The following is a 55792-nucleotide window of genomic DNA, read 5'->3' on the forward strand; positions in this document are numbered from 1 at the left end:
TCGCGGCGGCCGTGGTGCGCGACGGAGGGAACGCGGTGCTCGGCGCGCGCACGGAGGCGAACCTGGCGAAGTCGGCGGCCGAACTCGACCCGGAGCCCAAGGTCGGCGCACGATCCGGACCACGCGCCCTAGGTCGCCCGTGCGATGAGGAGTGCCACGTCGTCGTGGTCGTCGGAGTTGCGCAGGCCGTACAGGAGGAGGTCGCAGAGTTCCTCCAGAGGACGGCCGGGTTCGTCGAGGAAGCTCAGCAGGACGTTCAGGCGGTCGTCGATGGGGTGCAGGCGGGTCTCGACGAGTCCGTCCGTGTAGAGGACGAGGACGTCGTCGGCGGCCAGGTCGACCGTCGTGGTCTCGAAGGGGATCCCGCCGACGCCGAGCGGGGCGCCCGGCGGCAGGTCGAGCAGAACGGGCGCGGTGCCGGGGCGGGCCAGCGCGGGCGGCATGTGGCCCGCGTTGGCCACGCGGCACTGCCTTGTGTGCGGGTCGTAGACGGCGTACAGGCACGTGACGATGTAGTGCTCCAGATCGCAGGTGATCTTGTCCAGGTGCTGGAGCACGTCGCCGGGATCGAGGTCGAGGTCGGCGTAGGCGCAGGTGGCGGTGCGCAGCCGGCCCATGGTGGCGGCCGCGTCGATCCCGTTGCCCATGACGTCACCGACGACCAGGGCGGTCCTGTCGTCCGACAGCGGGATGACGTCGTACCAGTCGCCGCCCACCTCGCTGGTGGCCTGGGCCGGCTGGTAGCGAGATGCCACCTCCAGACCGTTGAGGTGCGGCGGGTGCTCGGGCAGCAGGCTGCGCTGGAGGGTCACCGCGGTGTTGCGGACGCTCTGGAACCAGCGGGCGTTGTCGATGGCGACCGCGGCACGGCTCGCCAGCTCCGTCGCCAGCACGACGTCGTCGTCGTCGAAGGGGACCGGGTTGCGGGTGCGCTTGAGGTCGAGGGCACCGAGCACCTCACCGTGCGCGATCAGCGGGACCGCGAGGTACGAGTGGACGCCGGCCTGTGCCAGCAGGGAGCTGGCCTGGGCGTCCCGGGCGATCCGCGGCAGGTCCTGCGCACCCACGTGCCGCACCAGCACCGGCCTGCCGGTGTGCACGCACAGCGTCACCATCCGGTCGCCCTCGTAGGTGGCCAGGTCACCGGGAGGGTCGGCGGCGCGCAACGCCACCGTGGGATGGGACGCCTTGAGCGCCAGCGCGCGGAAGAACTCCGGGCCGTTGTCCGGCCGGCGCATACGGCGGCACGCCAGCGCCGAGTCGAGGACGTCGACGGCGACCACGTCGGCCAGCTCCGGGACCGCGATGTCCGCCAGTTCGCGGGCGGTCTGGTCCACCTCCAGGGTGGTGCCGACCCGCGTCGAGGCGTCGGCGATGAGCGCCAGGCGACGCCGCGCCCGGTCGGCCTCGGCGGCCGCGCGGTGCCGCTCGGTGACGTCGACGACCGAGGCCGCCGCGCCCAGCACCCGCCCGCCCGGGTCCTCCAGTCGGTAGAACGACAGGGACCAGGCGTGCTCGTGCTCGGGATCCGCGGGCGGCCGGCCCACGTGGTACTGGTCGAGCAGCGGAGTGCCGGTGGTGAGCACCTGACGCAGCGCGGACTCGACGGTGTCGACGTCGGGGAACGGCAGCGTCTCCCGCAGATGCCGTCCGATGTGGTCCTCCGCCGGGATGCCGTCGATCCGCTCCAGCGCCGGGTTGACCATGAGATAGCGCAGGTCGGGGTCCATCAGGGCCAGCCCGATGGGGGACTGGTTGATCAGCTGCTCGCACAGCGCGAGGTCGGTCTCCACCCGTTGCAGCAGCGTGTGGTCCGCGGCGATGCCGAGGGCGTACACATCACCGAGGTCGTCCAGGAGCCGCATGTTGCGGAACTCCATCAGGCGGGTGCTGCCGTCCTTGTGCCGGATGGGGAAGGCGCCGGCCCAGCTCCGGCCGGTCGCCAGCACCTCGGCGAACAGCTTCGAGACGGACTGGAGGTGCTCGGGGTGGATGATCAGGCGCGCGGCGTACTTGCCGAGGACCTCCTCCGCCGTGTAGCCGATCAGGTCCTCGGCCTGCGGGGTCCAGAACACGATCCTGCCCTCGGCGTCGAGCACCATCGCGGCGACGCTGAGGACGTCCAGCAGCCCGGTCGGCCGGCTCGCGTCGGGGTCGTAGCCCCCGCTCTCGGACTGCAAGGAATCGGCTGTCATCCCTGGCCCTCCTCCACCGGCCGGCGCGGTGTGCCGGCTCTGACGCCGGTGTCGCGCACGTCGGCCCGTACCCCGGCCCTTCCATGCTGCGCCCTGACCCCGGTCATGCCCACTCCAGAGCGGCTTCTTGGCATGTACGGGACTGAGGGGGGAGCCCGGTTCCGGGTCGCGTGCGCTGACGCCGACGCGCGTTTCCGGGGCGGCGCCCCGGCGCCGGACGGCCCGCCGGCCCCACATGCCCGGGGCCCCGCACGGTGTCGTCCGTCGGGCCGTGCACAACACGCGGACTAGCAGGAACATGGCTGTAGAGGATGAGCTGCATGGACTCCGCGCAGGAAGGTTCCGACGCGTCCGTGTCCGAGGGACCGGGCGCACACCTCGACGCGTCGACCGACGCCGCGGTGGTGGTGTCCGGCGACGGTGTGCTGATCGGCTGGACCCGCGCCGCGGAAGCACTTCTCGGCTACCCGGCGGCCGAGATGGTCGGGACCTCCGCCGGACGCCTGCTCGCGATGGAGCGGGACCCGATCCGCGTGGCCGGCATCGCCGACCGATGCCGCGCCGGGATGGGCTGGAGCGGCTCCGTCCCCGTACGCCGCAGGGACGGGCGGCCCGTCGAGGTGGACCTGCGGGTGTCCGCCGCGTTCGGCATCGACGGCCATGAGTGCTTCCTGGTGTCGGCGCGGGACCAGCGCCGGCGATGGACGGCGGACCCCGCGTTCCTCGACCGGTTCGTGACCCGCTCGCCGGTCGGCATGGCCGTGCTCGACCTGGACCTGCGCTACGTGTGGATGAACGACACCCTGGAACACCTGGGCGGCGTACCCCGTGACCAGCGCCTCGGCCGCCGCCTGATCGAACTGCTGCCCGGCCTCCTGTCGGAGACCATCGAAGGCCTGATGCACAAGGTCCTGGCCACCGGCGACCCCGTCATCGACTACGAGTACCTGGGATGGAGTTGGGCCGACCCGTACCGCCGGCACGCCTACTCCACCTCCTTCTTCCCGCTGCTCGGAGCCGACAACTCCTTCACCGGCGTGTGCTACACGGTCCTCGACATCACCGAACGGTGGAACGCCCGGGAACTCCTGTCCCTGGTCAACGAAGCGGCGACCAGCATCGGCGGCACCCTCGACGTCCTGCGGACCGCGCAGGAACTCGCCGACTTCGCGGTACCGCGCTTCGCGGACTTCGTCGTCGTCGACCTTCTGGAGTCGGTGCTCAGCACGGAGGGGCACGGCGCCTGGCTGTCCGACGCGGGGCCGGCCTCCGTCACGCCGGAGATGCGGCGCGCCGGGATGAGCTCGGTGCGCGGGGGCTGCCCGGAGGCCGTCGCCCGGATCGGCGACCGCGCCGACTTCCTCCCGCCGCCGCACGACGTGCACCTGCTCACCGAGGGCGAACCGGTCCTCCTCTCCGTTCTCGACCCGTCCGACGAGCTGTGGCTCGCCGAGGAACCCGAGCGGGCGAAGAGCATCCGCCGCTTCGGCCTGCACTCCCTCATCTCCGTGCCGATGAGGGCCCGCCACACCGCCCTCGGCCTCGCCACGTTCGTCCGCTCCCTCAACCCGGTCTCGTTCCTGCCCGACGACGTCCTGCTGGCCCGCGAGGTGGTGGCGCGAGCGGCCCTGTGCGTCGACAACGCCCGCCGCTACACCCGGGAGCACACGGCGGCCGTCACCCTCCAGCACAGCCTGCTGCCCCACCCCCTGACCGGCGGAACAGCGCTGGAGATCGCCTCCTCCTACCTGCCGGCGGACCCGACCGGCGGGGTCGGCGGCGACTGGTTCGACGTCATCCCGCTGTCCGGGGCCCGCGTGGGCATGGTGGTCGGCGACGTGGTCGGCCACGGCATCACCGCCGCCGCCACCATGGGCCGCCTGCGCACCGCCGTACAGACCCTCGCCGACATGGAACTGCCCCCCGACGAACTCCTGGCCCATCTCGACGACCTCGTGCTCCGGCTGAGCGAGGAGAAGACCCATGACGAGGCGGCCGGACAGAACGCGTCCTCGTCCTCCTTCCTCGGAGCCACCTGCCTGTACGCCGTCTACGACCCGGTCACCCGACGCTGCACGATGGCGCGGGCCGGACATCCGCCGCCCGTCGTCGTCGGACCCGACGGAGAGGTCTCGTTCCCGGAGCTTCCCGCCGGCCCGCCGCTCGGGCTCGGCGGGATGGCCTTCGAGGCGCACGAGATCGAGCTGGAGGAGAACAGCCTGGTCGGTCTGTACACCGACGGTCTCGTCGAGGGCGACCACGACATGGAGCAGGGCATGGCCCGGCTCGGCGAACTGCTCGCGGGGCCGGATCGGGACCTCGAAACCCTCTGCTCGGCCGCGGTGCGCCAACTCGTACCCGTGCCCCAGCCCGACGACATCGTCCTGCTCCTCGCCCGTACCCACACCCTGGGAGCCGACCGGGTCGTCTCCTGGGACGTCCCCGTGGACCCGGCGGCCGTGTCCGACGTACGGGCCCGGGCCACCCGGCGCGTCGAGGAGTGGGGCCTCGGCGACCTGGCCATGACGACGGAACTCATCGTGAGCGAACTGGTCACCAACGCGATCCGCTACGCGGAGCCGCCCATCCGTCTGCGGCTGCTGCTCGACTCCCGGCTGACCTGCGAGGTCGTCGACGCCAGCAGTACCGCCCCGCGGCTGCGGCACGCCCGGAGCACCGACGAGGGCGGCCGCGGCCTCTTCCTGGTGGCCCAGCTCTCCCTGCGCTGGGGGGCCCGTCACACGCCCGAGGGGAAGGTCATCTGGGCGGAACAGGAGATCCCGTGAGCGTGTCTACCGCTCGACGCCGGTGGCCGTGGCGGTCGGCCCCTGATCGCTGACGACGCGGAACACGGTCGCGGTGGCGGGCACGATGTCGGGCACGATGTCGGGCGCGGTGGCGGGAGCGGACATGGACGGCGGCGTCGGGGAGGCGGCGCGTTCCCGCTCCAGGGCGACGAGCAGGTTCCGAGCCCGGCGCTCGACGAGGATGGGAACGTAGGTCCTGATCTTCGCCTGTCGGAACGCGTCGTGGGCAGCGGTGACCGTGTCGTCGACGACGGACGCCTCGATCGTGGGGTGGTCGGCCTTCAGCCGCGTGGCCAGGTGGAGGAGCGCGGACTTCTCGTCCTGCCGGCCGGCGCCCGGCCCGGGGTCGGCGGCGTGGCCTGCCGCGGGACTGACGTCGGTCGACGCTTGCGGAGTGCTCGGCGGGCCAGGATCGTCAGCCGGGCGGGTCTTCGCCGGCGGCTCGCTCTCCCCGGCCGCGGAGGGCGCGGAAGCCATGCATTTCTCGGCACCCATGGGTGCCACGGGAACCGCAGGTGCTCTGTCGGACAGGGGTGCCGAGTCGTCCGCCGTCATCGCTCAACCGCCCGCGCTTTCGCTCGCCGATCCGCCGCCTCCCTCATTCTCGGCCCGTCCGCCCGAATGTGCCTGACGGGCGACATCGGGCAGGCGGAGGGGGAGCGGGAGGGCGCTGAGAGCGGGGCCAGGGCACCCGACCACCGCATCAGCCGGCGAGGGGAGGGCCGGCTGATGCGGGTGGCTGGGGTCGGGCCGGAGCGTGTGACGAGGGCCGTCTCCGTCAGGGATCGGCATGCCGAGGCCGGCAGGGAGCCCATGAGACCTGACGAGATGTCATGGATGACTCGGCGGGCGGGGTTTGGGCCGTGCGATCAGCCGAGGGCCTTGACCGCCTGGTAGTAGGTCCACGCCGTGCTGGTGCAGGCGGTCTTCGTCGCGCCGCTGTAGCCGTTGCAGACCCGCTTGAGGTCCTCGTAGAGGGCGCTGTCGAGACGGGACTTGTTGGCGTCGAAGGATCCGGCGGCCTTGTAGTTGCGGTAACCGAAGTCGTGGCGGGCGCAGGAGGTGGAGAAGGGGAAGCCGAAGGGGTTGTCCGGCGAGGAGGAGCAGTAGTCGGTGGACCAGTCGAACGAGTACGCCGACCAGGCGGCCTGATTCGATCGCGCCGCGGTCCACAGGCTGTAGCTCGACGCGCTCGTCTGCGTCCAGCTGGACAGGATCTGGGGCTTGTCGGCAGGAGCGGCGGTGGCCGTGCCGGCGGTCGCGGTGATGGCGGCCAGAGCCATGGTCGAGGCGGCAAGGCCGGTGGCGAATCTACGGTGCATCCCACACCTCCACGAAGGTGCCGCCCGGTCGGGCAGCAGGTTCATGACAAGATGATCGATGGAGTGATCCTCCTTGCCTAGCCGTCGGCGCTCAACAATTAATGAATTCAAGTAGTTTTCGAGTCGCCGGCACCTGAACCACCCTTGTCCCGCTCACGGTTGGGTGGCGGGCCGTCCGGTGAAGCGGGCGAGTTCCTCGGTCGAGCCCCGGGGCAGTTCGGCGAGATCCGCGTCCGGCAGGGCTGCGATCTGGGCACTCAACCGCGTGCGCAGATCGGGCAGGAGAGCCCACGCCGAGTCCGGCGCTCCCGCGGCCGTGAGCAGCAGGTCCCCCGGGTAGAACGTCGCGTCCAGCAGGGGAGCTTCGAGCAGCAGAAGCGCCGCGAGCGGGAGCGTGCAGTGCAGAGCCACCTGCTGCGCCACCAACATGCGCAGGTCACCCGGGCGCAGGTCGCCCAGCTTCCTGTGCCGCAACGCGTGCACAGTCCGGATGAGCCGAGTGGCGTCCGCAGGGGGTGCCGGCCAGCGGGGAGGGTCTACCTCGTCGAGTGTGCGGCCGAGGTGGAGCAGTGGGTCCATGGGGTCATTCTCGTGGTTGCGGGGCGCCATCGGTCGGGGTGTGGAGCAGGGGGCCGTCGGCCGTGAAGTCGGCGTAGCCGCCCGGCTGTCCACGCCGGTGTGATCATGACCGAGGACGATCCCCCATCGGCACGCCGTCGTCCCGGTGGGGTCGCGCATGCCGTACGGGCCGGAGCGTGCGCGGCTCGCCTCGTGGCCCGGGTCGCGCGAGCCGAGCATCGTCCGCGGACGGCGTGTGGGTGTGACCGGATCGGTCCGGTGCCGGACCCGATGAGGCCTGTCGCCATCCTGTCCTGGCCCGTCAGAGTGGACCCATGACCCGAGCACTCGTCGTCATCGACGTCCAGGAATCCTTCCGCGCACGCCCGCTGTGGGAGACCATCTCCGATCCGAAGATCGCCCATCAGGTGGACCGGCTCGTGCGGCTGGCACGGCGGGCCGGCGACACCGTGGTGTGGGTGCTGCACTCCGAGCCCGGCAGCGGCGACGTGTTCGACCCCGCGCTCGGCCACGTCCGCCTGCTGGAGGAGCTGCATCGCGAGGAGGGCGAGCCGCTCATCCACAAGACCTCGCACAACGCCTTCACCACCACCAACCTGCAGCAACTCCTCACCGAACGCGGCATCCGCGAACTCGTCGTCTGCGGCATCCGCACCGAACAGTGCGTCGAGACGACCACCCGCGTCGCGAGCGACCTCGGCTACCAGGTCACCTTCGTCACCGACGCCACCGCGACCAACCCCATCGCGCACCGCGACGCCCCCGCCGACCAGAGCGTGGCCGATCTGCTGTCCGACCCGCGCACCCTGAGCGCCGACGAGGTCATCCGGCGCACCGAGTACGCCTTGGCCGGACGCTTCGCCACCATCGCCACCGTCGACGAACTGGAAGCAGCGGCCGGCTCTCGGGCATGATGACCGGATCGTGAGCCACATCGTCTTCTTCCTGGTGCCCGGAGTCCACCTGCTGGACCTCGCGGGACCCGCGCAGGCCTTCTCCACGGCCGCCGACTTCGGGCACCCCTACACCCTCCACTACGTCGCCGAGCAGCAGCAGGTCCCGAGCGCCCAGGGCCTGCCCCTGGTGGCCCGGCTCGACTGGCCCGAGCTGGGCCCCGAGGACCTGATCGTGGTCCCCGGCTGGCGCGCGCTCGACCTCACCGACGCCCCCGCCATCGGCGAACCGACCCTGCGCCTCCTGCGCGACCATCACGCCCGGGGCGGCACCGTCGCCAGCGTCTGCGCCGGAGCCGACGCGCTCGGCCGGGCCGGCCTGCTCGACGGCCGCCGCTGCACCACCCACCACGACGTCCAGGACGACCTCGCCCGCCGCTACCCCCGGGCGGTCGTCGTCCGCGACGTGCTCTACACCGCCGACGACCGGGTGGTCACCTCGGCCGGCATCGCCAGCGGGATCGACCTCGCCCTGCACATGGTCGCCACCCGCCACGGCCCCGCCGTCGCCGCACAGGTGGCGCGCGACATGGTGGTCTACGCCCGGCGCAACGGCCACGAACCGCAGGCCAGCGCGATGCTCCGCTACCGGTCCCACCTCGACGACACCGTGCACCGCGCCCAGGACCTGCTGGACACCCGGTTCGACCAGGCGCTGCCCCTGCCCGACCTGGCCGCCGCCGTGGGGGTGAGCGAGCGCACCCTCACCCGCCTCTTCACCCGCGCCACCGGCGGCCTCACCCCGCTGCGCTATCAGCAGGCCCTGCGCCTGGAACGCGCCGAGCACCTCATCAGCCACGGCCTCACCGTCGACGCCGCCGCCCACGCGGTCGGCTTCGAGGACGCGCGCATGCTGCGCCGCCTGCGCGCCCGTACGGCCTGAGACGTCGTCGCCCCCGTCAGGTCTTGCGGCCCGCCCCCGTCAGCGACGCCCGCTGGCGCGCCGCACGGACCGCCGCCGTCAGCGAGGCGATGTCGTAGGCGCCGTAGTGGCGGCGGCCGTTGACGAAGAACGTGGGGGTGCCGGAGACGCCGCTGAGGTCCGCCGACTCGACGTCCATGGCGACCCGGGGCGCACCCGCGCGGGCCCGCAGGTCGTCGCGGAAGCGGTCCGCGTCCAGGCCGATCTCGGCGGCGTAGCGCAGCAGGTCCTTCGGGCGCAGGTCGCCCTGATGGGCCATGAGGAGGTCGTGCATCTCCCAGTAGCGGTCCTGGTGGGCCGCGGCCTCGGCGGCCTCCGCGGCGAGCTGCGCGTTGGGGTGCACGTCGGTGAGCGGAAGGTGCCGCCACACGTAGCGGACGTCACCGAAGTCGGCGAGGAGTTCGCGCACCACGGACTCCGCCAGACCGCAGTAGGGGCACTCGAAGTCGCCGTACTCGACGAGCGTCACCGGCGCGTCGAGCCGCCCCCGCACATGGTCGCGCTCCACGTCGACGGGTTCGCTGAGGTCGACGATGGCCTCACCGGTGCCGAGCAGGGCCCGCGCACGGGATCGCGCGTTCAGGGCGCCGATCAGCAGCGTGACGATCCACGTGAGCAGGAACGAACAGGCCACGGCGGCCAGGATGCCGATTTTCGCCTGCTCCAGCCGGTCGCCCTCGAAGGCCAGGGACGCGATCAGCAGGGCCACGGTGAAGCCCACCCCGGCCAGCGTGCCGCCGGCCGTGATGGCACCCCAGCCCACGGGCGGCCGCAGGCGCCCCCGGCTCGCCCTCGTGGTGAGCCAGGTTGCGCCGATGATGCCGACCGGCTTGCCGAGCACGTAACCGAAGAGGATGCCGAGGGTGACCGGCGAGGTGAAGGCGTCGGCGAGCTCCCCGGCGCCGAGGGTGATGCCCGCGTTGGCCAGCGCGAAGAGCGGCACGATGACGTAGCTCGTCCAGGGATGGAACATCTGCTGGAGCCGCTCGTTCGGCGAGAGCGTCGAGGCCAGCCCGCGCCGCACGGTCCGTTCGAGTTCCGGGGTGGGCTGCTCCCGGAACCGCCGGAAGAGCCTGCTCGCGTGCTCCAGGTCGCCGCGGTCCGCCGCGTACGCGTAGGTCAGCAGACCCATGGCGAGACCCGTCACCACCGGGTCGATCCCCGACTTCAGCAGCGCCACCCAGATCGCCACACCCAGGACCCCGTACAGCGCGGGGACCCGCCTGCCGATGGTCTGGCGCACCAGCAGGACCACCACGAAGAGACCGAGTGCCGTCAGGAGCGCGGGCAGCGCGATGGCGTCGCTGTACGCGACGACGATGACGCCGAGGGCCAGGAAGTCGTCCACCACCGCGATGGTGAGCATGAAGACGCGGAGGTTGTTCGGCAGCCGTGACCCGAAGATGGCGAGCATGCCCAGCGCGAAGGCCGTGTCCGTGGACATCGCCGCACCCCAGCCGTGCGCGTCGGAGCCGTGGCCCGCCGTGACGGCCAGATAGATGGCCACCGGCACGATCATGCCGCTCACCCCCGCGAGCAGGGGCAGCGTCACCCGGCGGCGTTCCCTCAGCTCGCCCAGGTCGAACTCGCGGCGCGCCTCCAGCCCCACGACGAAGAAGAACAGCGTCATCAGCCCGCTGTTGATCCACTCCCGCAGGTCCAGCGACACCCCGCCCGACCCGATGCGCACGGACAGCTCGGTGCCCCACAGCGACTCGTACGAGCCGGGGCCCATGTTGGCCCAGGCCAGTGCCGCCAGGGTGGCGCCGAGCAGCACGGCGGCGCTGCCCGTCTCCGTCCGCAGAAAGGCGCGCAGCGGACTGCGCGGCTCCGTTCCGCACAGACTCTGGCCCGACAGGGACGACGACTCGGATGGCATGGTCACCCTCTGATTCTCACCCCGGACCGGATCCGACCACACGCCGCCACCCGGCAAGCGGCGCTCCCATGTGCGCGGACTGCCGACCGTGCGGACGTCGGCCGGGCGCGGGAGAATCGACGAGTGCGCATTCCGGACAGGAAGGGCGTGGCACTGTGGTGACCTTCTCACCCGGCTTCCGGGGACGGCCGAGATCCTCCGACGGGCGGCTGCCGCCCGGACAGTACGAGGCGTACGACTTCCCCGTACTGTCCGCCGGGCCCACACCCCGGGTCAGCCGCGACACCTGGCAGTTCACGGTGACCACCGAGACCGGCGCCGAGCACACCTGGTCCTGGAAGGACCTGATGGGGCTGGCCTCCGAGCGGCCGACCGTGGATCTGCACTGCGTCACCAAGTGGTCCAAGTTCGACACCCACTGGCAGGGCGTCTCTCTGGACCTCCTGCTCGCGGACGTCGAGACGGCCGCCGAGTTCGCCCTGGTCCACGCCTACGGCGGCTACACCACCAACCTCCCCCTGCAGGACCTGCTCGATGGCCAGGCGTGGATCGCCTACGGCTACGACGGCGACGACGTGCCGCCCGAGCACGGCGGCCCGGCCCGGCTGCTGGTGCCGCACCTGTACCTGTGGAAGTCGGCGAAGTGGGTGCGCGGGATCCACCTGCTCCTTGACGACGAACCGGGGTTCTGGGAGAGCGCCGGCTACCACGACTACGGAGACCCATGGCGCGAACAGCGGTACCAAGGCGACTAGGAGACCGGCTGCGCTGGCGGGCGGCCACGCTCACGGAGCGGCGGCAAGAGACAGCGGCCGCGAGCACCCTCCTCCTGGACGTTCCCGGCTGGCCCGGACACCTCGCCGGCCAGCACGTGGACGTGCGGCTGACGGCCGCCGACGGCTACAGCACCCAGCGCAGCTACTCGATCGCCTCCGCACCCGGCGCGGAGCAGGTCGAGCTGACGGTCCAGCGCGTCACGGACGGGGAGGTGTCGCCGTACCTCGTCGACGTGTTCGGTGCCGGTGACGCGGTGGAACTGCGTGGGCCGGTCGGCGGCTGGTTCGTGTGGCGCCCGGAGCAGACCGAGCCCGTGCTCCTGGTCGCCGGCGGCTCCGGACTCGTCCCGCTGATGGCGATGATCCGCGCACGCCGTGCCGTCGGCGGCCGGTCGCCGTTCCGGCTCATCTACTCGGTGCGCACCCCACAGGACCGGCTGCACCAGGACGAACTGCGCCACACCGACCCGGGGTTGGACGTGGCGTACGTCTACACGCGCACCGCCCCCGACGGTTCGCGGCGCCCGCCCGGGCGGCTGCGCGCCGAGGACCTCGTGACGTCCGGGTGGCCGCCCGACTTCGAGCCCACCGTCTACGTCTGCGGGCCCACCGGCTTCGTCGAGTACGCGGCCGACCAACTGGTCGGGCTCGGCCACGCCCCCGGACTCGTCCGCACCGAACGCTTCGGTCCCAGCGGAGGCTGACCATGACCACGCTCCCCATCGACGCACCGTACGACGCCTACGACGACGACGCCCACGAGGACGGCAACGTCCTGGCCGGTCCCCTCTCGGAGGTGTTCGCCGTCGACCTGACCGTGGCGGTCGCCACCTGCACCGGCTGCGGCAGCGCGGGACCCGTCGCCCGGCTGCGGGTCTACGGCCGTGGGCCCGGGCTGATCGCCCGCTGCCCGGACTGCGCCCACGTCGTACTCCGGCTCGTCCGCGGCCCCGGCACCGCCTGGCTGGACCTGCGCGGAACCGTCAGCCTGCGCATCGCGCTGCCCGACGCCGTCCCCGACGCGTAACGGGTCCACCGCCGTCGGCGGTCGGTCAGGATTCGAGAAGCGCCCAGCATCGGGCCTCGCCTAGTACTCCAGCCGTAGATCGTGATCTTCAGGCTGGAGTGGCCTGTCGTCGGTAGTGGCTGGCGTGGGAGCGGGCTTGATGGCGGCGTCGCCACTCGGACCACCGGAGTCGGTGCGTGGCTGCATGGCTGGTATGGGCGACGAGCGTCGTGAACAGGTGCTGGATCTCATTGCAGGTCAGCGGGATCAGGCCTTCCGGAGCCTGCTCTTGAGCACGTTCGTTAGCGGTGGCCGCGGCGAGGAAGGCGTGGGCGAGCATCGCGAGCGTGACCCAGCGATGCCATGGGGTCCACCGCCTGACCTGGCGTTCGTCCAGTCCGGCCAGTCCCTTTCCGGACTGGAAGGTCTCCTCGATCGTCCACCTGCGCCCTGCCACTTTCACGAGGGTGGACAGCGGCACCCGATCCGCCGAGTAGCAGCGGTAGAAGGCGAGTTCACCGGTGCGCAGGTTACGGCGGACGAGCAGGTGGCGATGGCCTGGCCGGTCGTCGGCGATGTCGACCAGGGCCCAGTCGTAGAAGCGGTGTCCCTTGGCTCCGGTGCCGGCGGAGAGCTTCTGCCAAGCCCGTTTCGGCAGCTGCTTGACCAGGGCATCGGCGCGGAACTTACCCGCGCGGGTGAGAATCTCGTGGTCGCAGGCGACGCCGAGGACGTAGCGGACCTCACGCCCCTCCAGCGAGGTCCGCAGAAGCGGGTTGCCTCCGTAGACCTCGTCACCGGCCACCCAGGACGCGGGGACGCCAGCGTCCAGCGCACGGCCGATCATACGGGCGGCGAGCGCGGGTTTGGTGGCGAAGCCGACCGTGTCGGGTATCCCGGCGGCTCGGCAGCGGGCGGGGTCCTCAACCCAGGAACGCGGGACATACAGCTCCCGGTCGATCGCCGCGTGCCCCCGCGGGGTCGAGTAGGCGAGGTAGACGGCGACCTGGCTGTTCTCGATGCGTCCCGCGGTGCCGGTGTACTGACGCTGCACCCCAACCGTGGCGGTGCCCTTCTTCAAATCGCCGGTTTCATCGACGACCAACACCGCGTCGTCATAGCGCAACTGCTCGACGACGAAGCTGCGGATGTCGTCGCGGACGGCGTCGGCGTCTCACCTGGCCCTGGACAACAGATGCTGCAGGCCGTCCGGGGACGCGTCCCTCGCGTGCTCCGCGAGCATCCAGCAATTCTTGCGTGGCAGGTCCGACAGCAACCCGAACACCAGCGCCCTCGCCCGACGCCGCGGTTCCACCCGGGCGAACCGCCCCGCGATACGGTCCATCAACACCTCGAGCAGGTCCCGCCAACGGTCAGGATCTATGCTGTGACCTGCGGCCACGGTCTGATCTTCTGTCTTCACACACCGATGATCACCGGTGGCCGCACGCCTCCCCGGACCAGCACCGGCCAGCACGATCAGGATCTGGTCCTGAGCACCAGTTCTGGAGTTGAACAGGCCGATGGACCTGCCCTCGAGAGAGATCTGCATGCCCCTCAACGAGGTCGTCGCAGTCTTGCAGGACCTGAACGAGTTCGTGGTCTCCCTCGACCGGCTCGGATCCCGCCAGGCATCCGGAACCGCCGACGAGCACACCGTCGGAACGTTCATCGCCGACTGGGATGTCGCGCGACGATTGTCCCGCGCCCGCCACGTCATCAGCGTCGCTCTAGATGAGCAACTGAGCGAGGAAGACAACCTCGCGATCGACGCGCTGTGCGAGCAGGGCCGCTTCTACACGGACAACGTCGGCTACCCCTCTCCCGACCAGCCCAGTTGATACGGCAAGCCCGTCAGGTCGGACCCATCAAGACGAGAATCAGTCCCACCGTGACCTGGCATCCGACCAACAAGATCACGATCTACGGCTGGAGTACTAGCCTTGCTCCCCGGGCGTCGTCACATCGCGCGCGTCGGCTTCGTCAGGGTGGTGGACGGAGGCTCCCGGCCGCGCCCTCGCGGACGGAGCCGACGCAACAGTGCCCGACCTCGCGGCCGGAACTGGTTGGATCGAGCCAGGCGATGCCGACGGAGACCGCGCAGGCGGCCCCGCCCGAGAGATGGAGAGACGATGAGCAAGGCCACGAGGACGGACCCGCAGCCGTCTGCGCCGCACGGTGCCGACAGCCACGATCTGATCCGCGTGCTGGGCGCGCGGGAGAACAATCTCAAAGACGTCAGCATCGAGATCCCGAAGCGCCGGCTGACCGTCTTCACCGGAGTGTCCGGCTCGGGCAAGAGCTCACTGGTGTTCAACACCATCGCCGCGGAGTCGCAGCGTCTCATCAACGAGACCTACAGCGCCTTCGTCCAGGGCTTCATGCCGACGCTCGCCCGGCCCGAGGTCGACGTCCTCGAAGGACTCACCACCGCGATCATCGTCGACCAGCAGCGGATGGGAGCCGACCCCCGCTCCACGGTCGGCACCGCCACCGACGCCAACGCGATGCTGCGCATCCTCTTCAGCAGGCTCGGCACACCGCACATCGGCCCGCCGAGCGCGTACGCCTTCAACGTCCCCTCGGTCCGCGCCAGCGGCGCCATCACCGTCGAACGCGGCAACAAGAAGGCGGTCAAGGCCACCTTCAACCGCACCGGCGGCATGTGCCCGCGCTGCGAGGGCCGCGGCACCGTCTCCGACCTCGACCTCACCCAGCTCTACGACGACTCCAAGTCCCTCAACGAGGGTGCGATCACCATCCCCGGGTACGGCTCGGACGGCTGGAACATGCGCCTCTACAAGGAGTCCGGCTTCGTCGACCCGGACAAGCCGATCCGCAAGTACACCAAGAAGGAACTCCAGGACTTCCTCCACCACGAGCCGACCCGGATGAAGATCGCCGGCATCAACATGACGTACGAGGGGCTGATCCCCCGCGTGCAGAAGTCGATGCTCTCCAAGGACAAGGAGGCGATGCAGCCGCACATCCGGGCCTTCGTCGACCGTGCCGTCGCCTTCACCACCTGCCCCGAGTGCGACGGAACCCGGCTCAGCGAAGGCGCCCGGGCCTCGAAGATCAAGCGGATCAGCATCGCCGACGCCTGCGCCCTGCAGATCAGCGACCTCGCCGACTGGGTCCGCGGTCTCCACGAACCGTCGGTGGCGCCGCTGCTCACCGCGCTCCAGCACACCCTCGACTCGTTCGTGGAGATCGGCCTCGGCTACCTCGCCCTCGACCGGCCGGCGGGCACGCTCTCCGGCGGCGAGGCACAGCGCGTCAAGATGATCCGCCACCTCGGCTCGTCCCTCACCGACGTCACCTACGTCTTCGACGAGCCCACGGCGGGTCTGCACCCCCACGACATCCAGCGCATGAACGAGCTGCTGCTGCGCCTGCGCGACAAGGGCAACACGGTGCTCGTCGTCGAGCACAAGCCCGAGACCATCGCGATCGCCGACCACGTCGTCGACCTCGGCCCCGGCGCCGGTACGGGCGGCGGTTCCGTCTGTTTCGAGGGCACCGTCGAGGGGCTGCGGGCCGCCGACACCATCACGGGCCGCCACTTCGACGACCGGGCCACCGTCAAGGAGAGCCCGCGGGAGCCCACCGGCACGCTGGAGATCCGCGGCGCGTCGGCGAACAACCTGCGGGACGTCGACGTGGACGTCCCACTCGGCGTGCTCGTCGTCGTCACGGGCGTCGCCGGCTCCGGCAAGAGCTCGCTCGTCCATGGGTCGATCCCGGCGGGCGAAGGAGTCGTGTCCGTCGACCAGAGCCCGATCCGCGGCTCACGGCGGAGCAACCCGGCCACGTACACCGGGCTGCTCGACCCGATCCGCAAGGCGTTCGCGAAGGTCAACGGCGTGAAGCCGGCCCTGTTCAGCGCCAACTCCGAGGGCGCCTGCCCCACGTGCAACGGCGCGGGCGTCATCTACACCGACCTGGCGATGATGGCCGGTGTGGCCAGCCCCTGCGAGGACTGCGAGGGCAAGCGGTTCCAGGCGTCGGTGCTGGAGTACCACCTCGGCGGCCGTGACATCAGCGAGGTGCTCGCGATGTCCGTGGACGAGGCCGAGGAGTTCTTCGGCGCGGGCGAGGCGGCCACCCCCGCGGCGCAGCGCATCCTCACCCGGCTCTCCGACGTCGGACTCGGCTACCTCACGCTCGGCCAGCCGCTCACCACGCTCTCCGGCGGCGAACGGCAACGCCTCAAGCTGGCCACGCACATGGCCGACAAGGGCGGCGTGTACGTGCTCGACGAGCCGACCACGGGGCTGCACCTCGCCGACGTCGAGCAGTTGCTCGCGCTGCTCGACCGGCTCGTCGACTCCGGCAAGTCGGTCATCGTCGTCGAACACCACCAGGCCGTGATGGCGCACGCCGACTGGATCATCGACCTGGGGCCCGGCGCCGGTCACGACGGTGGCCGTCTCGTCTTCGAGGGCACGCCGGCCGATCTCGTCGCCGCCCGCTCCACCCTCACCGGCGAACACCTCGCCGCCTACGTCGGAGCCTGAGGGCGAGCCCGGGCCCGGCAGCTCACTGCCGGGCCCGGTCAGGTCTCCTCCGGAACTCTGCGGAGCACGAAGAGGAGGCCCTCGCCGTCCGGGGTCCCGGGACAGCAAGCAGGTGAAGAGATCGGGTGGGTACCGAGATTCCGAGCATTCAAGCACCTCGTCGGCGGCCTGAGAAGTGGGCCATTGGGGACGTTCACGGGCGAATGTGGTTCACCAGTTCCACGCCGGCGGGGTAGGGGAGCCCCGCCGACAGCGACTCGGCCGTGTCGAAGGCCTGATGAGCCTCAGCGGTGCGGCCGAGCACGGTCAGCGCCGCCGCGTGGGCGATACGGGCGTCCGCCTCCGCCAGCCGCTCGCCCGCCTCGGAAGCGCGGGCCGTCTCACGGGCCGCCAGCTCCGCGGCGCCCGGGCCGTCCCCCGCACGCAGCCGCGCCCAGGCGGTCAGTGGCGCGGCCCCCGTCGTGTCCGCGTCGGGTGCGGTCAGAAGTTCCAGGGCGTCCTCGGGACGCCCTCGCCGCAGATGCAGTTCGGCTCGTGCCAGCCGCACCTCGTGCAGGGCCTGCTGATCACCCTGCCCGTTCGCCGCGTCCGCGGCCCGGGCGAGCAACTCCTCCGCGGACGGCGCGGTTTCGGTGCCCGTGTCGGTGCTCGTCTCGGCGCCCGTTTCGGTTTCGGTGTCCCACCGCATCCGGACGCGGGCGAGGGCGGCCAGCGCGTAGGCCGTCGACCAGGTGACGGCCCCCTGCTGACGGTCGTCCTCCACGGCGGCCTCGGCCAGCGCGGCCGCCGTCCGCGGCTCTTCGAGCAGCAGATGCAGCTCAGCGAGATTCGCGCGCTCGAAGGCCGCCGCGGTCGGATCGCCCGAGCGCTCGGCGAGTTCGAGCGCCCGGTGGCCCGTCGAGGTGGCCTCCCTCAACCGGCCGGAGCGGCGGGCGTGCTCCCGCAGAACGGAGAGGACCGACGCCAGCACCTGCGGATCGCCGTACGCCTCCGCGTGCGGCAGCGCCTCGTCGGCCACCGGCCGCGCGTCACTGAACCGGCCCGCCAGCGCGAGCGCGGTGGCCTGCGCGGTGAGCGCCCTGGCCAGCAGACCCCGCCGTTCCGGCCCCGTCACCCGCTGGGCGGCCTCGTGCGCGGAGCGCGCCGCCTCGACGGCGTCCGGGTAACGCCCGGTGACGAAGCACAGCACGGACCTGCTCAGGTGATGGGCCGCCGCCGCGTCGGCGGCGGTGCCCGGAGCGGGCGGTGACGCGTCGAGGAAGGCGAACCCCTCCGCGGCCGAACGCGACTTGGCGAGCACCTCGGCCAGCCGCGCCGCAGCCAGCACCCGCCCGTCGCCGTCCCCGCGCCGCCGCATGTCCTCCAGGGCCTCCCGAAGGATCAGAGCCGCGTCGTCGTAGCGGGCCATGCGGCGCAGCACGGCGGCCCGGTCGATCCTGATCCACGCCGCTTCGGCCGCCGCGGAGTCGAGCCGCTCCGTCAGCTGCACGTAGTAGTGGTCGGCCGCGTCGTTGGCGCACAGCGCGGCGGCGCGTTCCGCCGCCCGGCGCAGGAACCCGGTCGCACGGGGGTCGTCGGCCAGCGTCAGATGCACGGCGAGGGTGTCCACGGCCTCGGGCCTGCGCCGCAGTACGGTCTCGGCGTACGCCGAGTGCAGCAGCCGGCGCCGGGCCGCCGACAGGCGTTCGTAGCAGGTGAGCCGGATCAGCGGGTGCCGGAAGGCGAGCCCGGGCGCACCCTGGCCGTCGGTGACCACGTCGCGTTCGGCGAGCACGGAGGCCGCGATGGCCGCGTCGGCTCCCGCGGTGGCCTCCGCGGGGGACAGCGGCGGATGCAGTCCACCGCCCGCGACGTCCAGGACGTCCGAGAGCGCCGCGTCGCCGCCCGCGGCCGCGACGGCCTCCACCACGCGGCGCGCCGCTGGGCCGAGCCGCGCCAGCCGCTCGGCGACCAACTGCCGTACACCTTGCGGTGTTTGACGGCCGGCGTCGTCGGGTGCCGAGGCGAGTTCCAGGGCGAACAGCGGGTTGCCCAGGGACAGTTCCCATACGCGTTCGGGCGGCTCGTGTCCCGGCGGCAGGCCCAGGGTGTCGGCGGCGAGGGCGAGACAGTCGGCGCGGGTCAGCCGCTCCAGGCCGACGTGCTCGGCCAGTTGCTGCCGTACGAGGGTGTCCAGGACGGTCAGCCGGGGGTCGAACTCCGCGAGTTCCTCGGACCGGTAGGTCACGAGGAAGCGCCAGTCCGCAGGGGCGGTCGCGGCACGCCGGGCCAGGTGACTGAGGAGCTGCCAGGACCCCACGTCGGCGGCGTGCAGGTCGTCGAGGACGACGAGCACCGGTGCGGTCGCGGCGAGATCGTGGAGCATCGCGGCCGTCGAACGGAACAGCCGCTCGCGTTCCTCCTCCGGGCTGCGCTCGGCGACGGCGCCCACCTGCCCCAGTGAGGGGAGCAGCGCGGCCAGTTCGGGATGCTCGGTTCCGGTCCGGGCCCGTTCGGCAGGCGGCCGCTCCGCCAGCCATCCGTCGAGCGCCTCGACGAACGCGCCGAACGGGGTGTGGCCCTCGGCGTCATGACCCGCACCCCACAGAACGGCCGTCCCGGAGGCGAAGGCCCGTCGTGCCGCTTCGAGGGCGAGCCTGGTCTTGCCGAGCCCCGCCTCCCCGCCGATCAGCCGTACAGGCGGACCGCTCGGCCGTAGCAGCGCTTGGAGCGCCCGGCCGCGTCCGCGCAACGGCGCGGGCGCGGTGCCCCGCAGGGCGGCGGGCGGCAGGAAACCCTGCCCGGCCGCGGAGGCGGGCCCGGCTGGGCTGTCCGTGTCGAGCGCCTGGAGGTGTAGCTGCTCGGTCACGGGTCCCGGGCGGATGCCGAGTTCGCCGTCCAGTGCCTGCCGGCAGGCGTGGAACTGGCGTATCGCCTGACGGCGCAGTCCCTGCCGCAGACTGGCCCGCATCAGGAGCTGGTGGGCACGCTCCTCGGCGGGATGGTCGTCGAGGACCTGACGCGCCGTGGCCGCGGCCTCCTCGGCGGCGCCGTCGTCGAGGAGCGCCCGGGCGAGCGCGAGACGCAGTCGGTCGCGCAGCCCGGTGAGCCGTTCACGCAGCACCTGGGCCCAGTCCGCGTAGCGGTCCTCGGGCAGGAGCTCGCCCGAGAACGCGTCCAGGGCGGCGGCCAGTCCGGAAGCGGTCGGCGTGCGCAGCGCGTCCTCGGCCAGCCGTTCGGCGTGGTCGGTGTCGATCCACACGGTCCCGGGGTCGAGGCGCAGGAGAGCGCCGTCGGAGACGAGGTAGGAGGAGGCCGTACGGGGGGCGAGTTCGGGTTCCAGAGCACGGCGGGCGGCGTGCAGGGCGACCCTCAGGCTCCCCAGGGCCTGCTGGGGGTCGGCATCGGGCCAGCAGACCTCGATCGCCTGCTCACGGTGCAGGCTGTGCCCGGGCGCGACGGCGAGGAGCTTCACCAGAGCCTGCGCGCTGGGTCGCGGCCAGCGCTCCGCGAGGGCGGGCCCACCGTCACGTGTGACGTGAAAACCGCCGAAAAGGTGCAGGCGCAGCAGCGGGGGAGTGCCGGTCGGCCCCTCGGCGGGGTGACCTGGCGGCTGGTTCGTGTAGTGCGCACCCATGAGCGCGCCACTCTAGACGGCGTGGCACGGGAGGTCTGCGGGTACCCCGGGTGACGGCTCAGGGACGATCGTGCAGATGGCGCCCGGTGCGGGGCCGCCGCGGTCGACCGCCGGCGGCCTCAGGTCGTCGGCCGGCCGGGCCGGGAGCGCCGGTCGCGCCCCGTCCAGTCCGGGCGCACCGGAGTGGGGGCGTCGCGGCCGGCCGCCGCTCCGTCCCGTGCGGGTTCGGCGCGGTCAGGGATCCGATCGCGCCGACACGCAGCCCTGCCGCCCGTGCTACCCGGTCACCGGGTCGAAGACCACCGGCAGCGACCGCGGGCCGCGGGTGAAGACGCCCTGCTCGGCCGGGTCGAAGCCGTCGGCGAGGCGGAGGCCGGGAAGGGCGTCGAGGAGCTGGTTCACACCGGTCTCGACCTCCGCCTTGGCGAGGAGCGCCCCCACACAGAAGTGCCGCCCGAGGGCGAAGGCGAGATGGTCCGCGGCGGCGGTGAACGCGGACGTCGTGCTCAGGTCGTCGCGGAAGATGTCGAAGCGGTCGGGCTCGCGGTAGCGGTCCCCGTCACGGTTGGCGGAGCCGATCAGACACGTCACGGTGGCGCCCGCCGGGATGACACCGCCGGAGACCTCCACCTCCGTGGCGGACTGCCGCATGATCATGTGAACCGGAGGGGTGTAGCGGAGGGTCTCGGCGAAGGCGGCGGCGATGAGAGCGCGGTCCGCCCTGACGGCCGCCAACTGGTCCGGATTGCGCAGGAGGTTGGCGAAGACGCTCGCGATCGCCTTGTCGGTGGTCTCGCCCCCGGCCGCGAGCAGCAGACTGCAGAACGCCTTGATGTCCTCGTCGCTCATCCGCACACCGTCCACCTCCGCGGCGCAGAGCACGGACAGCAGATCGTCCCCCGGGTTCTCCCGCCGCTCGCGGATCACGGGGATCATGTACTCGGCGAACTCCACCCGCGTGCGCTCGCCCGCCGCCGTCACCTCGGGATCGCCCGCGAGGTTGCCGAGGAACGCGATGACTGCCGTGTACCAGCCGTGGAAGCGGGTGTGGTCGGCCTTGTCCAGCCCCAGCATGTCGGTGATCACGTTGACCGGGAGCCGGGTGGCGTAGTCACTGACGAGGTCCGCGGAGCCGGAGTGCCGGAAGGCGTCGATGAGGTCGCGCGAGTTGCGCTCGATGACGGGCAGGAACTTCTCCTGCAGATCGCTGCCCCGGAACGCCGGCGCCACCAGCGCCCGCCGCACCGCGTGTTCCCGCCCGCTCAGCTGAAGGATCGTCCGGCCGTGCACCGGCTCCAGCTGCCAGCTGTAGTTGTCGGTCGTGAACTCGGCCTTCTTGTCCTTGAAGACCCGCTCGACATCCGCGTACCGCGAGACGATGTAGCTCTGCATCGCCTCGTGCCAGGTCAGCGGCTCCTCCTCCCGCATCACCCGGTAGGCCTGATAGGGGTTCGCGGCGAACTCGGGCGAAAGGATGTCGGGGGCCTGCCGTGCCGTGGACATGAAACTCCTCGAACTGGACGCCGGGGTCACTCCGAGCGTACTGATCACCCGACGAGTCGGACAGTCAACGAGTCCTCGAATCAACGGTGTTGAAGAGACCCATACGCGCTTCATCGCTCGGTCGACGGCCGGCTGGACGAGGGCGCGTCACCACCCATCACCTGCACGCACCGGTCACGCCGGCCCCCGCTCCCCACACCGCGGCCGTCCGCGGCGCCTCCCACCTCCTGAACGCCGCACACACACCGCTCCCTCCTCGGTCGTACGCCGCCCACCGCCACCGCGCGGGCACCGGTGAGCACCTCGCGCGGGACGCGACTCGGAGTGCCGTCCTGGACGCAATGCCGTTGCGTTACGGGTCCGGGTCGGGTGGGTCCGCCGGTTGCCGGGTCCTCGCAGGGCTGGCGGAGCAGGAATCGCGTGGTCACGCGCTCATGGGGTATCGGATCTGTCAGGAGATCCCGGAAGGGGCCCTTGACTGGAAGGACTGTCACGTGGAACGCGCCGACTGGCTGCTCACCTCCGCTCAGCGGGGGAATCCGGCGTCTCGGGTGGACCGCCGTCATGCCGACGGTGCGGCGTGGTCCACCGGCAACGACGTCCGCCCCCTGGTACACGGGGCGGTGTACTTCGCCGAGCTGCTCGCGGCCGTGCGGGCGCAGCGGGCCGGCGACATGTTGATGTTCACGGACTGGCGGGGTGACCCTGACGAGCTGCTGGACGGTCCGGACAGCGCTATCGGAGACGTGTTGTGCGACGCCGCACGCCGCGGTGTCGTCGTCAAGGGACTGGTGTGGCGCTCGCACCTGGATCGGTTCCAGTTCAGCGAACAGGAGAACTACCACCTGGGGGAGGAGATCGAGGAGGCGGGAGGCGAGTGCCTGCTCGACATGCGGGTGCGGCCGGGCGGCTCGCACCATCAAAAGTTCGTGGTGCTGCGCCACCCGGGTCGGCCCGAGCTGGACGTCGCCTTCGTCGGCGGGATCGATCTGTGCCACAGCCGGCGGGACGACGCCGCCCATCAGGGTGACCCGCTGGCGCAACCCATCGCCGACGCCTACGGTTCCCGTCCACCTTGGCACGACATCCAGCTGGCTGTGCGCGGGCCCGCCGTCGGCGATGTCGAGGCCACGTTCCGTGAGCGGTGGACGGACCCGGCTCCGCTCAGTCGCAGCCCGCGCAGCCGACTGCGGGCGGCACTCCGGGACGAGGACACGCGGGCGGATCCGCTCCCGGTGCAGCAACCCGACCCGGGCCCGCGCGGTTCCCACACGGTCCAGATCCTGCGCACCTACCCGAACCGCCTCTGGGGCTACCCGTTCGCTCCCGACGGTGAACGCAGCATCGCCCGCGCCTACACGAAGTCCCTGCGGCGGGCACGCCGGCTGATCTACCTGGAGGACCAGTACCTGTGGTCGGAGAGTGCCGTCCAGCCATTCGCCCAGGCTCTCGCGGATCATCCGGGACTGCGGATGATCGCCGTCCTGCCGCCACTGCCGGACCAGGAGGGGCGGATCAGCACACCGATGAACCTGCTGGGCCGGATCCGCGCCCTGGAAGTCCTGCGACGGGCCGGCGGCGACCGGGTGGCCGTCTACAGCCTGGAGAATCACGCCGGGACACCCGTGTACGTCCATGCCAAGGTCTGTGTCATCGACGATGTCTGGGCCTCGGTCGGGTCCGACAACGTCAACCGGCGCTCCTGGACGCACGATTCGGAACTCAGCTGCGCTGTCCTCGACGAGACCCGTGACTCCCGTGAACCGATGGACCCCGGCGGCCTGGGTGACGGCGCCCGCGTCTTCGCCCGCGAGCTGCGGTTGTCGTTGAATCTCGAACACCTTGACCGCGACGGGGACGGGGAAGCGGCTGCACTCTGCGAACCGGACCGCGCCTTCGCGGCCTACGCCGACTCGGCCGCCGCTCTGGACGCGTGGCACGACGACGGCCGCCACGGTCCGCGACCGCCGGGACGGCTGCGCACCTACCACCCGCCGCGCCTGTCCCGCATCACGCGGGCCCTGACCGAGCCCCTCTACCGGGTCATCGCCGATCCCGACGGCCGCCCGCGCTCCCTGCGTCGGCACGGTGCCTACTGACCGAGCACCGGACGGGTGAGATGACCCCCATGCCGCGAGGGCAAGTCCACGTTCTCTCTGGTACTGCCGTTCGGACTCGGCAGGTGAAAGGTAGTTGAGAGGACGCTTTCCCCTGTTGTTTCATCCCGGATCGCCTGGTCGGGGTTGGTTCAGGTGCCGCGCCGGCTCGAGGTGGATTCCGCGGTCAGGCGTCGTGTCATGAGGTTGATCATCGAGAGGTGGACCCTGGCTTCGGAGCCGGCTTGGCCTCGTCGTCACGTGCCAGTCGGCGGTGGTTCATCGGCCGGCCCAGGGTGCGTCCGACCGTCCACCGGCGGGGTAGGACGGTGAAACCCCTGGTGGCGGGGTCGCGGCGGACGATGTGCATGTCGAGGGCGGTGGTGGCGGCGTGTTCGACGAGGTGCCGGCGGTAACCGCACCGTCGACCCGCCCGACACCGCCGCCGCGACGACCTACTTCGCCACCTACCGCGTCGACGGCCACACCGAAGGCACACTGGTGCCGCCCCGACCGCCCGCGAACGTGGGTCACTACGAGGACACGTTCCGCCGGGTCGACGGCCGGTGGCTCATCGCGACCCGTCGGCTGCACCTGGCTTTCGGCGGCCCCACGGAGCGTCTGGACGCTCCGGATCAGCCGTCCTGACCGTGGTGGTCGACGACAGGGCGCTTCAGGCCGCTTCAGACCTGTGAGCGGCGGAACGGGCGGAAGAACTCCCTGAGTTCCTCCGCGTACAGTTCCGGCTGCTCGAAGGGGGCGAAGTGGCCGCCGCGTGACGGTTCCGTGGCGCGGGCGAGGTTCGTCGTGCGTTCCAGCCAGGCGCGGGGTGCGCGGACCAGGTCGCCGGCGAAGATCGAGAAGCCGGACGGCACCTCGACCCGGCGGGCGAGCTGCGCGGGCGGGATCGCACCGTTCGCGCGGTACATGCGCATCGACGAACCGATCGTCTCCGTCAGCCAGTAGAGCGTGACGTTCGTCAGGATCTCGTCCTTCGTGAAGCACCGCTCGACGTCACCGTCGCAGTCGCTCCACGCCCGCAGCTTCTCGACGATCCACGCGGCGAGCCCGGCCGGCGAGTCGGTGAGCCCGACGGCCGCCGTCTGTGGCTTCGTGCGGTGCATGGCGGCGTAGGCGCCCTCGGACCCACCCCATGCCGCCGCGCCCTCCATCCACGCACGCTCCTCGGGCGTGAGGTCGGCGGGGTCGCCGCCGAACACGGGCAGGCCCCCGTCCATGCGGTGGACGGCCACGACCCGGTCGGGGTGGTCGAGCGCGAGGTACCGGCTCACATGGCTGCCGATGTCACCACCGGCGGCGCCGAAACGCTCGTAGCCCAGCACGGACATCAACTCGGCCCACAGACCGGCGACGGCGATCGAGTCGAGCGGGGCACCGGTGGGGCGGTCGGAGTAGCCGTAGCCCGGCATGTCGGGCACGATCACGTCGAACGCGTCGGCGGGGTCCGCTCCGTGGGCGCCGGGATCGGTGAGGAGCGGGATCACCTTCGTGTAGCGCCAGAACGAGTCAGGCCAGCCGTGGCTGAGCACCAGCGGCAGCACCGGACCGCTCGGCGCGACGGCCCGCGCGTGCACGAAGTGGATGCCGAGGCCGCCGAGCGGGACCCGGAAGTGGGGAAGCCGGGCGAGGGCCGCCTCCTGGGCCGGCCAGTCGAAGCCGTCCGCCCAGTACGCGACGAGCTCGCGGAGATAGTCGAGATCGGTGCCCAGCGCCCAGCCGGCGTCCTCCGGCGCGTCCGGCCACCGCGTTCCGCGCAGCCGCGCGCGCAGGTCGTCGAGTGCGGCGGGTGCTGTCCGCGGAGTGAACGGCTCGGGGCGAGGCGCGACATCAGACATGCGGCGCATCCTACGGAGCGCGCACGTTCGGTCCGTCGACCTGCCGTCCAGGCGACCGCGCGCCGCACGTCCCGGCCCACGCGTCCCCGGCGCTGCACCCCAGACCCCGGGCACCGCGCCAGACACCGCCCGGGCCACGCGCCCAGCGCCGGACACCGTGGGGCCACCCGCCGCGCGGAACCCGTCCTCGGGGCCAACTCAGCCCCGCTCTACGCGTCCCCGGCCCGGCCCGCCGGCATGCGGACGACCGCTGTTCCGCCGTCCAGATCCACCATGGTCCTGTTCGGCGGGGCGCCGTCCTCCTCGTCGTCCCGGAGGATCAGCGCCGACTGCCGTTCCTTCAACTCGCTCTGCTTGCCCGGCGAGAAGGTCGCGTGCAGTTGCTCGAAACCGGTAGCCGATATCTGCCCGTGCCGGACGCTGTTCCGCCAGGGCAGCAGGCCGGCCCGGCCCAGCCGCAGGACGAGCTGGTCGGCGAAGGCGACCGCCGTCAGCAGGATGACCAGCCCCGGCAGCGTCATGAAGACGACGAATCCCATGGGTCCAGTATCCGCCCAGAGCATGTGCGGCGTCCGGCCCACGCTCGGTTGCCCGACGACGGGAGAGCGATCTGCCGGAACGCCGTCCCGACGTCGGGTCGAATCAGCCGGTTCGTTCCTCGTACGCGGCCCTGCTCGCCTCGATGTCCGCGATGTGCTCCATCGCCCAGCCGGCCAGCGCGAGCGCCGGTGGGATGAGGCTCCGGCCGTTCGGGGTCAGCGCGTACTCGACCCGGGGCGGAACCTCCGCGTACGCCGTCCTCGACACCAGACCGTCGCGTTCCAGGTTCCGCAGTGTCAGCGTCAGCATCCGCTGCGAGATCCCGGGGACCTGCCGCTGCAGGTCGGTAAAGCGCAGCCGGCCCTGGTCGAGTGTCGTCACGATCAGCAGGGTCCACTTGTCGCAGATGCGGTCGAGCACGGCGCGGATCGTCCGCCCGCCGTCCCCGCGGATCATGCATGTGTGCTCGTACTCCGACATGACAGCTCCCTGTGCGTGACGCACACCCGTGTGCCTTTTGTGAGCCCCTCGACGGTGACTCATCATGGGGCAACTTACGCCGGGTAACTATTGTGCGAGGGAATGACCATGGACGTCGCGTACTGGATCGTCGCGGGGCTGCTGGCGCTGTTCTACGTCTACGCCGGGGGCATGAAGGTCCTGCGGAGCCAGGAACAGCTCAGGCCCATGATGGGCTGGGTCGACCGGGTGCCCATGGCGCTGGTCAGAGTCATCGGCACGCTGGAGGTCCTCGGCGCGGCGGGGCTGATACTGCCGCCCCTCACCGGGATCGCGCCCGTCCTCGCCGTCGCCGCCGCGGTGGGCCTCGTCCTCATCCAGGTCGGGGGCATCGCCGTCCATGTCTCCCGCGGCGAGGCGCGGCTGATCGGCCTCAACATCGCCCTGCTGGTCGCCGCGGCGGCGTCCGCCTGGCTCGGCACCACCTGGCTCTGACGTCCGGAGGCGCCCACGGGTCGGATGCGGTCGGGCGGCACGCAAAAGGGCGGGAGCCCGGCACTCGGCCGACTCCCGCCCCGTTCCGCCGACCGTCAGGTGCGGTAGGCGTAATACGCGGCGTTCGGGTACGACGCGATGATGCTCGCCACCGACCTGTTGTAGGTGTTGGTGGAGTGGTACGACAGGTACGGCACACCCTGCGGGCTGCGGTACGTGACGATCATGCTGTGGTCCTTGGACCCGTCCTTGTTGAAGTCCATCTGCAGCACGTCGCCGATGTCCAGCTGGTAGACGTTGGCGAGGCTGGTGACACGCTTCGAGGACAGCGCGAACCACGAGAACTCGTTGACACCGATGAACGAGTCCGACTGGATGTCCGCGGTACCGAACCAGTTGTGGAAGTCGTTCGTGTAACCGGGAACGTGCTTCCAGCCACCGGCCTTCAGGGACTGGCTGACGAAGTTGGTGCAGTCACCGCCGGCACCCTCCCCGTTGAAGTCCGGGTACGCCGGGTTGTACGTCTTCCAGTACTTGGCCGCGTACGCCGCCATGGCCTTGTAGTCGTAACCGGAGGCCGTGAGGTTCTTCGGCTTCGCCGCAGGGTTCTTCGTGATCGCCGAACGGGTCGCGGTGGGCGGCCCGTCGTCGGCGGTCTTCGGAGCGGCCACGAGCGGGGTGGTGGCGACCTGGTTGACCGCGACACCGTCGTCGGTGTCCCGGACGCCGGTCAGCTGCCAGTCACCCTTGTGGTCGGCCTTGAACGTCAGCTGGTGGTGGGCCTGGAAGCCGGTGGTCTTCGGCTCGTTGACCTTGGCCTCGTCGTACGTCAGCGTCGTCGTCTCGGTGACGGTGACGGTGGCGTGACGGCCCTTCACCTGCGTGCGGTCCAGCGACACGGTCGTGTTGCCCGCACGGTACTTCTCGCCCAGCGTCGCCAGGCGGGCCTTGCGGCTCTCCAGCTGCGACAGCGCCGACTTCTCCGCGCGGGTCTGGGTGGAGGACAGACGTACGTCGCCGGAGAACCGCGACGTGGTCCGCTTGCTCTTCCCGTTGTCCACCAGGGCGTCCGTACGGTCGGTGAAGACCGCGTCGGCCAGCTTCTGGAAGGTGGCCTTCGTGGACGCGTCCACCTTGGGGTCGGCGGCGACACTCGCCGCGCCCGCGGACCAGTTGGGCAGCAGCGCCGCTCCGGCGACGACCGATGCGGCCGCCGCCGTGACTATGGTCGCGCGTTGCCGCTTACGGCTCAGTTTCCTTGATTTCAATGGTGTTCCCCTCTACGCCGGTATTCGATACCGGAGGCCGCATCCTCGCACGGCATGTGTGGCTCCCGTGAAGGGGGTTGTCGAAGTGATATGGCCGTAATCTGCGGACAGCGCGGCGCCGTTGAGGCCTCGGTCCCTCGCGGAGGCGCGTCCCGTCCCCCGGGCGGACCTCCGCACGGCCCGGCCGACCGGCCCGCGAGCGCAGGCCACGTACGCTTTCACCGTGTCAGGAAGCCGTCTGCATCGCGTCGCCGTTCTCGTGCTCGAAGGGGCCAAACCGCTCGATGTCGGAATTGCCGCGCAGGTGTTCACGACCCGCGCGAGCATGCCGTACGAAGTACGGGTGTGCGGCGCGGAACCCGGACTCGTGACGGGCGGCGACGGACTGTCCTACCACGTCGCCCACGGCCTCGACGCGCTCGCGTGGGCCGACATCGTCTTCGTCCCCGGCTACCGGTCTCCCGACCGCGAGGACCCGCCGCGAGCCGTCGTCGACGCGCTGGTCGCCGCCCACGAGCGAGGGGCGCGGCTGGCCGCCATCTCGACCGGCGCCTTCGCGCTCGCCGCGACGGGACTGCTCGACGGCAAGCGCGCCACGACGCACTGGCACTACACCCGGGCGCTCGCGGCGAAGCACCCGCTCGTCCACGTCGACGAGAACGTCCTCTTCATCGACGAGGGCAGCGTGCTGACGTCGGCGGGTGCCGCCTCGGGGATCGACCTCTGTCTCCACATCCTGCGCGGCGACCTCGGTGTGGCCGCGTCGAACCACGCGGCCCGGCGCCTGGTCGCCGCTCCCTACCGCAGCGGCGGTCAGGCCCAGTACGTACCGCGCAGCGTGCCCGAGCCGCTGGGCGAACGGTTCGCCGCCACCCGCGAGTGGGCGCTGCACCGGCTCGGTGAACCCCTCTCCCTCGACAGACTCGCCGAGCACGCGGCGGTGTCGCCGCGGACCTTCTCGCGTCGCTTCGCCGACGACACCGGCTACACCCCGATGCAATGGGTGATGCGGGCCCGGATCGACATGGCGCGTGAGCTGTTGGAGCGCTCGCAGTGGAGCGTCGAGCAGATCGCCGCGGGCGTCGGCCTGGGCACGGGCGCCAATCTGCGGCTCCACTTCCAGCACATCCTCGGCACCAGCCCGAGCGAGTACCGGCGCACCTTCACCCAGGGCGAGTAGCCTCCGCCGTCGGCTGGCGCGATCCTTGCGGACCATGGCGATCTCGCCGGTGTCACGGCGGCGGCGCGCGAGCGAGGCTGGGAGGGAACCCGCAGGGACCGGAAGGACAACACCCATGACTCGCATCGCCATCAACGGATTCGGCCGCATCGGACGCAACGTGCTGCGCGCGCTGCTCGAACGCGACACCAAGCTGGAGGTCGTCGCCGTCAACGACCTCACCGAGCCGGCCGCGCTCGCCCGGCTCCTCGCCTTCGACTCGACGTCCGGCCGCCTCGGCCGCCCCGTGACCGTCGACGGGGACACCCTGGTGGTCGACGGCCACCGCATCAAGGTGCTCGCCGAGCGCGAGCCGGCTCAGCTGCCCTGGGCGGAACTCGGCGTCGACGTCGTCCTGGAGGCGACCGGCCGCTTCACCTCCGCCGAGGCGGCCCGCGCGCACCTCGACGCCGGCGCCAGGAAGGTCCTCGTCAGCGCGCCGTCCGACGGCGCCGACGTCACGCTCGCGTTCGGCGTGAACAACGACGCCTACGACGCGGCCACGCACACGATCGTCTCGAACGCGTCGTGCACCACCAACGCGCTCGCTCCGCTGGCCGCCGTCCTCGACGAACTCGCCGGTATCGAGCACGGCTTCATGACGACGGTGCACGCCTACACGCAGGAGCAGAACCTCCAGGACGGCCCGCACCGCGACGCCCGCCGCGCCCGTGCCGCCGGCGTCAACATCGTGCCGACGACGACCGGCGCCGCCAAGGCGATCGGCCTGGTGCTGCCGAACCTCGAGGGCAAGCTGTCCGGCGACTCGATCCGCGTGCCCGTCCCGGTCGGCTCGATCGTCGAGCTGAACACGACCGTGGCCCGTGACGTGACGCGCGACGAGGTGCTGGCGGCCTACCGGACCGCGGCGGAGGGTCCGCTCGCAGGCGTCCTGGAGTACTCGGAGGACGCCCTCGTGTCGTCCGACATCACGGGCAACCCGGCCTCGTCGATCTTCGACTCGGCCCTCACCCGCGTCGACGGCCGCCACATCAAGGTCGTCGCCTGGTACGACAACGAGTGGGGTTTCTCCAACCGCGTGATCGACACGCTCCAGCTCCTCGCCGCGAGCTGACCGAACGCGAAGGACATCCCGGCAGGCCCCGGTGGACAGGGGGACCCGGCGGACGTCAGGCGCGCGCCGGGGTGCCGTTCGGGGGTGCGGCGCGGGCGAGGAGCGCGGCGACCGCCGGGCCGGGTGAGGGACGTTTGCCCGGTCCGTCGGCCGGGTGGAGGGACGCCTGCGTCAGTCCACCGGCCAGGTGTGGACCGGGGCGTTGAGGTGCATGTACTCGATGTACTGCCGCGTCATGAGCCGTAGGGCCTCGTGGCGGTCGTGGTGGCCCGAGGCTTCGAGGCGGTGCAGCATCTCCTTCTGCCAGACGGCGCCGTTGCGCGCGGTGACGCACCGCTGCTCGATGATGCCGAGCAGCGGTTCCCGCCAGGCCGCGTCCATGCCCGAGCGCTCCAGGCCCTGGTGGGCCAGCGGCAGCAGCCTGCGCAGGACGAGTTCGGGCACCGGGACCTCGCCTGTTCCGGGCCAGTACAGGCGGGCGTCGATGCCGTGCCGTGCCGCCGCGTGCAGGTTGTCCTCGGCGGCGGAGAAGGACATCCGTGACCAGACCGGCCGGTCCTCGTCGACGAGCGCGCGGGTGAGGCCGTAGTAGAAGGCGCCGTTGGCGAGGGTGTCGGCGACGGTCGGACCCGCGGGCAGTACGCGGTTCTCCACCCGCAGGTGCGGTCTGCCCTGGGCGACCGCGTAGACGGGACGGTTCCACCGGTAGATCGTGCCGTTGTGCAGGGTGAGTTCGCCGAGGTCGGGAATGTCGCCGCGGTCCAGCGTCTGTGTGGGGTCCTGGTCCTCGCACAGGGGCAGCAGGGCCGGGAAGTAGCGGAGGTTCTCCTCGAAGAGGTCGAAGACGCTGGTGATCCACCGCTCCCCGAACCAGACCCGGGGCCGTACGCCCTGTGCCTTGATCTCCTGCGGACGGGTGTCCGTCGCCTGCTCGAAGAGCGGGATACGGGTCTCGTGCGCCAGCTCCTTGCCGAACAGGAAGGGCGAGTTGGCGGCGAGCGCGACCTGCACCCCGGCGATCGCCTGCGCCGCGTTCCAGTAGCCGGCGAACTCCTCGGGTGACACCTGGAGATGGAACTGCGTGCTGGTGCACGCGGCTTCCGGCGTGATGGTCTCCGCGTAGGTCCGCAACCGGTCGACGCCGTCCACCTCGATGAGCAGGTCCTCGCCGCGTGCCGCGAAGACCTGCTCGTTGATCAGCTGGTAGCGGGCGTTCTCCGACAGTGCCTTCGGGCCCACGTCCTCCTCGCGCAGGGTGGGCAGGATGCCGACCATGATCAGGTGGACGCCCACGCTCCTGGCGCGTTCGTCCGCGTGGTTCAGCGCGGCGCGGATCTCCTCCTCCCAGGCGTCGGGGCCGCCCGCGGTCAGCCTCCGGGGCGGAATGTTGATCTCGAGGTTGAACCGGCCCAGCTCGGAGTCCCAGGCGGGATCCGCGATGGCGTCGAGCACGTCGCTGCTGCGCATCGCCGGGTCGCCCTCGGCGTCGGTCAGGTTCAGTTCTATCTCCAGGCCCACCTGGGGCCGCTCCGCGTCGAACCGTGACTCACGCAGCATCTGCGCGAAGGCGTCGAGACAGTCCTGCATCTTGATCCGGTACTGGCGTCGGTCCTCGCGGGTGAAGACCAGCGCCGGAACATCCCGTCCCATCGGTCCTCCCGGGTCACTCACCCCACGGATACCTCACCCCTCCAGCGTCGCACCGCCGAGCGGGTCCGACCATGCGAGCAGCGGCCGGCGCCGTCGGCGGGGCGGATGACCGGAGACCTACGTCAGCCGCGCCGACCCGGTCACCGCGCCAGGCCACTGCCTACCGGCCCGACCGCACCGGGCCGGAAGGCCTACGCCTCGAACCGGGCCCGGGGATCGGGTCGTTCAGAGCCAGGAGGTGACGCGGCCGCCGGTCCTCATCCAGCGCCGTACCAGCCGGACGGCCTGGATGACGGTGAGCGGCCACAGGATCGCGAAGCACCAGAGGACGGCGGGTTGGGATGTGCGATAGCCGACGACGGCGAGGAACACCGAGCAGATCAGCATCAGCACGACCGAGAGCGGGAGCCACGGCCGTCGGGCGGGGGTGGGGGGCGGGTCCGGTTCGACATGGTCGTGCCGCAGCCCTTCCTCGATCTCCGCGAGCGCGGCGCGTTCGAGCGGAGACAGCCGGACATCGTGCCGGTGGTCCTTCTCGTCCACGGCGACACACCTCCTGAGGATTCTTCGTTCGAAGCGGGCTCTCGGGTGCCCGGCGAGGGCTGGGCCGGACCGTCGGTGAGGGCGGGCGGGTTCCTCAGCCGCGCCCGTCGTGGTGACCGGCCGGGGGGCGGCGGGTCACGTCACGCGGCTCTCCGACTGTGGTGTGTCGTCCTCTTCGTCGGGCAGATGGACGTCGTCGACGGCGAGGTTGACCTCCACGACCTCCAGGCCGGTCATCCGTTCCACGGCCGAGATCACGTCGGTGCGTACCCCTGTGGCCACATCGGCGATGGGGTATCCGTAGTCGACGACGAGGTCGAGGTCCACGGCCGCCTGACGCTCTCCCACCTCGACGCTCACTCCACGGGTGGCTCCGGGACGTCCGACGGGCACCCGGTCGCGGACGGAACCGAGCGTCCGTGCCATGCCGCTGCCGAGGCTGTGCACGCCGATGGAGTCCCGTGCGGCTGCCGCGGCGATCTTCTCCACCACGCCGTCGGCGATGGTGGTCCGTCCCCTGCCGGCCGGATCACCCCTGCCCCGGTCGCTGGACCGCGTCGACTTGTCCGTCTGGTTCTTGCTGGTCGCGGGGCTGCTGGTCAGGTCCGTCATCGAGACCTCCTCGAGGTGGAGATGTGCGAAGTGCCCGGCGATACAGCGGGCACGCCCTAGTGGCTATCGTCACACAAACGGAGTAATTCGTGCGATGGGAGGGAAAAGGTGCGAAACGGAAATCGACGTGCAGGGGCGTTCTGGACGGACCGATTCTTCTGTGGCTTGCCCTACCTCAAGTAACAAGATCAAAATGCGGGTGGGCGCCTCGGGCAACTATGCGGGGCGCTCTTCCCTCTCGTGCGCCGCGTGCGCTCGGCGTATCCCCCCGCGGCAGGAGCCAAGGATGCAGACCCCCACCGACTCCCTCGACCAGGCGCGCATGGCGTACGAAGGGCACCTGAACACCTGCCGTCAGTGTGCCGTGGACCGGGCGCCCTGCGCCGTGGCCAAGCACCTCAGACGCGTCTACAACAGCCTCAACCTCGCCGCCAGGCGTGGCGTTTCGGGAGGTCCCGCCCCGCGGATGCGATGAGCGGGGCGGCCGTATCGCCGCGGTCCTGTCGCCGTGCGGCAGGATGGGGGCATGAGCGTAGTCAAGATCAACGTACTGACCGTCCCCGCCGAGCAGCGGGAGACGCTGGAGAAGCGCTTCGCCTCGCGTGCCCACGCGGTGGAGGGCTCCGACGGGTTCGAGTGGTTCGAGCTGCTGCGGCCCCTCGAAGGCACCGACAGCTACCTCGTCTACACCCGCTGGCGTGACGAGGAGTCCTTCCAGGCCTGGATGGAGGGCCCGATGAAGGCCGCCCACCAGGGCGGGGCCGCACCGAGCGGTGAGCGTCCCCAGCCCGCCGCGAGCGGGTCCACGCTGTGGTCCTTCGAGGTCGTGCAGCAGGCCGCTCCGGCCAAGCCGTAGTCGGGGTTCGCTCTCGTATGGGGGCGAGGCCTCCCGCGTGAGGGTCAACTGCTCTGCTTGTGGGAGCAGTTGACCTCTCTACGGCACTCCCAGCTCGAACAGGGCGTATCCGGCGTACGAACCGGAGGCGAGTGCCGCGATACCGAGGACCGTGCACAGCACCGGAGTGCTGAGGCGGCGCATCGCGGTGGCGCAGGGGATCAACAGCGGGAAGGCGGGGAGCAGATAACGGGAGACGTTGCCGAAGATCTGCTGGCTTCCCAGGACGAGCGCCATGGTCAGCACGGTGTGGACGATCAGGACCGGCGGCGGGCGCAACCGCAGGAGCAGCGGCAGGACGAGCAGCGCGAGCAGGACCGTGGCGGCGCCGATGAGGTCTTCGTAGGGGTAGGCGAAGAGGTAGTCGAAGTGGCCGACCGGGAGTGACGTGAAGACGTCGAAGGTCTGCCGGCCGTAGTCGAACGTGTGGGCCCAGGCGCCCTTCTGGAGCGCGAAGTACCCGCCGTGGTCGCCCATCCGGTGTCCCACCCAGCCGAGATAGCCCGCCAGGCCGAGCGGAGCGATCGCGACGGCCGCGAGCGGTCGCAGGACCGGGCCTCGGCGTCGCCTCCCGTCGGGGGCCGGAAGGCTGCCCCAGCGGCGTACTTCGCGGTGGTGGCGGCGCAGTTCCAGCAGTGCGGCGAGTGCCAGTGCGGCGATGAGCGCGGTGGCGGTCGGTCGCGTGAGGCCGGCCAGACAGGTCAAAAGGCCCGCGGTGAGCCACGCGCGGCGCATGACGGCGTGACAGGCCCACGCGGCGAGGGCGATGTAGAGCGATTCCGAGTAGCCGGACCATTCCATGCCGGATCCGGGCCACACGGCGAAGAGCCCGGCGGCGGCCAGTCCGGCGCGTCTGCCGCTGACGCGGGAGGTCACGGCATGGATGCCCAGCGACGCGACGAACGAGGCGACGATCGAGACCGTCAGCCCCGCGCCGAACAGGCCGAGCCCCGTGCCCGAGGAGACCAGGCGCATGAGCGCGGGATACAGCGGGAAGAACGCGGCGGAGTTGCCCTCCAGGGTGATCAGGCCGGTGGCGCCGGGTACCGGGACGAGCGCCGGGTGGTAGCCGTGCGCGGCGATCTGCTGGTACCACCAGCCGTCCCAGGTGGCGAGTACGTCCCAGGCGTGGGCGCCGCCCCCGAAGCGGGGGTGCTTGCGCCGGAAGTCCCCGGTGGAGTCCAGCAGGAACATGAAGACGCAGAAGCCGGTCAGCTTCAGCGCGCCGTACAGGGCGAGGACCGGAACGTGGGGCCGCACGGACCGGCACAGTCCCTCCCACGCCTCCTGGACGCGGAACCGGAGCGGGGTGGCGCCCTCGTGCGGTCCGGCGGCGTTCGGTGCTCCGTGTGGTTGAACTGCTCCGACGGGCAAAGGAGTTGTCCCGTCCTGTCGCCGGGCGGCGAGGGGCCGATCTCCTCCGGCGACGGGGGAGGCGCCGTCCTCGCGCGGTGAAGTCCCCACGCGAACAGGGTGGTCGCTCATCGCGGACCGCCCTTCGTGCCGTCGTCGTGGGCGGTCGCGGGGAACACCCAGGTGCGCAGGAGGGCGAACCGCAGCAGCGTCGCCGCCAGGTTGGCTCCGACGAGAACCGCGATCTCGGCGGCCCGTCCGGGAGCCTGCGTCCAGCGGTGCAGGGCCGCCAGGGAGCCACTGGTCAGCGCGAGACCCAGGCCGAAGACGGCCAGCCCCTTCACCTGGTGGCGCACCGCACCACCGCTGCCGCGCAGGCCGAAGGTGAGCCGCCGGTTCGCGGCGGTGTTGGCGAGGGCGCACACCAGCAACGCCCACGCGTTCGCGGGCTGCGGCCCCGTCACCGGACGCAGCGCCGCGTAGAGGAGCACGTACCCGATGGTGCTCACCACGCCGACGGCCCCGAACCGCAGCAGCTGCGCCGTGAGGGAGTCGGGGGGCCCGCCGCCCGCCGACCGCCCGAACCGGGCCGTCGGCAGGGTGCCGCGGGCCAGCGCGCGACCGATCCTGGCGATGCCCCGCAGGTCGGCCACGGCTGTGGAGACCAGATCGACCCGGCTGTCGGGGTCGTCCACCCAGTCGACCGGTACCTCGTGGATACGCAGCCCGGCGCGCTCGGCGATCACCAGCAGTTCGGTGTCGAAGAACCAGGCGGAGTCCTCGACCAGGGGCAGCAGCCGTTCGGCGACGTCGCGCCGCACGGCCTTGAAGCCGCACTGCGCGTCGGAGAAGCCGACCGCGAGCGCGGAACGCAGGAGGGCGTTGTAGCAGCGGGAGATGATCTCGCGCCGGGGACCGCGGACGACGCGCGAGCCCCGGGCGAGACGGGTGCCGATGGCGATGTCGGAGTGCCCCGAGATCAGTGGGGCGACCAACGGGAGCAGCGCGTTGAGTTCGGTGGACAGATCCACGTCCAGGTACGCGAGTACCGACGCCCGCGACGCCGACCACGCGGTGCGCAGGGCCCGGCCGCGCCCCTTCTCGTCGAGCCGTATCCACCGGGCCTCGGGCAGTTCGGCGGCCAGCCGGGCGGCGATCAGCGGCGTGGCGTCGGTACTGGCGTTGTCGGCGACGGTGATGCGGAAGGGGTAGGGGAACGTCTCGCGCAGGTGGGCGTGGAGCCGCCGCACGCCGGGCTCCAGGTCGGTCTCCTCGTTGAACACGGGGACGACCACGTCGAGGACGGGCTCCGTGTGGTCCGCGCGGACGGGCCGGCGGTCCACGGACCGCCGCTCCCCGTGCGGCCGCTCGTCGCGGCGTCGGTTCATGGGCGGGCGCTCCTGAGGGGGTCCGTGCACGATCGCCTGCGTGGGGAAGCCCACGGGAGCGGAACTCGGTGCCTTCATCACGGTTCGTCCTGTTCTGTGCGCTGCCGCCGGGCAGGCGGAAGCGGCTCGTGGCCCGACGGCGATCACGGCGTCCGGGTCCGAGTGCGGTGGCTACGGGAGAGGGGGCGTGGGGTGCGGGAGCTACTCGGTGCCGTCCGTTCCGGCGAGGTACGAGGACGTGACGTTCGACGTGGTGGTCGACTGCGTCCCGCTGGGTGGCACCGGGGTGGTGGCCGGCGGGCTGGTGGTCGCCCCTCCGGTCGGATCGGTGGCGACCGAGGTCGAACTCTCGGGCGCGGTGGGGCTGTCGGGTGTGACGGAGGTCCCCGCGCCGTCCTCGGCCGTGGAAGTGGCCGAACCGCTGGGCGTCTCGCTGGGGGACAGGGTCGGTGTCGGGGTGACGGTCGGGGACGTGGGGGTGGTGGCGGGGCGCGGGAGAGGTGCCTGCGGGCGCTCCTGGTCTTGGGCGTGCGGCATCAGGAAGAGACCGACGCTGATCCCGGCGACCGCCAGCACCGAGCCGGCCGCCTTCTGCGCCGCGCGGATCCGGCGCCGTACGCGGATGCCGGACCTGAGGCCGTCCTGCTGCGCGGGCCCGAAGGGGGTGTGTTCATGGGCGTCGCGCATCATCCGCGCCAACTCCCGTTCGAAGTGGTCCATGGATTCCTTCACCCCACCGGCTCGATGACGTCCGCCAGGATCTGACGCAGGCGCGCCACACCCCGTGACGCGTGGGAACGGGCGGTGCCCAGCGGGCAACCGAGGACCTCCGCGACCTGCCTCTCGGGCAGGTCCTGGTAGTAGCGCAGCACGACCGCCGCCCGCTGCCGGGGCGGCAGTTGGGCGAGTGCCGCCTCCAGCCGCGAGCGTTCCACGACGGCGGCGGACTCGTCCCCGGTCTGCGCCAGGTCCGGCAACTGCTCGACGGGGCGTTCGCCCCACCAGCGGCGGCGCGCGGAGCGTGCGGCGGCACGGGCCAGGATCTTGCGCACGTACGCCTCGGGCGCCTCGTCGGCGACCTTCGGCCAGACGGACCAGAGTTTGACCAGTGCCTCCTGGAGCAGGTCCTCGGCGCGGTGCCGGTCACCCGCGCAGAGCAGGCGCGCGAGGTGGAACAGCGCCGACCAACGGGCCGCGACGAATCCGTCGAACCCGTCGGTCCCCTCGCTCTTTGCCTGTCCCATCCGCACCGTCCCCGCACTTGCCGCCTTCGTACACCTGGAGAAAGACGCCGGGGGGCGCTTCGCTATGCACTACGGGCGCGTGATCTGGGTCACGGCATGCGGGGGTGGTGCTGTGACGACGCGCTGGTCAGAGCGTGCCGCGCATGTGTTGCGTGAGGCGGTCGCGTTGTTCGTTGAAGGCGACGCGGGCGCGCTGCAGCTCCTCCGCGTCGAAGGGGAGGCCCTGCGCGACGGTGTCGCGGTAGGTGCGCAGCAGGGCGACGGTGTGGGTGGCCTGCCGGACGACGTGGTCCTCGGCCACCAGGGAGAGCTCCAGCCGGCGGGGCAGGACGTTGCTGTCGCGCAGGACGGTCGCGGCCCGGGCGAGCGCCATCTCGTCGCGGTCGTGGCCCCGGGCGATGTTGACCAGGATCTCGCTGGCCTCCGCGGTGGCGTTCAGGAAGGCGACGTAGGAGGCGCGGCGGTCGTCCCGGGTGCGCTGCTCACTCTCCCGCAGCCAGCGGCGCCGTTCGGCGAGCGCGGAAGCGGCAAGGGCGATGAGCGCACCCATGGTGGTGCTGAGAAGGCTGGTCCATTCCACACCCCTACTGTGCTCAGCCGGTGACTCGCCCAACCCGGGTGCGGTGTGGTCTCGTCCCCAACTCTGCTGTCCGTGGGTTCCGTTGGGGCGGGTGAACACGTGAACGGGCCCGTCCCTGTGTCCAGGACGGGCCCGTTCACGGCCGGGGCCTCGGGTTCACGGCGTGCGTGCGGGGGAGCGGACGGGTCAGGAGGCCGGGACCTCGTCCACGAACGCGGTTCCCGCGGTGCGGTACGCGGCCACCTTCGCGGACACCTGGGCCGGGGTGAGGACCTGGTCCTTGACGTGCAGCACGTAGTCGACCTGCTCGTTGTAGGCCCGCGATGTCGTCGACGTCTGTCCGGCGAGGTCGATCAGCCACTGGTTGAAGTTGATCGACATCGGCCGCTCGGGCAGGTACTGGGCGTCATGGGTGCCGAAGAGCTGTCCGTCGATGTAGTACTTGATGCTGCTGTTGTCGATCGTGAGCACCAGGTCGTGCCAGCCCGCGTAGCTCTGGCGCGACTCGGTGTGCTGGTTGACCGCCTGCCAGGGATCCGGGTTGTACGTCTCCCAGGACGTCGTGTACAGGATGTTGCCCGACTCGCCCCAGCCGCCGTTGGGCAGGTACTCGAAGTCGTACTCGGCGTAGTCGTCGGCCATCGGGGCCTTGAGGTCGTTGATGGTGAAGAACGTCTGCACCAGGTGGTCCCCGTCGGGGCCCGACTGGGGGGCGTCGGCGAACTTCACACGCGCCGCGTAGGTGCCGTTCTTGAACTTCGTGCTCTTGGAGACGACCTCGGTCTGCTTGGTCGACTCCGCGGTACCCGCGGTCGACGTCTCCAGGTTCATCACCTTGTTCCCGGACACCGTGGGGAAGGTGACCTTCGAGGGGTCCCAGTTGGCGCCGGGGACCCCGGGACCGCCGGAGTTGGAGCGCACGTTCCAGCCGTGGGCGGAGATCGCCGGGTCGGTGTACGACGCGTAGCTGAAGTCGTCGAACAGGGACTGGCCGCCGCCGGGCGGGTCGGTGGGATCCGTCGGGTCGGTGGGGTCGGTCGGATCCGTCGGGTCGTTGCCGGCCGGAGCGGTGCCCCAGACGGTGGCTCCCGCGAGCTGCGCGGTGACCTTGTTCCAGTCCGCGTACGAGGTCTGCGCGCCGCTGAAGGAGTAGTCGTCCGCCTGGTTCAGGGTCTGCCAGTTGGCCTGGTAGAAGCGCAGCTGCATGTCACCGGTGTCCGCCCCGGACGCCAGCGTGCCCGCCGAGGAGGTGAAGCCGATCTCCAGATAGCGGTCCGCGGTCGCGGTGGGGTTGGCCAGCGTGCCGAACGTGCCCGTGACGTTCGCGCAGCCCTTGACCGCCCACGAACACGCGAAGCGGTAGGTGGTGCTCGCCGAGTCCGCCTTGAAGTAGTAGCGGATCTTCACCTGGCTCAACTGGACCGATGTCGAGCCCGTGTTGCGCACCTTGAGCCACGGTTCGCTCTGATCGGCGGTGGCTCCGCTCGCGCTGGTGCGGTACTGGACGGCCACACCGCCGTCGGCGGCGCCGGCGGTCGTCGGGAGGGCGATCAGGGCACTGCCGCCGAGGAGGACGGACAGGGCGAGGGCCAGACGGCGGCGGCCGGTCGGCGGACGGTTTCTCATGTGAGTTCCTTTCGGGGGCTCCCGTTCGGCGCGGGAGGGTGGGGGTGCGCAGGAACACGGTGGGGAGAACGGCACTAGACGCTTGACCAGTTGCCCCATGGGCTTTACCAGTTGACGTCGCATGAAGGTGGCATAGACCATTGCACGCGTCAACCCCCCTGGAATGAAGGGGGACTTGGCGAAGAGGGGTGTGGTTGCCGTCGAATGGAGGGGGAGGTCCGGGCGGCGCGATCTCAAGGGCCGCCCTTGTCCAGCAGACCAGTTATGGTCAGGGGCCATACCAGTTGCCCGGTAACGACGACGAACGAGAGCACCGCATGGAGATCGATCCCGCCGCCTCCCGCGCGGTCCTCAAGCGCGAGAGGGTCCGTGACACGATCCTCGAACTCATCGAGGAGCGCCGCCCCGGGGACGCCATCCCCTCCGAGCGTGCGCTCTGCGCCGAACTCGGCGTCTCCCGACCGACGTTGCGGGCCGCCGTCGACCAACTCGTCGTCGCCGGGCTGCTCGTGCGCGAGCACGGCCGGGGCATGTTCGTGGCCGCCGAGAAGATCACCCAGGAACTGGTCTCGGGCCGGGAGAACTTCAGCCTCCCGCAGGCCGCCGGTACGTGGACCAGCAGACTCTTGGAGTTCAGCACGCTTCCCGCGGGCGCCCGGGTCGGCCGCAGACTGCGCCTCTCGCCCGCGGCCAGAATCCGCTACGTGGCGCGCCTGCGACTGGTCGACGGCTCGCCGATGGCCATCGAGTACCTGCACGTCCCCGCCGACCTGGTGCCCGACCTGACCAGTGACGAACTGGAGAACGGCGACCTGTACGAGCACCTCGGCGAGCGGCACGGAATCCAGGTCAGCGAGGCGGTCCAGTCGATCGAACCGACCGTGGTGAGCCGTGACGAGGCAGGCCTGCTCGACGTGCCGGAACTCTCCCCGGCCCTCCTCTTCGAGCGCCTCACCTCGGACTCCGCCGGCCGGCCCGTGGAGTACGTCCACTCGATCTACCGGGGCGACCGCTACCGCATCGTGTCCCGGCTGGCGCTGGGCCCGCGCTCCGGGCACGCGTCACCGGCGGACGGCCACCACCCCGGCATCCCGCCGGGGGACTTCCTGCCGGGCGAACCCGTCACGTTCTCCACGCGCGGCGTGGTGGCCGGCGACCTCTTCGGACGCGCCGGCGACCGGGGCGACGGCCGGCCCGCCGGGTGACAAAGGACGGGCCGGCCGGCGACACACGTCGTGTCACCGGCCGGGCCGTCCTCGCGCCTGCTGTCGCCTGCTGTCGCTTCCCGTCGGACGGCCCCGTTGTCCGGGAAGGTCAGGACCGATCCCCGTTCGCGGTCCTCAACAGGCCCGCGATCACCGTGAACCCACGTCGCTCGGCATGCTCCAGGGCGGTCACGCCCTCGGCGTCCGGGAGTCCGGGCGTGGCACCCGCCGCCAGGAGCAGTTCCACGATCTCCTGGTGCGCCCGCCCGCCGTCACCCAGGATCACCGCCTCCAACAGAGCGGTCCAGCCGAGGCGGTTGACGTGGTCGACGTCGATGTCCGTCTCGTCGAGCAGCGCGCGAACGTAGTCGACGTGCCCTCGTTCCGAGGCGGGGATGAGCGCGATGCCGCCGAAGCGGTTGCGCACCGCCAGGTCCGGCCGTGCCGGGAGGAGCGCCCGCATCATGGCGACGCTGCCCGTGACACCCGTGGCCAGCCAGGCGCTGTCCTCACGGTCGTCCTGCGCGTCCGGGTCCGCACCGGCGGCGACGAGCACCTCCGCCGCCGGCACGTGGTCGCCGAGGGAGGCGAGGAGCAGCGGGGTGCGACGGTGCGCGTCGCGCGCCTCGGGATCGCCGCCCGCGGCGAGCGCGGAACGTACCGAGTCAGCGTCGCCCTCACGGGCGGCGTCGAGCAGGGCGAGGTCGTGCGGGTTCATGTGGCCGTGCTCCTTCGTCGTACACCTGCGGGCGCGCCGCGCGCCGGTCGCCGCCCCTGCGACGGGACACCGGTGAGGTGGTGGGCCGCGGAGGTCATCATGCGTTCAGGGGTGCGCGCCGGGCTCCGCCGGGTCGGCATCGGACCGGCCTTCGGGCGGGACCCCGCCGGACCCGGTGGAACCCCACCCGCCCCGGCCCCCGAGCGGGGTCCTCCCGACCCGGTTGGACCCCGTCGCGGCCCGGCGGGTAGGCGCACCGCTTCCGGGTCAGTGGCCCAGCGCCGCCACGCCCGCCGCCGCGAACTTCTCGTCCAGGTCACCGGAGGGGGCCCCGGCGACACCGATCGCCGCGACCGGGGCACCCTTGACGTCCACGGGCGCGCCACCGGCGAGGAACAGCGTGCCGGGGATGTCCTTCAGGTTCGGCGTCTGCGCCAGGCGCTTGGCCAGCTCCGACGTGGGCGCGTTCCAGGAGACGGCCGTGTACGCCTTGCGCTCCGCGGACTCGTACGACTGCGGGCCCGCGCCGTCGCCCCGCAGGGTGACCAGCGTGTTGCCGTTGCGGTCGACGACGGCGACGGTCACCTTCTGGTTCTCCTTCTCGGCGGCGTCGAGCGCGGCCTGCGCGCCCTTCGTGGCGGCGTCGATCGAGAGGTGGGTGGACGTGACCGTGCCGCCGCCCTTCACGCTCGCCACGGGAGCGGCGCCGGTGGAGGCGGGCGACGAGGCGTTCGCGGACACCGTGCCGAACGTGCCGGCGGCGACGGCGGCGAGGACGGCACCGCCGGTGGCGATACGGGCACGGCGGGAGAGCTTCTTCATGAGGTCGACTCCAGGTCTGGGAGGGCGGTTCGCTTCTTCCGCTCTCCAGCCTGGTGCCGTCAAAGGCCCGTCACCGTCGGCGTTCCGGCTCGCCGCGCGCTGCCGACCGGCCCACACCGGGGCCAACCGATCGGATGACCCCGGGCCCGTCCGGACGGGTCACCATGGAAGGGTTCGGGCAGGCCGGAGGCGCGAAGGGAAGCGGTGAAGGAGGTGGACGGCATGGGCGCGGAAACGGGCCGGACGGACGACCGGGACCTCGGCGCGGACCGCGCGGACGGCACGGGCGAGGTCCGGAGCGGCGGCACCGACGAGCGGACGGACCCCCGGTACGCGGCGGACACCCGCCTGCTCGGCGTCGTGATGCACGTGGCGTTCTTCCTGCTGCTGGGCGGCGCCCTCGCGCGCTTCCTGCTGCGCCACCCCGGAGAGACCCGCACACCGTGGATCATCGCGCTCTCCGTCGCCCTGGCCGTCCTCTACGCCGTCCCCTCCGCGGGAGCCGTTCGCGGTCACGCGGGACTCTCCGGCCGGGACACCGCCCGGAACCGTACCGGCGGGCCGCTGCCCGCCGTCCCCGGGCTCGGCTGGCTGGCCACCGTCGTCGCGGTGTGGGTGGTCCTCGTGCTGCTCGCACCCAGCTTCGCCTGGTGCGCCGTGCCGCTCTTCTACACAGGTCTGCGCATGCTGCCCACCCGGGCGGCGCTCGTGCTCGTCGTGGTGCTGACGGCGTTCGTCGCCGCCGCCCAGCTCCGCCTCGCCGGCGGCTTCGACCCGAACCTGCTGCTCGCACCGCCCGCCGTCGCCGCGATCGCCACCGCCGTCTTCCTTCAGATGGAACGGCAGACCGCACGCCAGCGCGCCCTCATCGACGACCTGATCCGCACCCGCCGCGAACTGGCCGCCGCCGAGCGCCGCGCCGGCACCCTCGGCGAACGGCAGCGGCTGTCCATGGAGATCCACGACACGCTCGCCCAGGGACTGTCGAGCCAGCAAATGCTGCTCCAGGCCGCCGACCGCGTCTGGGAGTCCGACCCCGGCAAGGCGCGCGCCCATGTCCGCACCGCCGAGGCCGTCACCGAGCACAACCTCGACGAGGCCCGCCGCTTCGTCCACGACCTCGGTCCCGCCGACCTGGCCCGCGGCGCAGGCATTGAGCAGGCACTGCGCGCGCTCGCCCGGCGCGAGTCGGGTGAGCGCCTCACGGTCCGCGTCCACGTCGAGGACGCCGGACGCGTCCCGCACGTGCCGGAGCGGGTCCGCTCCGCCCTGCTGCGGATCGCCCAGGGCGCCCTGGCCAACGTACGGGAGCACTCCGGGGCACGGACGGCCACGCTCACGCTCACCCTGCTGGACGACCAGGTCGTCCTCGACGTCGCCGACGACGGCCGCGGTTTCACCCCCGGGGAGCCGCCCGCCCCCACGTCCGGGGTGCGCGGCCACGGAATGCCGGCGATGCGCGCACGGGCGAGCCAGCTCGGCGGCACCCTCACCATCGAGTCCGCGCCCGGCGAGGGCACGGTCCTGTCCGCAGCGATCCCCCTGGAGTCCCCCCGATGACAGCCGTGCCCGGCGCCTCACGCCACCCCGTCCGCATCCTGCTGTGCGACGACCATGCCGTCGTCCGGGCCGGACTGCTCGCCCTGCTCGACAGCGCGCCGGACATCGAGGTCGTCGGAGAGGCCGGTACGGGCGAGGAGGCGCTGGCGCTCAGCGCGAAGCTCGCCCCCGACGTGGTCCTCATGGACCTCCAGCTCGGCGACGGCATCGACGGCGTGGAGACAACCCGCCGTCTCACCGCGGCTCCCGGCCGCGCACCGCACGTCCTGGTGCTGACGACGTACGACACCGACGCCGACATCACGCGGGCCATCGAGGCCGGTGCGACCGGCTACCTGCTGAAGGCCGAACGCCCCGAGGAACTGTTCGCCGCGATCCAGGCCGCCGCCCAGGGCCGCACGGCCCTGTCGGCGCCGGTCGCGAGCCGGGTGATGGCCAACATGCGCAGCCCGCGGCCCACCCTCACCGACCGCGAACGCGACATCCTGACCCAGCTCGCCCAGGGCCTCGGCAACCGCGAGATCGCCAGGGCCCTGTTCATCAGCGAGGCGACGGTCAAGACCCACCTCGGCCGCATCTACGACAAGCTCGGCGTCGACACCCGGGCGGGCGCGGTGTCGGTGGCGAAGGAACAGCGCCTGCTGCCGTGACACCCGGCGTGCCACCCGGGGCCCCGGGGGTACGAGGACGCCAGCCCTCACGGACCGGTGCGACCTACCCGTCCTGTCGCGCGCGGTCGGCCTCCGCGAACACCTGCAGCGCGATCTGGTAGCTGTCGAAGGCGCGGGCGGCCCCGGCGTACGCCTCGACGTGGATGAACAATTCGACGATCTCCTCCGGCGTCACACCGTTGTTGAGCGCGATACGAAGCTGTCCCCGCAGCGGTTCGAGCGTGCCCAGGGTCGCGGCGATCGTCACGGACACCAGGGCGCGCGTCCGGGTGTCGAGCACCTCGGTGCGCGGCCACGCGTCGCCGAAGGTGTGGACGGTGGCGAGACGCTTGAAGTCCGCGCCGTTGGCGGGCTCACCGGGGCCGGGTTCGAGGAACCCCGTCAGCGGAACGCCGAGCAGCCGCCCGGCGGTGTCGAGGGCTGTGGTGTAACGCCCCTCTTCGTCTGCGTCGGCTGTCACGTGTGCCCACCTCCGTGGGGATCCGGCCTCAGAACCCGAGTTCGGTGAGCCCGGGGTGGTCGTCCGGCCGACGGCCCAGCGGCCAGTGGTACTTGCGGCCGGATTCGGTGATGGGCACGTCGTTGATGGAGGCGTGCCGCACCGCCATCAGGCCGTCCGCGTTGAACTCCCAGTTCTCGTTCCCGTACGAACGGAACCAGTTGCCGTCGGCGTCGTGGGACTCGTACGCGAAACGCACCGCGATACGGTTTCCGTCGAATGCCCAGAGTTCCTTGATGAGGCGATAGTCCAGCTCTCTCGACCATTTACGGGTCAGGAACTCGACGATCTCGTCCCGCCCGTCGACCCACTCGTCGCGGTTTCTCCACCGAGAGTCCTCGGAGTAGACCAGCGAAACCTTGTGCGGATCACGGCTGTTCCAGCCGTCCTCGGCCAGACGGACTTTCTCCAGGGCGGATTCACGGGTGAACGGCGGGAGGGGAGGGCGTTCCGTCACAGTGGCTCCTGAAGTGGGGGATTCTACTGCGGTGCGTCGGCCGGTCCTCGTGTGGCCGGTGACACCGGACTATTTTAGAGTGGATGAATGGCTTGCTCATCCGGGGCCCGGAAGGCGTGCCCACCGTGAACGCGCCCACGTCCGTCCGCCCGGAATTCACCACCGTCGACGGCCTCTCCGTCCGCTTCGCGCGGAGTGGAGACGCGGACGGCGTGCGGCAGGACGCCCTGCTGCTGAGCCCCTGGCCCGAGAGCGTCTTCGCGTTCGAGCAGGTGTGGCCCCGGCTCTCCCGGAGCGCGCGCCTGATAGCCGTGGACCCACCGGGATTCGGCAGGTCGGAGTCCCGTGACGCACTGCGGTCACCGCGGGCGATGGGCGAGTTCGTCGTGCGGCTGGCCGACGCCTTCGGGCTGGAGCAGCCGCACCTCGTCGGCCCCGACATCGGCACGGCGTCGACGCTCTTCGCCGCAGCCGCGCAGCCGGGCAGGTTCCGCAGCGTGGTCGTGGGCAGTGGGGGAGCCGTGGTGCCGCTTCAGCTCACGGGACCGCTGAAGGAGTGGGTGGAGGCGCCGGACCTGGAACCGTACCGGCGGATCGATCCGCGACGGATCGTCGACGCCGCGCTGTCGACCATCGACGGCTTCACGCCGTCCGACGAGATCCGAGACGACTATCACGCGTCCTACGTGGGCGACCGCTTCGTGGAATCGATGCTCTACGCGCGGGCGTACCCGGCGGAACTGCCCGTCCTCGCCGACCTGTTGCCCGGCATCCGGACCCCGGTGCGGATCATCGCCGGTGTCCGGGACGCGGTCGTGCCGCAGGCGAACGCCGAGTTCCTGCACGACCGACTGCCGCACAGCCGACTGGACTTCATCGACACGGGCCACTTCTGCTGGGAGGAACGGCCGGAGTTGTACGCGGAACTGGTCAGCGACTGGTGGGACGAGGCGAAGTGACCCAGTGGGACGAGGAGAGGGGACGGACATGACCTGTGTGACACGCCCGCTGCTCTACGGAGCCGCGGCAGGCGCCGCCGGCACGACCGCGCTGAACATCGTCAGTTACGCCGACATGGCCTGGCGGGCGAGGCCCGCGAGTTCGACGCCCGAGGTCACCCTCCGCAAGCTCGCGGACAAGCTGCACGTGCGGATTCCGGGCGAGGGCGAGACGCTGAAGAACCGGATCGCGGGCCTCGCCCCCATGACCGGGTTCGCCGCCGGCCTTGGCATGGGCGCCGTGCTGTCGGTGGCCCGCGCAGCCGGCTGGCGCCCGTCGTTGACCACGGAGTACACGGTCGCGACACTCGGCGCGTTGATCGGCACCAACGCCCCGATGACCGTCCTCGGCGTCACGGACCCCCGCACCTGGTCGGCCACGGACTGGATCTCCGACGTGGTCCCGCACCTCGCCTACGCGGTGGTGACGGTGGGCGTCCTGGAGCGCATGTACAGGGTGGCCGGCGTGTAGCGACATCCGGTCCGGGAACCGGATATCGGGGAACGGAAGAATACGGGCGCCAGGGTAATAGGAGCCGCGCCCTGCCGCGCGGTGACGTGTTTGGGGAGTGGCCGGAATCCATTGTTCTCCGGTGTTTTTCCGGCTGTTCGCCCAACGCGCTGAAGGTCGGTGCCTCGGCTAGAGTGAGGTCGACGACGTGCTCATTCCGGTCGCCCTTCGCCGCCGACCTCTCCGTCGACTCCCTGTACGTCCGAAGCGGTTCATCGTGGCGTCGCCAGAAAAGCCGGATCAAGCACGGAAATCGTGCGACGCGTGGAGTTCCGAACCTGTTCGAGAGGAAAATTCACATGCCCTTCGCCACCGCCAAGGACGGCACGCAGATCTTCTACAAGGACTGGGGTTCGGGCCAGCCGGTCGTGTTCTCCCACGGCTGGCCGCTGATCGGGGACGCGTGGGATCCCCAGATGAAGGTGATGGCGGACAACGGCTTCCGCGCCATCGCCCACGACCGGCGCGGTGGCGGACGTTCCGGGCAGTCGTGGGAGGGCAACGACCTCGACACGTACGCCGACGACCTGGCGGCTGTCATCGAGGCCGAGGACCTGCACGACGTGATCCTGGTCGGCCACTCCACCGGCGGCGGCGAGGTCACCCGCTACATCGGCCGGCACGGCACCGGTCGGGTCGCCAAACTGGTCCTGCTCGGCGCGATCCCGCCCCTGATGCTCAAGACGGACGCGAACCCCGAGGGCCTGCCCATCGAGGTCTTCGACGAGATCCGCAAGGGCGTCGAGACGGACCGCTCGCAGTACTACAAGGACCTCAGCGCCCCCTTCTACGGAGCCAACCGTGACGACTCGACGGTCACGCAGGGAACCCGTGACGAGTTCTGGCTCTGGAGCATGACGGTCGGCATCAAGGGCGCCTACGACTGCATCAAGGCCTTCTCGGAGACCGACACCACCGAGGACCTCAAGAAGGTCGACGTCCCCACGCTGATCGTGCACGGCGACGACGACCAGATCGTCCCCAAGGTGGCCGCGGGCGACAAGTCCTCCAAGCTCGTCAAGGACTGCGTCTACAAGGTCTACCCGGGCGCCCCGCACGGACTGGCGATGGTTCCCAAGTTCGCCGAGATCTTCAACGCCGACCTCCTGGAGTTCGCGCGCAGTTGAGCCGAGCACGACCCGACGAGCGGTGACGGCGGATCCGGGCCCGTCGCCTGACGCCGGCACGATCCGCCGGCTTCCCGCCTTGCCACCGGGGGAGTGGGAGGCCCAGGCGGCCGACGGCCTCACGTCGAGCGGGCCCGGGGAAGACCGTACGGCCCGACGACTGCTCGGCGTCCGGTCGTACCCCGCTGAACGTCGACACCGCTCCCGACCGCCCGGACGTCAGCCGTTGTCCGCGCCCTCAGGGGTGAGCGCCGAGCGCGCGGGCACGGTGTCGGCGTAGCGGGCCCGCATGCCGTCACTCGCGGCCGGCCCCGCGGTGAACACGTACGCCTCGCTGTCGTCGAGACGACGGCCGGACCCGGCGTCGACGACCACCGGTTGCACCTCCTCGCCGCTCACGGCGTCGACGAGGATCATGCTGCGCCGCTCCGGCGCGAGCCGGGCGTTCCCCCAGGCAGCCAGCGCGACGATCACCGGGCGCAGGGAGCGGCCCAGTTCGGTCAGTACGTACTCGTGGCGCACGGGCTGCGTCTGGTAGGGCCGGCGTTCCAGCAGACCGTCCGCGACGAGCGTCTTCAGCCGGGCGGTGAGCATGCTGGAGGAGATCCCGAGGCTCTCCTGGAACTGGTCGAAGCGGGTGTACCCGTCGAAGGCGTCGTGAAGGATCAGCAGCGTCCACCACTCGCCCACGTGCTGCGCCGTCGTGGACAGCGGGCACTCCCGGTCCTCCAGCCTGATCCGGCCTGCCATGACTGCTCCCCAGAGTTACTGCTAAAGTGAAAGTTACTAGCTTCTATTTTAGCAGCAACCGGGGCCGGTGCGTTCTGCGCGCCCGCACCCGAGGAACGGAACCTTCCATGACAAGCCCTGTCAGTGACTCGCTCAAGGGCCGGCGCGCACTGGTCACCGGCGGCACCAGAGGGGTCGGCGCCGCCGTCGCCCGGCGCCTCACCCAGGCCGACGCCACCGTCCTGGTGACCTCCCGCAACCGGCCCGACGGTCTCAGCCCCGACACCTTCATCGCGGCGGACCTGTCCACCCCCGAAGGTGCGGCGACGGTGGTCTCCGAGGCACTCGACCGCCTGGGCGGCATCGACATCCTGGTCAGTAACGTCGGCGGCTCCGAGGCACCCTCGGGCGGGTACGCGGCACTGGGCGACGACGACTGGGCGCGTGAGCTGAACACCAATCTGCTGGCGGCGGTCCGGCTCGACCGTGGTCTGCTGCCCGGCATGATCGAGGCGGGCAAGGGCGCGATCGTGCACGTCACCTCGATCCAGCGCCGCATGCCGCTCTGGAACGGCACGCTCGCCTACGCCGCCGCCAAGGCCGCGCTGGCGACCTACAGCAAGGGACTGGCCAACGAGGTCGCCCCGCACGGCGTCCGCGTCAACACGGTCTCGCCCGGCTTCGTCCGGACCACCGCGGCGGACGACCTGGTCGCCCGGATCGCGGAGAACGCCGGCATCGGCCGGGAGGCCGCGCTGGACCAGCTCATGGACTCACTCGGCGGCATCCCGCTGGGCCGCCCCAACCACCCCGAGGAAGTCGCCGAGTTGGTCACCTTCCTCGTCTCCGACCGCGCCGCGTCGATCGTCGGCGCCGAGCACGTCATCGACGGTGGCACCACCCCCACCGTCTGATCCGCCCTCTCCTCACCCGGGACCCCTCATGCCTCATGACCAGCACCCGCCCATCGACCCCGCCGAACTTCCCCCGGTGGTCACGCGCTACCTGGCCGCCCACCGCGACCGCGACACCGCCACGGCGCTCACCACCCTCACCGACGACGCGTCCGTCACGGACGACGGCACGACCCATGAGGGCACGTCGGCCATCGCCGACTGGCTCGGCCGGGCCGCCAGTGAGTACACGTACACCACCGAACTCACAGCGGCCCACCGCACCGACGCGACCCACTACACCGCCACCCACCACCTCGCAGGCGACTTCCCCGGCGGACAGGTGGACCTGCGGTTCCGGTTCACCCTCCGGGACGACCTCATCGAACGGCTGGTGATCGCACCCTGAACCACGAGCCCCGCCGTGGGGGCGCGCGAGCTGCCGATCGTCGTCAGCCCGAGAGCCGCGCCGACGCCAGCGCGTGCGCGCGGTCCAGGGCGTCGGCGGCCGGGCAGACGACGTCCGGCACGACGCCGGTGCCCTCCCAGTTGGTGCCCGAGACCGGGTTCACCGAGCGGCCGACCGGGATCGTCGCCTCCAGGTGCGGGTGCACCGTCCAGCCCTCCCGCGGATGCGCGCCTCCGCGGGTGCGCTCACCCACGATCACGGCGCGGCCGAGCTGCTGCAGGTCGTAGGCGAGTTCCTCGGCGGCGGAGAACGTGCGGTCACTGGTCAGGACGTACACCGGCCCGGTGCCGCCGAACCGTCTGCCGGGGACGTGCGGCAGACTCCAGGACTGTTCGAAGCGCTCGCCGGCGCGCCAGAACATGGTGTTCAGGTGGGTGCGCTCGTCCAGCAGGTGGCTGCAGACGAAGGCGACCGTGTCCGGATCGCCGCCGAGGTTGGCGCGCAGGTCCAGGACGAGGGCGCGGGCGTTCGCGGCGAGACTGAGCGCGGCGGTCAGCGGCTCCGCCGCCCACTCCAGCGGAAACAACGCCGGGGCCAGCTCCACCACCGCCACCCCCGTGTCGAGCAACTCGACGCGGGGCGCGCCCCCCAGGGAGTTGTCGAAGTCGCGGCGCATGGCGGCCAGAGCGGCGGCCCCCTGCTCTTCGGGTACCGACTCTGCGTGGTACTTCAGACTCAGATGGCGGTCGCCGTTGACCGACTGCAGGTCCGCGGTGACGAGCCGGCCCAACTCCTCGGCGCTGTCGACGTCGTACGAGCCCTCGGCGAACCGCCGTCGCAGCAGGGACCCCAACTCCGCGGCGACTTCGGGGAAGACGTAGTGCTCGGTCAGGAGACGGACGGTCTCGTCGATGACAGGGGCAGGGCTGAGGTGTGTCAGGGTCGTCATGGCGGCGAGTAGAGCACCGGGCTTGCGAAAGCGTCAAGACAGTTAGACACTTTTCGCCATGCATGACGAGCCCTCGCACATACGGCCTCCTGAAGAGGTCCAGGAGATCAGCGCGCCCGAGCAGTTCGCCGCGCTCGCCCACCCGTTGCGTCAGCGGCTGCTCTTCGCCCTCGGGCACAGGCCCGCGACCACCAGTCAGTTGGCGGTGCAGCTCGACGCGAGGAAGGGCAACGTGAGCCATCACCTCAAGGTGCTTCGCGACGCCGGACTGGTCCACGTCGCCGAGACCCGCCAGGTGCGCGGCGGAACCGAGCAGTACTACCAGCGCACCGCGCGCCGGATGCTGGTCACGGAGCCCCAGCCCGCCGGCACCGCGGCCATGTTCGCAGGCGTCGCCCAGGAACTCGAACACTCGCCCGCCGAGGTGGAACTGACGTTGCGTCATCTCCGGCTCAGTCCGACGAGGGCGCGGCATCTGGCGGAAACCCTCGCCCGACTGGTCGACGAGGCCGAGGAGGACGCGGGCGATCAGCCGGTGCACGGAGTGCTGGTGACGCTGTATCAGCAGGCCGACCGGACGGGTGGCACCGGGCAGTCGGGCGGAGAGGTCGTGTGACCCGGCGGGACGCCGGTGCCGCGTCCTGCGTCAGGACGCGGGGTCGGCACCCCCGCCGGACATGTCCCCGCCCCCGGGCCCCTCTCCCTCCGGAAGCGGCTGCTCCGTCCAGATGGCCTTGCCCTCCGTGGTGTAGCGGCTGCCCCAGCGTTCGCAGAGGGCGTTGATGAGCTGGAGGCCCCGGCCGCCCTCGTCGGTCTCGGAGGCGCGGCGGATGCGGGGCATGGTCAGGCTCGCGTCGGACACCTCGCAGACGAGGGTCCCGCTGCACAGCAGCCGGAGGCCGATGGGACCTCTGGCGTGCCGGATGACGTTGCCGACGAGTTCGCTGGCCAGCAGCTCCGTGGTCATGACCAGGTCGTCCAGGTCCCACCGCGCGAGCTGCTCCCGGACATGCCGGCGGGCCTCACCCGCGGCCTCCGGCCCTTCGGGCAGCGCCCAGGAGGCCATCTGGCGGTCGGCCACGCCGTGCACCCGCGCGATGAGCAGCGCGGCGTCGTCCGCCGTGGGCTGCCCGCCCGGCAGCAGCCCCACGGTGACGGCGTCGCACACGTCCTCCAGGTCGGTGCTCAGGGCGGCCCGGGGGAGCAACTCGGCGAGCTGGGCCATGCCCTGGTCGATCTCACGGTGCCGTGACTCCACGAGCCCGTCCGTGTAGAGCACCAGAAGACTGTCCGCCGACAGCTTGAGTTCCGTCGTCTCGAACGGCGGGAACGCCGCGCCCAGCGGGGGGTTGGAGGCCACGTCGGGGAAGTGGGCGCTCCCGTCGGGCAGGACGACGAGCGGTGGTGGATGTCCCGCCCGCACCACGGTGCACGAGCCGTCGGTGGAGTCGTACAACGCGTACAGGCAGGTGGCGTAGGAATGTTCACCGAGGCCGCCGACGATGTCGTTCAGGTGGCCCATGATCTCGTCGGGCGGCAGCTCCAGGGCGGCCAGTGTGTGCAGCGCGGTCCGCACGCGGCCCATCGTCGCCGCCTCGGGCAGCCCGTGCCCCATCACGTCGCCGATGACGAGGGCGACCTGCCCCGCCGACAGCGGGATGAGGTCGTACCAGTCGCCGCCCACGTCGGCGGTCTGCCCGGCCGGCAGATACCGGGCCGCCGCGGTCACCTCCGGCAGGACGGGCAACCTCGGCGGCAGCAGCGCCCGTTGGAGTTCCTGCGAGCGGGTGAGTTCGGCGTCGTACAGCCGTGCCCGCTCCAGGGCGTGCGCCACGAGGGCGCTGATGGTGATCAGCAGCGTGCGCTCCTCGGAGCTGAGACGCCGCGGAGTGTCGAAGGCGATCACGCACACGCCGAAGGTGTGGCCGGAAGCCGTCAACGGGAGGAAGGCCCAGGCCTCCTTGGTGGTCGGGGGCCGGCTGACGCCCTCGGGGAACGCGGACGCCCATTCGTCGCGGGACGAGTAGAAGAGGGGCTCACCCGTCAGGACCGCCCGCCCGACCGGATGGTCGGCGGACAGCTCCATGCCCTGCGTTCCGTGCATCTGCCGGAGGAACGCGTCCGGGTAGGCGACCGACCCGATGTGCACCAGCCTGTCGCCCTCGCGGACCAGCACCAGCAGGCCCCCGGCGTCGAACGGCGGCAGCACCCGCTGCGCGATCGCGCTCACCACGTCGTGGGAGGTGGTGGCCGCGGCGAGCTGACTGGTCAGTTCCACCGTACGACTCGCCCGTTCCGCCGCGCTCCGGATGGCCTCCACCTGCTCGGTCTCACGGCGCCGCGAGTCGGTGACGTCGGTGAGGTACAGGGTGACACCGCCCGGGACCGGAACAAGCCGCAGGTGGTAGCAGAGACCGGTGTCGGCCATCGTGACGTCGAAGCCGAGAGCGACGGACTCCTCGGCCCCCCGCCTGCACCGCGCCGCCACGTCCGGCATCGTGCGCAGAGCGGGCAACCCCCACAGGTCACGTCCGACGAGCTGCTCGCCGGGAACACCGAGAACGCGTTCGGCCTCCAGGTTGGCGAACGTGATGCGCCAGTCGTCGTCCACGGACAGGAACGCGTCGCTCATGTACTGCAGGGCGCGGCTCAGCGCGTGGCGGGTGGACCGCGAGGCGTCACTGGCCCAGCCCTTGCCGACGATGCGGATGACCTGCCCCTGGTCGTCGAGGACGACGTGACCGGACGCGCGCGTCCACGAGTAGGTCCCGTCGCCGCCCCGGACCCGGTACTCCGCCTCGAACGGAGTGTGCGTCCGGATGGTGCGGTCGGCCGCCGCGAGCGTGCTGGGGAGGTCGTCGGCGTGCACCGCCTTCATCCAGCTCTCCACGCGGGGCACGAAGTCCGCCGGATCGGTGTGGTAGACGCTCATGGCCGCCGCGTCCCACAGCAGCTCGCCGGTGCGCACGTCCCACTCCCACGAGCCGACGGGAGTGAAGTCGAGATCGGTCCCGAGCCGAGCCGGGGCCGGCATCCCCTTGAGTCGGCCCATGGTCCAGTCCGCCACAGCGGCGAGGAACGCCCACTGCTCGGGCGTCGGCTCCCGGTTGTCGCCACTGAGACACGTGATCGCACCGATGGCCCGCAGCCCGTCGACCAGCGGTACGGAGAACCAGCCGGACCGCGACAGCAGCGGAGCCGCCGGCTCCACGAGGTCGGCGGGGACTGCGGCCCGCCATACGGGTTCGCAGGTCCGCACGGCACACG

50 protein-coding genes and 4 pseudogenes (1 of these 54 cut by a window edge) are annotated in these 55792 nt (G+C 71.4%); 25 read left to right on the forward strand and 29 right to left on the reverse strand.

Going from position 1 to position 55792, the window contains the following annotated elements:
• A pseudogene (locus AB0C62_RS27500) lies at window positions 1–95 on the forward strand (short-chain dehydrogenase); the annotation flags it as partial.
• A 33-nt stretch (window positions 96–128) separates the two neighbouring features.
• Here AB0C62_RS27500 and AB0C62_RS27505 read toward each other — a convergent pair.
• Window positions 129–2195 carry a SpoIIE family protein phosphatase gene (locus AB0C62_RS27505; protein ID WP_362977543.1) on the reverse strand — a complete coding sequence of 689 codons (2067 nt, stop codon included), beginning with the start codon at window positions 2193–2195 and terminating at the stop codon, window positions 129–131.
• 320 nt (window positions 2196–2515) lie between these two features.
• Between AB0C62_RS27505 and AB0C62_RS27510 the strand changes: the two genes are divergently transcribed.
• Window positions 2516–4981 (forward strand): SpoIIE family protein phosphatase, encoded by a 2466-nt coding sequence (locus AB0C62_RS27510; RefSeq protein ID WP_362977545.1) that lies wholly within the window; start codon window positions 2516–2518, stop codon window positions 4979–4981.
• Window positions 4982–4987: 6 nt separating this feature from the next.
• Here AB0C62_RS27510 and AB0C62_RS27515 read toward each other — a convergent pair whose 3' ends face one another.
• The 3 genes from AB0C62_RS27515 to AB0C62_RS27525 all read right to left on the reverse strand — a co-directional run bounded on the left by AB0C62_RS27515 (window position 4988) and on the right by AB0C62_RS27525 (window position 6903).
• Complete coding sequence (locus tag AB0C62_RS27515; RefSeq protein ID WP_362977547.1) at window positions 4988–5479, reverse strand: three-helix bundle dimerization domain-containing protein; 492 nt, start codon at window positions 5477–5479, stop codon at window positions 4988–4990.
• 392 nt (window positions 5480–5871) lie between these two features.
• Complete coding sequence (locus AB0C62_RS27520; RefSeq protein WP_362977549.1) at window positions 5872–6324, reverse strand: phospholipase; 453 nt, start codon at window positions 6322–6324, stop codon at window positions 5872–5874.
• 153 nt (window positions 6325–6477) lie between these two features.
• The gene (locus AB0C62_RS27525; protein WP_362977551.1) at window positions 6478–6903 is read right to left on the reverse strand and encodes a contact-dependent growth inhibition system immunity protein; all 426 of its coding nucleotides are present in this window, start codon (window positions 6901–6903) and stop codon (window positions 6478–6480) included.
• Window positions 6904–7217: 314 nt separating this feature from the next.
• On the opposite strand from AB0C62_RS27525, the gene AB0C62_RS27530 reads away from it, so the two are divergent.
• Together AB0C62_RS27530 and AB0C62_RS27535 are read left to right on the forward strand one after the other, a co-directional pair.
• Window positions 7218–7817, forward strand: coding sequence for an isochorismatase family protein (locus AB0C62_RS27530; protein WP_362977553.1), 600 nt, complete (start codon window positions 7218–7220; stop codon window positions 7815–7817).
• 10 nt (window positions 7818–7827) lie between these two features.
• Window positions 7828–8739: a DJ-1/PfpI family protein gene (locus AB0C62_RS27535; protein WP_362977555.1), complete on the forward strand. Its 912-nt coding sequence runs from the start codon at window positions 7828–7830 to the stop codon at window positions 8737–8739.
• A 16-nt stretch (window positions 8740–8755) separates the two neighbouring features.
• Here AB0C62_RS27535 and nhaA read toward each other — a convergent pair whose 3' ends face one another.
• Window positions 8756–10657 (reverse strand): Na+/H+ antiporter NhaA, encoded by a 1902-nt coding sequence (nhaA, locus tag AB0C62_RS27540; RefSeq protein WP_362977709.1) that lies wholly within the window; start codon window positions 10655–10657, stop codon window positions 8756–8758.
• 155 nt (window positions 10658–10812) lie between these two features.
• Between nhaA and AB0C62_RS27545 the strand changes: the two genes are divergently transcribed.
• The 3 genes from AB0C62_RS27545 to AB0C62_RS27555 are packed head-to-tail and all read left to right on the forward strand — an operon-like array spanning window position 10813 to window position 12460.
• Window positions 10813–11412: a molybdopterin-dependent oxidoreductase gene (locus AB0C62_RS27545; protein ID WP_362977557.1), complete on the forward strand. Its 600-nt coding sequence runs from the start codon at window positions 10813–10815 to the stop codon at window positions 11410–11412.
• Window positions 11382–12137, forward strand: coding sequence for a ferredoxin reductase (locus tag AB0C62_RS27550; RefSeq protein ID WP_362977559.1), 756 nt, complete (start codon window positions 11382–11384; stop codon window positions 12135–12137). Before AB0C62_RS27545 ends, AB0C62_RS27550 begins: the two co-directional genes overlap by 31 nt.
• Window positions 12138–12139: 2 nt before the next feature.
• Window positions 12140–12460: a DUF6510 family protein gene (locus tag AB0C62_RS27555; RefSeq protein WP_362977561.1), complete on the forward strand. Its 321-nt coding sequence runs from the start codon at window positions 12140–12142 to the stop codon at window positions 12458–12460.
• 88 nt (window positions 12461–12548) lie between these two features.
• Here the strand turns inward: AB0C62_RS27555 and AB0C62_RS27560 are convergent.
• Window positions 12549–13784 (reverse strand): annotated as a pseudogene (locus AB0C62_RS27560) (IS701 family transposase).
• Between the two features lie 205 nt (window positions 13785–13989).
• On the opposite strand from AB0C62_RS27560, the gene AB0C62_RS27565 reads away from it, so the two are divergent.
• Both AB0C62_RS27565 and AB0C62_RS27570 read left to right on the forward strand, forming a co-directional pair.
• A complete protein-coding gene (locus AB0C62_RS27565) occupies window positions 13990–14280 on the forward strand; it encodes a hypothetical protein (RefSeq protein ID WP_362977563.1) in 291 nt (96 codons plus the stop codon).
• 291 nt (window positions 14281–14571) lie between these two features.
• The gene (locus AB0C62_RS27570; protein WP_362977565.1) at window positions 14572–16959 is read left to right on the forward strand and encodes an excinuclease ABC subunit UvrA; all 2388 of its coding nucleotides are present in this window, start codon (window positions 14572–14574) and stop codon (window positions 16957–16959) included.
• Window positions 16960–17152: 193 nt separating this feature from the next.
• On the opposite strand, the gene AB0C62_RS27575 is transcribed toward AB0C62_RS27570, so the two are convergent.
• Both AB0C62_RS27575 and AB0C62_RS27580 read right to left on the reverse strand, forming a co-directional pair.
• Entirely contained in the window at window positions 17153–20575 is a 3423-nt protein-coding gene (locus tag AB0C62_RS27575) for an AAA family ATPase (protein ID WP_362977567.1), read from the reverse strand.
• Between the two features lie 276 nt (window positions 20576–20851).
• On the reverse strand, window positions 20852–22078 hold the full coding sequence (locus AB0C62_RS27580; protein ID WP_362977569.1) for a cytochrome P450: 1227 nt from the start codon (window positions 22076–22078) through the stop codon (window positions 20852–20854).
• 494 nt (window positions 22079–22572) lie between these two features.
• Here AB0C62_RS27580 and AB0C62_RS27585 point away from each other — a divergent pair, with 494 nt between their 5' ends.
• Window positions 22573–24177 (forward strand): phospholipase D family protein, encoded by a 1605-nt coding sequence (locus tag AB0C62_RS27585; protein ID WP_362977571.1) that lies wholly within the window; start codon window positions 22573–22575, stop codon window positions 24175–24177.
• Between the two features lie 149 nt (window positions 24178–24326).
• On the opposite strand, the pseudogene AB0C62_RS27590 reads toward AB0C62_RS27585, so the two are convergent.
• Window positions 24327–24592 (reverse strand): annotated as a pseudogene (locus AB0C62_RS27590) (IS5/IS1182 family transposase); the annotation flags it as partial.
• Between the two features lie 2 nt (window positions 24593–24594).
• Here AB0C62_RS27590 and AB0C62_RS27595 point away from each other — a divergent pair.
• Window positions 24595–24822, forward strand: a pseudogene (locus tag AB0C62_RS27595) (nuclear transport factor 2 family protein); the annotation flags it as partial.
• A gap of 35 nt (window positions 24823–24857) precedes the next feature.
• Here AB0C62_RS27595 and AB0C62_RS27600 read toward each other — a convergent pair.
• The 3 genes from AB0C62_RS27600 to AB0C62_RS27610 form a co-directional block, all read right to left on the reverse strand.
• Window positions 24858–26030: an epoxide hydrolase gene (locus AB0C62_RS27600; RefSeq protein ID WP_362977573.1), complete on the reverse strand. Its 1173-nt coding sequence runs from the start codon at window positions 26028–26030 to the stop codon at window positions 24858–24860.
• 209 nt (window positions 26031–26239) lie between these two features.
• Window positions 26240–26569, reverse strand: a complete 330-nt coding sequence (locus AB0C62_RS27605) for a DUF6191 domain-containing protein (RefSeq protein WP_362977575.1) — start codon at window positions 26567–26569, stop codon at window positions 26240–26242.
• Window positions 26570–26672: 103 nt separating this feature from the next.
• The gene (locus AB0C62_RS27610; RefSeq protein WP_081221460.1) at window positions 26673–27050 is read right to left on the reverse strand and encodes a helix-turn-helix domain-containing protein; all 378 of its coding nucleotides are present in this window, start codon (window positions 27048–27050) and stop codon (window positions 26673–26675) included.
• A gap of 108 nt (window positions 27051–27158) precedes the next feature.
• Between AB0C62_RS27610 and AB0C62_RS27615 the strand changes: the two genes are divergently transcribed.
• Window positions 27159–27524 (forward strand): DoxX family protein, encoded by a 366-nt coding sequence (locus AB0C62_RS27615; protein ID WP_362977711.1) that lies wholly within the window; start codon window positions 27159–27161, stop codon window positions 27522–27524.
• 95 nt (window positions 27525–27619) lie between these two features.
• On the opposite strand, the gene AB0C62_RS27620 is transcribed toward AB0C62_RS27615, so the two are convergent.
• Complete coding sequence (locus AB0C62_RS27620; RefSeq protein ID WP_362977577.1) at window positions 27620–28792, reverse strand: amidase domain-containing protein; 1173 nt, start codon at window positions 28790–28792, stop codon at window positions 27620–27622.
• 223 nt (window positions 28793–29015) lie between these two features.
• Between AB0C62_RS27620 and AB0C62_RS27625 the strand changes: the two genes are divergently transcribed.
• Window positions 29016–29972, forward strand: a complete 957-nt coding sequence (locus tag AB0C62_RS27625) for a helix-turn-helix domain-containing protein (RefSeq protein ID WP_362977579.1) — start codon at window positions 29016–29018, stop codon at window positions 29970–29972.
• A gap of 115 nt (window positions 29973–30087) precedes the next feature.
• Window positions 30088–31086, forward strand: coding sequence for a type I glyceraldehyde-3-phosphate dehydrogenase (gene gap / locus AB0C62_RS27630; protein ID WP_362977581.1), 999 nt, complete (start codon window positions 30088–30090; stop codon window positions 31084–31086).
• A gap of 171 nt (window positions 31087–31257) precedes the next feature.
• Here gap and AB0C62_RS27635 read toward each other — a convergent pair whose 3' ends face one another.
• The 3 genes from AB0C62_RS27635 to AB0C62_RS27645 form a co-directional block, all read right to left on the reverse strand.
• Entirely contained in the window at window positions 31258–32736 is a 1479-nt protein-coding gene (locus AB0C62_RS27635) for a glutamate--cysteine ligase (protein WP_362977583.1), read from the reverse strand.
• 225 nt (window positions 32737–32961) lie between these two features.
• Entirely contained in the window at window positions 32962–33279 is a 318-nt protein-coding gene (locus AB0C62_RS27640; protein WP_362977585.1) for a DUF3040 domain-containing protein, read from the reverse strand.
• A gap of 135 nt (window positions 33280–33414) precedes the next feature.
• Window positions 33415–33891: an Asp23/Gls24 family envelope stress response protein gene (locus AB0C62_RS27645; RefSeq protein ID WP_362977587.1), complete on the reverse strand. Its 477-nt coding sequence runs from the start codon at window positions 33889–33891 to the stop codon at window positions 33415–33417.
• Window positions 33892–34177: 286 nt separating this feature from the next.
• Between AB0C62_RS27645 and AB0C62_RS27650 the strand changes: the two genes are divergently transcribed.
• Complete coding sequence (locus tag AB0C62_RS27650) at window positions 34178–34366, forward strand: hypothetical protein (RefSeq protein WP_362977589.1); 189 nt, start codon at window positions 34178–34180, stop codon at window positions 34364–34366.
• A 51-nt stretch (window positions 34367–34417) separates the two neighbouring features.
• Window positions 34418–34747: an antibiotic biosynthesis monooxygenase gene (locus tag AB0C62_RS27655; RefSeq protein WP_362977591.1), complete on the forward strand. Its 330-nt coding sequence runs from the start codon at window positions 34418–34420 to the stop codon at window positions 34745–34747.
• A 78-nt stretch (window positions 34748–34825) separates the two neighbouring features.
• Here the strand turns inward: AB0C62_RS27655 and AB0C62_RS27660 are convergent, their stop codons facing one another.
• From AB0C62_RS27660 to AB0C62_RS27685, 6 genes are all read right to left on the reverse strand, one after another.
• A complete protein-coding gene (locus tag AB0C62_RS27660) occupies window positions 34826–36058 on the reverse strand; it encodes a hypothetical protein (RefSeq protein ID WP_362977713.1) in 1233 nt (410 codons plus the stop codon).
• 209 nt (window positions 36059–36267) lie between these two features.
• Window positions 36268–37527 carry a bifunctional glycosyltransferase family 2/GtrA family protein gene (locus AB0C62_RS27665; protein WP_362977593.1) on the reverse strand — a complete coding sequence of 420 codons (1260 nt, stop codon included), beginning with the start codon at window positions 37525–37527 and terminating at the stop codon, window positions 36268–36270.
• Window positions 37528–37728: 201 nt separating this feature from the next.
• Window positions 37729–38247, reverse strand: coding sequence for a cellulase (locus AB0C62_RS27670; protein WP_362977595.1), 519 nt, complete (start codon window positions 38245–38247; stop codon window positions 37729–37731).
• A gap of 8 nt (window positions 38248–38255) precedes the next feature.
• Window positions 38256–38771, reverse strand: a complete 516-nt coding sequence (locus AB0C62_RS27675; RefSeq protein WP_362977597.1) for a SigE family RNA polymerase sigma factor — start codon at window positions 38769–38771, stop codon at window positions 38256–38258.
• Window positions 38772–38898: 127 nt separating this feature from the next.
• Window positions 38899–39351, reverse strand: a complete 453-nt coding sequence (locus tag AB0C62_RS27680; protein WP_362977599.1) for a hypothetical protein — start codon at window positions 39349–39351, stop codon at window positions 38899–38901.
• Between the two features lie 186 nt (window positions 39352–39537).
• Window positions 39538–40977 (reverse strand): cellulose binding domain-containing protein, encoded by a 1440-nt coding sequence (locus tag AB0C62_RS27685; RefSeq protein WP_362977601.1) that lies wholly within the window; start codon window positions 40975–40977, stop codon window positions 39538–39540.
• Window positions 40978–41294: 317 nt separating this feature from the next.
• On the opposite strand from AB0C62_RS27685, the gene AB0C62_RS27690 reads away from it, so the two are divergent.
• Window positions 41295–42182, forward strand: coding sequence for a GntR family transcriptional regulator (locus tag AB0C62_RS27690; protein WP_362977603.1), 888 nt, complete (start codon window positions 41295–41297; stop codon window positions 42180–42182).
• Window positions 42183–42291: 109 nt separating this feature from the next.
• On the opposite strand, the gene AB0C62_RS27695 is transcribed toward AB0C62_RS27690, so the two are convergent.
• Complete coding sequence (locus tag AB0C62_RS27695) at window positions 42292–42900, reverse strand: ankyrin repeat domain-containing protein (RefSeq protein WP_362977605.1); 609 nt, start codon at window positions 42898–42900, stop codon at window positions 42292–42294.
• A 267-nt stretch (window positions 42901–43167) separates the two neighbouring features.
• On the reverse strand, window positions 43168–43722 hold the full coding sequence (locus AB0C62_RS27700; protein WP_362977607.1) for a heme-binding protein: 555 nt from the start codon (window positions 43720–43722) through the stop codon (window positions 43168–43170).
• A 363-nt stretch (window positions 43723–44085) separates the two neighbouring features.
• On the opposite strand from AB0C62_RS27700, the gene AB0C62_RS27705 reads away from it, so the two are divergent.
• Window positions 44086–45282, forward strand: coding sequence for a sensor histidine kinase (locus AB0C62_RS27705; RefSeq protein WP_362977715.1), 1197 nt, complete (start codon window positions 44086–44088; stop codon window positions 45280–45282).
• The gene (locus AB0C62_RS27710; protein ID WP_362977609.1) at window positions 45279–45932 is read left to right on the forward strand and encodes a response regulator transcription factor; all 654 of its coding nucleotides are present in this window, start codon (window positions 45279–45281) and stop codon (window positions 45930–45932) included. Before AB0C62_RS27705 ends, AB0C62_RS27710 begins: the two co-directional genes overlap by 4 nt.
• A gap of 64 nt (window positions 45933–45996) precedes the next feature.
• Here the strand turns inward: AB0C62_RS27710 and AB0C62_RS27715 are convergent, their stop codons facing one another.
• Entirely contained in the window at window positions 45997–46413 is a 417-nt protein-coding gene (locus AB0C62_RS27715) for a carboxymuconolactone decarboxylase family protein (RefSeq protein WP_362977611.1), read from the reverse strand.
• Window positions 46414–46441: 28 nt separating this feature from the next.
• A complete protein-coding gene (locus AB0C62_RS27720) occupies window positions 46442–46909 on the reverse strand; it encodes a nuclear transport factor 2 family protein (protein ID WP_362977613.1) in 468 nt (155 codons plus the stop codon).
• Window positions 46910–46992: 83 nt separating this feature from the next.
• On the opposite strand from AB0C62_RS27720, the gene AB0C62_RS27725 reads away from it, so the two are divergent.
• The 3 genes from AB0C62_RS27725 to AB0C62_RS27735 all read left to right on the forward strand — a co-directional run bounded on the left by AB0C62_RS27725 (window position 46993) and on the right by AB0C62_RS27735 (window position 49545).
• A complete protein-coding gene (locus AB0C62_RS27725) occupies window positions 46993–47868 on the forward strand; it encodes an alpha/beta hydrolase (protein WP_362977615.1) in 876 nt (291 codons plus the stop codon).
• Window positions 47869–47896: 28 nt separating this feature from the next.
• Complete coding sequence (locus tag AB0C62_RS27730; protein ID WP_362977617.1) at window positions 47897–48379, forward strand: hypothetical protein; 483 nt, start codon at window positions 47897–47899, stop codon at window positions 48377–48379.
• 338 nt (window positions 48380–48717) lie between these two features.
• Window positions 48718–49545, forward strand: coding sequence for an alpha/beta hydrolase (locus AB0C62_RS27735; RefSeq protein ID WP_362977619.1), 828 nt, complete (start codon window positions 48718–48720; stop codon window positions 49543–49545).
• A 219-nt stretch (window positions 49546–49764) separates the two neighbouring features.
• On the opposite strand, the gene AB0C62_RS27740 is transcribed toward AB0C62_RS27735, so the two are convergent.
• Window positions 49765–50295 carry a helix-turn-helix domain-containing protein gene (locus AB0C62_RS27740; RefSeq protein WP_362977621.1) on the reverse strand — a complete coding sequence of 177 codons (531 nt, stop codon included), beginning with the start codon at window positions 50293–50295 and terminating at the stop codon, window positions 49765–49767.
• Window positions 50296–50402: 107 nt separating this feature from the next.
• Here AB0C62_RS27740 and AB0C62_RS27745 point away from each other — a divergent pair, with 107 nt between their 5' ends.
• Window positions 50403–51188: an SDR family oxidoreductase gene (locus AB0C62_RS27745; protein WP_362977622.1), complete on the forward strand. Its 786-nt coding sequence runs from the start codon at window positions 50403–50405 to the stop codon at window positions 51186–51188.
• A 28-nt stretch (window positions 51189–51216) separates the two neighbouring features.
• On the forward strand, window positions 51217–51576 hold the full coding sequence (locus AB0C62_RS27750; RefSeq protein WP_362977623.1) for a nuclear transport factor 2 family protein: 360 nt from the start codon (window positions 51217–51219) through the stop codon (window positions 51574–51576).
• Between the two features lie 43 nt (window positions 51577–51619).
• On the opposite strand, the gene AB0C62_RS27755 is transcribed toward AB0C62_RS27750, so the two are convergent.
• The gene (locus AB0C62_RS27755) at window positions 51620–52525 is read right to left on the reverse strand and encodes a S41 family peptidase (RefSeq protein ID WP_362977624.1); all 906 of its coding nucleotides are present in this window, start codon (window positions 52523–52525) and stop codon (window positions 51620–51622) included.
• Between the two features lie 58 nt (window positions 52526–52583).
• Here AB0C62_RS27755 and AB0C62_RS27760 point away from each other — a divergent pair, with 58 nt between their 5' ends.
• The gene (locus AB0C62_RS27760) at window positions 52584–53141 is read left to right on the forward strand and encodes a winged helix-turn-helix domain-containing protein (protein ID WP_362977626.1); all 558 of its coding nucleotides are present in this window, start codon (window positions 52584–52586) and stop codon (window positions 53139–53141) included.
• A 30-nt stretch (window positions 53142–53171) separates the two neighbouring features.
• Here the strand turns inward: AB0C62_RS27760 and AB0C62_RS27765 are convergent, their stop codons facing one another.
• A protein-coding gene (locus AB0C62_RS27765) for a SpoIIE family protein phosphatase (protein ID WP_362977628.1) crosses the window boundary here: on the reverse strand, window positions 53172–55792 show its 3' portion. The gene runs 226 nt beyond the window's last position; 2621 of the gene's 2847 nt are visible here — the last part of the coding sequence; its start codon lies beyond the right edge, outside the window; it ends in the stop codon at window positions 53172–53174.

The organism is Streptomyces sp. NPDC048643, from assembly GCF_040650615.1.
Classification (GTDB): Bacteria; Actinomycetota; Actinomycetes; order Streptomycetales; family Streptomycetaceae; genus Streptomyces.

Coding starts and splice junctions, on each gene's coding strand:
- AB0C62_RS27505 (WP_362977543.1), bottom strand. CDS start 2,195: ATGACAGCCGATTCCTTGCAGTCCGAGAGCGGGGGCTACGACCCCGAC.
- AB0C62_RS27510 (WP_362977545.1), top strand. CDS start 2,516: ATGGACTCCGCGCAGGAAGGTTCCGACGCGTCCGTGTCCGAGGGACCG.
- AB0C62_RS27515 (WP_362977547.1), bottom strand. CDS start 5,479: ATGGCTTCCGCGCCCTCCGCGGCCGGGGAGAGCGAGCCGCCGGCGAAG.
- AB0C62_RS27520 (WP_362977549.1), bottom strand. CDS start 6,324: ATGCACCGTAGATTCGCCACCGGCCTTGCCGCCTCGACCATGGCTCTG.
- AB0C62_RS27525 (WP_362977551.1), bottom strand. CDS start 6,903: ATGGACCCACTGCTCCACCTCGGCCGCACACTCGACGAGGTAGACCCT.
- AB0C62_RS27530 (WP_362977553.1), top strand. CDS start 7,218: ATGACCCGAGCACTCGTCGTCATCGACGTCCAGGAATCCTTCCGCGCA.
- nhaA (WP_362977709.1), bottom strand. CDS start 10,657: ATGCCATCCGAGTCGTCGTCCCTGTCGGGCCAGAGTCTGTGCGGAACG.
- AB0C62_RS27550 (WP_362977559.1), top strand. CDS start 11,382: ATGGCGCGAACAGCGGTACCAAGGCGACTAGGAGACCGGCTGCGCTGG.
- AB0C62_RS27555 (WP_362977561.1), top strand. CDS start 12,140: ATGACCACGCTCCCCATCGACGCACCGTACGACGCCTACGACGACGAC.
- AB0C62_RS27565 (WP_362977563.1), top strand. CDS start 13,990: ATGCCCCTCAACGAGGTCGTCGCAGTCTTGCAGGACCTGAACGAGTTC.
- AB0C62_RS27570 (WP_362977565.1), top strand. CDS start 14,572: ATGAGCAAGGCCACGAGGACGGACCCGCAGCCGTCTGCGCCGCACGGT.
- AB0C62_RS27575 (WP_362977567.1), bottom strand. CDS start 20,575: ATGGGTGCGCACTACACGAACCAGCCGCCAGGTCACCCCGCCGAGGGG.
- AB0C62_RS27580 (WP_362977569.1), bottom strand. CDS start 22,078: ATGTCCACGGCACGGCAGGCCCCCGACATCCTTTCGCCCGAGTTCGCC.
- AB0C62_RS27600 (WP_362977573.1), bottom strand. CDS start 26,030: ATGTCTGATGTCGCGCCTCGCCCCGAGCCGTTCACTCCGCGGACAGCA.
- AB0C62_RS27605 (WP_362977575.1), bottom strand. CDS start 26,569: ATGGGATTCGTCGTCTTCATGACGCTGCCGGGGCTGGTCATCCTGCTG.
- AB0C62_RS27610 (WP_081221460.1), bottom strand. CDS start 27,050: ATGTCGGAGTACGAGCACACATGCATGATCCGCGGGGACGGCGGGCGG.
- AB0C62_RS27615 (WP_362977711.1), top strand. CDS start 27,159: ATGGACGTCGCGTACTGGATCGTCGCGGGGCTGCTGGCGCTGTTCTAC.
- gap (WP_362977581.1), top strand. CDS start 30,088: ATGACTCGCATCGCCATCAACGGATTCGGCCGCATCGGACGCAACGTG.
- AB0C62_RS27635 (WP_362977583.1), bottom strand. CDS start 32,736: ATGGGACGGGATGTTCCGGCGCTGGTCTTCACCCGCGAGGACCGACGC.
- AB0C62_RS27645 (WP_362977587.1), bottom strand. CDS start 33,891: ATGACGGACCTGACCAGCAGCCCCGCGACCAGCAAGAACCAGACGGAC.
- AB0C62_RS27650 (WP_362977589.1), top strand. CDS start 34,178: ATGCAGACCCCCACCGACTCCCTCGACCAGGCGCGCATGGCGTACGAA.
- AB0C62_RS27655 (WP_362977591.1), top strand. CDS start 34,418: ATGAGCGTAGTCAAGATCAACGTACTGACCGTCCCCGCCGAGCAGCGG.
- AB0C62_RS27665 (WP_362977593.1), bottom strand. CDS start 37,527: ATGAACCGACGCCGCGACGAGCGGCCGCACGGGGAGCGGCGGTCCGTG.
- AB0C62_RS27670 (WP_362977595.1), bottom strand. CDS start 38,247: ATGGACCACTTCGAACGGGAGTTGGCGCGGATGATGCGCGACGCCCAT.
- AB0C62_RS27675 (WP_362977597.1), bottom strand. CDS start 38,771: ATGGGACAGGCAAAGAGCGAGGGGACCGACGGGTTCGACGGATTCGTC.
- AB0C62_RS27685 (WP_362977601.1), bottom strand. CDS start 40,977: ATGAGAAACCGTCCGCCGACCGGCCGCCGCCGTCTGGCCCTCGCCCTG.
- AB0C62_RS27690 (WP_362977603.1), top strand. CDS start 41,295: ATGGAGATCGATCCCGCCGCCTCCCGCGCGGTCCTCAAGCGCGAGAGG.
- AB0C62_RS27695 (WP_362977605.1), bottom strand. CDS start 42,900: ATGAACCCGCACGACCTCGCCCTGCTCGACGCCGCCCGTGAGGGCGAC.
- AB0C62_RS27700 (WP_362977607.1), bottom strand. CDS start 43,722: ATGAAGAAGCTCTCCCGCCGTGCCCGTATCGCCACCGGCGGTGCCGTC.
- AB0C62_RS27705 (WP_362977715.1), top strand. CDS start 44,086: ATGCACGTGGCGTTCTTCCTGCTGCTGGGCGGCGCCCTCGCGCGCTTC.
- AB0C62_RS27710 (WP_362977609.1), top strand. CDS start 45,279: ATGACAGCCGTGCCCGGCGCCTCACGCCACCCCGTCCGCATCCTGCTG.
- AB0C62_RS27725 (WP_362977615.1), top strand. CDS start 46,993: ATGAATGGCTTGCTCATCCGGGGCCCGGAAGGCGTGCCCACCGTGAAC.
- AB0C62_RS27730 (WP_362977617.1), top strand. CDS start 47,897: ATGACCTGTGTGACACGCCCGCTGCTCTACGGAGCCGCGGCAGGCGCC.
- AB0C62_RS27735 (WP_362977619.1), top strand. CDS start 48,718: ATGCCCTTCGCCACCGCCAAGGACGGCACGCAGATCTTCTACAAGGAC.
- AB0C62_RS27740 (WP_362977621.1), bottom strand. CDS start 50,295: ATGGCAGGCCGGATCAGGCTGGAGGACCGGGAGTGCCCGCTGTCCACG.
- AB0C62_RS27745 (WP_362977622.1), top strand. CDS start 50,403: ATGACAAGCCCTGTCAGTGACTCGCTCAAGGGCCGGCGCGCACTGGTC.
- AB0C62_RS27750 (WP_362977623.1), top strand. CDS start 51,217: ATGCCTCATGACCAGCACCCGCCCATCGACCCCGCCGAACTTCCCCCG.
- AB0C62_RS27755 (WP_362977624.1), bottom strand. CDS start 52,525: ATGACGACCCTGACACACCTCAGCCCTGCCCCTGTCATCGACGAGACC.
- AB0C62_RS27760 (WP_362977626.1), top strand. CDS start 52,584: ATGCATGACGAGCCCTCGCACATACGGCCTCCTGAAGAGGTCCAGGAG.